The 52,259-nt window shown below is 62.2% G+C and carries 46 protein-coding genes; 19 read left to right on the plus strand and 27 right to left on the minus strand.

Features of this window, described 5'->3' with window-relative positions; all coding sequences use genetic code 11:
* The 11 genes from B0T39_RS20005 to B0T39_RS20055 all read right to left on the minus strand — a co-directional run.
* Nucleotides 1-223, minus strand: a 223-nt coding sequence (locus B0T39_RS20005) for a hypothetical protein (protein WP_217806298.1), incomplete at its 3' end; no start/stop codon positions are given.
* A 40-nt stretch (nucleotides 224-263) separates the two neighbouring features.
* On the minus strand, nucleotides 264-2,675 hold the full coding sequence (locus B0T39_RS26420; protein WP_081549732.1) for a type VI secretion system Vgr family protein: 2,412 nt from the start codon (nucleotides 2,673-2,675) through the stop codon (nucleotides 264-266).
* Nucleotides 2,666-5,296, minus strand: a complete 2,631-nt coding sequence (gene tssH / locus B0T39_RS20015; RefSeq protein WP_081549734.1) for a type VI secretion system ATPase TssH — start codon at nucleotides 5,294-5,296, stop codon at nucleotides 2,666-2,668. Before tssH ends, B0T39_RS26420 begins: the two co-directional genes overlap by 10 nt.
* On the minus strand, nucleotides 5,293-6,270 hold the full coding sequence (gene tssG / locus B0T39_RS20020) for a type VI secretion system baseplate subunit TssG (RefSeq protein ID WP_081549736.1): 978 nt from the start codon (nucleotides 6,268-6,270) through the stop codon (nucleotides 5,293-5,295). The genes tssH and tssG overlap by 4 nt, the downstream gene beginning before the upstream one ends.
* Nucleotides 6,267-8,129 carry a type VI secretion system baseplate subunit TssF gene (gene tssF / locus B0T39_RS20025; protein WP_081549738.1) on the minus strand — a complete coding sequence of 621 codons (1,863 nt, stop codon included), beginning with the start codon at nucleotides 8,127-8,129 and terminating at the stop codon, nucleotides 6,267-6,269. Before tssF ends, tssG begins: the two co-directional genes overlap by 4 nt.
* Nucleotides 8,126-8,572 (minus strand): type VI secretion system baseplate subunit TssE, encoded by a 447-nt coding sequence (locus B0T39_RS20030; protein ID WP_166451337.1) that lies wholly within the window; start codon nucleotides 8,570-8,572, stop codon nucleotides 8,126-8,128. Before B0T39_RS20030 ends, tssF begins: the two co-directional genes overlap by 4 nt.
* Nucleotides 8,573-8,649: 77 nt before the next feature.
* The gene (locus tag B0T39_RS20035; protein ID WP_043590675.1) at nucleotides 8,650-9,177 is read right to left on the minus strand and encodes an Hcp family type VI secretion system effector; all 528 of its coding nucleotides are present in this window, start codon (nucleotides 9,175-9,177) and stop codon (nucleotides 8,650-8,652) included.
* A 248-nt stretch (nucleotides 9,178-9,425) separates the two neighbouring features.
* A complete protein-coding gene (tssC, locus tag B0T39_RS20040) occupies nucleotides 9,426-10,937 on the minus strand; it encodes a type VI secretion system contractile sheath large subunit (RefSeq protein WP_081549742.1) in 1,512 nt (503 codons plus the stop codon).
* On the minus strand, nucleotides 10,934-11,461 hold the full coding sequence (gene tssB, locus B0T39_RS20045) for a type VI secretion system contractile sheath small subunit (RefSeq protein ID WP_081549744.1): 528 nt from the start codon (nucleotides 11,459-11,461) through the stop codon (nucleotides 10,934-10,936). Before tssB ends, tssC begins: the two co-directional genes overlap by 4 nt.
* 30 nt (nucleotides 11,462-11,491) lie before the next feature.
* Entirely contained in the window at nucleotides 11,492-12,427 is a 936-nt protein-coding gene (locus tag B0T39_RS20050) for an ImpA family type VI secretion system protein (RefSeq protein WP_217806299.1), read from the minus strand.
* A gap of 1,041 nt (nucleotides 12,428-13,468) precedes the next feature.
* Entirely contained in the window at nucleotides 13,469-14,605 is a 1,137-nt protein-coding gene (locus B0T39_RS20055) for a DUF4158 domain-containing protein (protein WP_081549746.1), read from the minus strand.
* Between the two features lie 516 nt (nucleotides 14,606-15,121).
* On the opposite strand from B0T39_RS20055, the gene B0T39_RS20060 reads away from it, so the two are divergent.
* Complete coding sequence (locus B0T39_RS20060) at nucleotides 15,122-15,538, plus strand: hypothetical protein (protein WP_217806300.1); 417 nt, start codon at nucleotides 15,122-15,124, stop codon at nucleotides 15,536-15,538.
* 82 nt (nucleotides 15,539-15,620) lie between these two features.
* Here B0T39_RS20060 and B0T39_RS20065 read toward each other — a convergent pair whose 3' ends face one another.
* The 7 genes from B0T39_RS20065 to B0T39_RS20095 all read right to left on the minus strand — a co-directional run bounded on the left by B0T39_RS20065 (nucleotide 15,621) and on the right by B0T39_RS20095 (nucleotide 21,326).
* A complete protein-coding gene (locus B0T39_RS20065; protein WP_081549748.1) occupies nucleotides 15,621-16,019 on the minus strand; it encodes a hypothetical protein in 399 nt (132 codons plus the stop codon).
* 270 nt (nucleotides 16,020-16,289) lie between these two features.
* The gene (gene purF, locus B0T39_RS20070; protein ID WP_081549750.1) at nucleotides 16,290-17,825 is read right to left on the minus strand and encodes an amidophosphoribosyltransferase; all 1,536 of its coding nucleotides are present in this window, start codon (nucleotides 17,823-17,825) and stop codon (nucleotides 16,290-16,292) included.
* A 106-nt stretch (nucleotides 17,826-17,931) separates the two neighbouring features.
* Nucleotides 17,932-18,426 (minus strand): CvpA family protein, encoded by a 495-nt coding sequence (locus B0T39_RS20075; RefSeq protein ID WP_081549752.1) that lies wholly within the window; start codon nucleotides 18,424-18,426, stop codon nucleotides 17,932-17,934.
* 5 nt (nucleotides 18,427-18,431) lie between these two features.
* Nucleotides 18,432-19,253, minus strand: a complete 822-nt coding sequence (locus B0T39_RS20080; RefSeq protein ID WP_081549754.1) for an SPOR domain-containing protein — start codon at nucleotides 19,251-19,253, stop codon at nucleotides 18,432-18,434.
* Between the two features lie 7 nt (nucleotides 19,254-19,260).
* Complete coding sequence (folC, locus tag B0T39_RS20085) at nucleotides 19,261-20,529, minus strand: bifunctional tetrahydrofolate synthase/dihydrofolate synthase (protein WP_081549756.1); 1,269 nt, start codon at nucleotides 20,527-20,529, stop codon at nucleotides 19,261-19,263.
* On the minus strand, nucleotides 20,526-20,969 hold the full coding sequence (locus tag B0T39_RS20090; protein ID WP_081549758.1) for a protein YgfX: 444 nt from the start codon (nucleotides 20,967-20,969) through the stop codon (nucleotides 20,526-20,528). Before B0T39_RS20090 ends, folC begins: the two co-directional genes overlap by 4 nt.
* Nucleotides 20,970-20,972: 3 nt before the next feature.
* Nucleotides 20,973-21,326 (minus strand): hypothetical protein, encoded by a 354-nt coding sequence (locus tag B0T39_RS20095; protein WP_081549760.1) that lies wholly within the window; start codon nucleotides 21,324-21,326, stop codon nucleotides 20,973-20,975.
* A gap of 123 nt (nucleotides 21,327-21,449) precedes the next feature.
* On the opposite strand from B0T39_RS20095, the gene B0T39_RS20100 reads away from it, so the two are divergent.
* Both B0T39_RS20100 and B0T39_RS20105 read left to right on the plus strand, forming a co-directional pair.
* Nucleotides 21,450-23,360: an ATP-binding cassette domain-containing protein gene (locus tag B0T39_RS20100; protein WP_081549762.1), complete on the plus strand. Its 1,911-nt coding sequence runs from the start codon at nucleotides 21,450-21,452 to the stop codon at nucleotides 23,358-23,360.
* Nucleotides 23,357-23,917, plus strand: a complete 561-nt coding sequence (locus B0T39_RS20105) for a C40 family peptidase (protein WP_081549764.1) — start codon at nucleotides 23,357-23,359, stop codon at nucleotides 23,915-23,917. Before B0T39_RS20100 ends, B0T39_RS20105 begins: the two co-directional genes overlap by 4 nt.
* A 151-nt stretch (nucleotides 23,918-24,068) precedes the next feature.
* Here the strand turns inward: B0T39_RS20105 and B0T39_RS20110 are convergent, their stop codons facing one another.
* The 4 genes from B0T39_RS20110 to B0T39_RS26310 all read right to left on the minus strand — a co-directional run bounded on the left by B0T39_RS20110 (nucleotide 24,069) and on the right by B0T39_RS26310 (nucleotide 27,999).
* Nucleotides 24,069-25,427 (minus strand): glycosyltransferase, encoded by a 1,359-nt coding sequence (locus B0T39_RS20110; protein ID WP_081549766.1) that lies wholly within the window; start codon nucleotides 25,425-25,427, stop codon nucleotides 24,069-24,071.
* A gap of 118 nt (nucleotides 25,428-25,545) precedes the next feature.
* Complete coding sequence (locus B0T39_RS20115; RefSeq protein WP_081549768.1) at nucleotides 25,546-27,183, minus strand: methyl-accepting chemotaxis protein; 1,638 nt, start codon at nucleotides 27,181-27,183, stop codon at nucleotides 25,546-25,548.
* 428 nt (nucleotides 27,184-27,611) lie between these two features.
* Nucleotides 27,612-27,770 carry a chemotaxis protein CheB gene (locus B0T39_RS26305; RefSeq protein WP_368651289.1) on the minus strand — a complete coding sequence of 53 codons (159 nt, stop codon included), beginning with the start codon at nucleotides 27,768-27,770 and terminating at the stop codon, nucleotides 27,612-27,614.
* A 106-nt stretch (nucleotides 27,771-27,876) separates the two neighbouring features.
* Nucleotides 27,877-27,999 carry a hypothetical protein gene (locus B0T39_RS26310; RefSeq protein ID WP_254894612.1) on the minus strand — a complete coding sequence of 41 codons (123 nt, stop codon included), beginning with the start codon at nucleotides 27,997-27,999 and terminating at the stop codon, nucleotides 27,877-27,879.
* Between the two features lie 203 nt (nucleotides 28,000-28,202).
* On the opposite strand from B0T39_RS26310, the gene B0T39_RS20125 reads away from it, so the two are divergent.
* Entirely contained in the window at nucleotides 28,203-29,891 is a 1,689-nt protein-coding gene (locus B0T39_RS20125; RefSeq protein WP_081549772.1) for a methyl-accepting chemotaxis protein, read from the plus strand.
* A gap of 46 nt (nucleotides 29,892-29,937) precedes the next feature.
* Entirely contained in the window at nucleotides 29,938-31,683 is a 1,746-nt protein-coding gene (locus B0T39_RS25730) for a methyl-accepting chemotaxis protein (protein WP_081549774.1), read from the plus strand.
* A 108-nt stretch (nucleotides 31,684-31,791) separates the two neighbouring features.
* On the opposite strand, the gene B0T39_RS20135 is transcribed toward B0T39_RS25730, so the two are convergent.
* The gene (locus tag B0T39_RS20135) at nucleotides 31,792-32,541 is read right to left on the minus strand and encodes an endonuclease/exonuclease/phosphatase family protein (RefSeq protein WP_081549776.1); all 750 of its coding nucleotides are present in this window, start codon (nucleotides 32,539-32,541) and stop codon (nucleotides 31,792-31,794) included.
* 464 nt (nucleotides 32,542-33,005) lie between these two features.
* Between B0T39_RS20135 and B0T39_RS20140 the strand changes: the two genes are divergently transcribed.
* From B0T39_RS20140 to B0T39_RS20150, 3 genes are all read left to right on the plus strand, one after another.
* Nucleotides 33,006-34,652: a HAMP domain-containing methyl-accepting chemotaxis protein gene (locus B0T39_RS20140; protein WP_081549778.1), complete on the plus strand. Its 1,647-nt coding sequence runs from the start codon at nucleotides 33,006-33,008 to the stop codon at nucleotides 34,650-34,652.
* A 431-nt stretch (nucleotides 34,653-35,083) separates the two neighbouring features.
* Nucleotides 35,084-35,455: a hypothetical protein gene (locus B0T39_RS20145; RefSeq protein WP_081549780.1), complete on the plus strand. Its 372-nt coding sequence runs from the start codon at nucleotides 35,084-35,086 to the stop codon at nucleotides 35,453-35,455.
* A gap of 645 nt (nucleotides 35,456-36,100) precedes the next feature.
* Nucleotides 36,101-36,295 (plus strand): hypothetical protein, encoded by a 195-nt coding sequence (locus tag B0T39_RS20150; RefSeq protein ID WP_043631761.1) that lies wholly within the window; start codon nucleotides 36,101-36,103, stop codon nucleotides 36,293-36,295.
* A gap of 110 nt (nucleotides 36,296-36,405) precedes the next feature.
* Here the strand turns inward: B0T39_RS20150 and B0T39_RS20155 are convergent, their stop codons facing one another.
* Together B0T39_RS20155 and B0T39_RS20160 are read right to left on the minus strand one after the other, a co-directional pair.
* A complete protein-coding gene (locus tag B0T39_RS20155) occupies nucleotides 36,406-38,025 on the minus strand; it encodes a methyl-accepting chemotaxis protein (protein ID WP_176219614.1) in 1,620 nt (539 codons plus the stop codon).
* A 122-nt stretch (nucleotides 38,026-38,147) separates the two neighbouring features.
* Entirely contained in the window at nucleotides 38,148-39,767 is a 1,620-nt protein-coding gene (locus B0T39_RS20160; protein ID WP_081549784.1) for a methyl-accepting chemotaxis protein, read from the minus strand.
* Between the two features lie 172 nt (nucleotides 39,768-39,939).
* Here B0T39_RS20160 and ggt point away from each other — a divergent pair, with 172 nt between their 5' ends.
* The 11 genes from ggt (at nucleotide 39,940) to B0T39_RS20210 (ending at nucleotide 51,477) form a co-directional block, all read left to right on the plus strand.
* On the plus strand, nucleotides 39,940-41,697 hold the full coding sequence (ggt, locus tag B0T39_RS20165; protein WP_081549786.1) for a gamma-glutamyltransferase: 1,758 nt from the start codon (nucleotides 39,940-39,942) through the stop codon (nucleotides 41,695-41,697).
* Nucleotides 41,698-42,258: 561 nt separating this feature from the next.
* On the plus strand, nucleotides 42,259-43,020 hold the full coding sequence (locus B0T39_RS20170) for a substrate-binding periplasmic protein (protein WP_081549788.1): 762 nt from the start codon (nucleotides 42,259-42,261) through the stop codon (nucleotides 43,018-43,020).
* A gap of 272 nt (nucleotides 43,021-43,292) precedes the next feature.
* The gene (locus B0T39_RS20175) at nucleotides 43,293-43,667 is read left to right on the plus strand and encodes a DMT family transporter (protein ID WP_081549790.1); all 375 of its coding nucleotides are present in this window, start codon (nucleotides 43,293-43,295) and stop codon (nucleotides 43,665-43,667) included.
* Entirely contained in the window at nucleotides 43,664-43,984 is a 321-nt protein-coding gene (locus B0T39_RS20180; protein ID WP_019099898.1) for an SMR family transporter, read from the plus strand. The genes B0T39_RS20175 and B0T39_RS20180 overlap by 4 nt, the downstream gene beginning before the upstream one ends.
* A 130-nt stretch (nucleotides 43,985-44,114) precedes the next feature.
* Nucleotides 44,115-44,273 carry a hypothetical protein gene (locus B0T39_RS25735; protein ID WP_166451359.1) on the plus strand — a complete coding sequence of 53 codons (159 nt, stop codon included), beginning with the start codon at nucleotides 44,115-44,117 and terminating at the stop codon, nucleotides 44,271-44,273.
* A gap of 781 nt (nucleotides 44,274-45,054) precedes the next feature.
* A complete protein-coding gene (locus B0T39_RS20185) occupies nucleotides 45,055-46,413 on the plus strand; it encodes a hypothetical protein (RefSeq protein ID WP_081549792.1) in 1,359 nt (452 codons plus the stop codon).
* A 113-nt stretch (nucleotides 46,414-46,526) separates the two neighbouring features.
* Nucleotides 46,527-47,426, plus strand: coding sequence for a hypothetical protein (locus B0T39_RS20190; protein ID WP_081549794.1), 900 nt, complete (start codon nucleotides 46,527-46,529; stop codon nucleotides 47,424-47,426).
* The gene (locus tag B0T39_RS20195) at nucleotides 47,420-48,181 is read left to right on the plus strand and encodes a creatininase family protein (protein WP_081549796.1); all 762 of its coding nucleotides are present in this window, start codon (nucleotides 47,420-47,422) and stop codon (nucleotides 48,179-48,181) included. Before B0T39_RS20190 ends, B0T39_RS20195 begins: the two co-directional genes overlap by 7 nt.
* Before the next feature lie 14 nt (nucleotides 48,182-48,195).
* Nucleotides 48,196-48,765, plus strand: coding sequence for a hypothetical protein (locus tag B0T39_RS20200; RefSeq protein ID WP_141111322.1), 570 nt, complete (start codon nucleotides 48,196-48,198; stop codon nucleotides 48,763-48,765).
* A 52-nt stretch (nucleotides 48,766-48,817) separates the two neighbouring features.
* On the plus strand, nucleotides 48,818-50,077 hold the full coding sequence (locus B0T39_RS20205; protein WP_081549800.1) for a KamA family radical SAM protein: 1,260 nt from the start codon (nucleotides 48,818-48,820) through the stop codon (nucleotides 50,075-50,077).
* Nucleotides 50,078-50,088: 11 nt separating this feature from the next.
* Entirely contained in the window at nucleotides 50,089-51,477 is a 1,389-nt protein-coding gene (locus B0T39_RS20210; protein WP_081549802.1) for an MATE family efflux transporter, read from the plus strand.
* 23 nt (nucleotides 51,478-51,500) lie between these two features.
* On the opposite strand, the gene B0T39_RS20215 is transcribed toward B0T39_RS20210, so the two are convergent.
* Together B0T39_RS20215 and B0T39_RS20220 are read right to left on the minus strand one after the other, a co-directional pair.
* Nucleotides 51,501-51,707, minus strand: a complete 207-nt coding sequence (locus tag B0T39_RS20215; protein WP_081549804.1) for a hypothetical protein — start codon at nucleotides 51,705-51,707, stop codon at nucleotides 51,501-51,503.
* Entirely contained in the window at nucleotides 51,707-51,892 is a 186-nt protein-coding gene (locus tag B0T39_RS20220) for a hypothetical protein (RefSeq protein ID WP_254894613.1), read from the minus strand. Before B0T39_RS20220 ends, B0T39_RS20215 begins: the two co-directional genes overlap by 1 nt.
* Nucleotides 51,893-52,259 lie beyond the last annotated feature (367 nt).

Here is a 52,259-nt window from a genome sequence, read left to right on the forward strand (position 1 = left end):
AGCCGCCCAGCACCTGGCAGTGGAAAGGCCGGACGCCCTCGTCGCCCAGGTCGATGTCCACCGTCAGTTGCGAGCCGAGCAGGCTGTCCAGATCCAGCGCCGGATCGGCGCAGGCGATGTCGAGCTGATAGCTGGGTTCCTGCGACAGACGCTCGTCCGCCTTGAAGCTCAGCGCGACGCTGTCCGCGTCCAATAAAGGGCTGTGCAGTTCGATCAAGCGCATGTCTGCACCCCTTTCCCGTGAACAAACCTTGGGCACGTCATTAGCTCTTCACCTGCATGCCCAGCTTTTTCAGATCCACTCCGGTGTCCGAGTAGGACGCGCCGGTATAGGAGTAGCTGACCCCTGTGGTAGAGCAACTGGAGCCGGTGCTAGACACGCTGGAGCCGGTGCTGCTGACCGAGGAACCGGTGGTGGACATGCTGGAACCGGTGACGCCGGTGGACGAGCCGGTGACCGAGATCGACGAACCGGTGACGCTGGCGGAGGCGCCGGTGGTGGACACCGAGCAACCGGTGACGCTGGCGGACGAGCCGGTGGTGGACATCGAGCAGCCGGTGACGCTGGTGGACGAGCCGGTGGTGGACATCGAGGTGCCGGTGATGCTGGTGGACGAGCCCGTGTCCGACATCGAGGTGCCGGTCACACTCTTGGAGGTGCCGGTGATCGAGCAGCTATTGCCGGTGACGCTGCTGGAGGTGCCGGTATAGGACGAGGACACTCCGGTCATGCTTTGCGACATGCCGGTGGCCGACACGCTGGTGCCCGTCATCGAGGTGGACACGCCGGTCATGCTCTGCGAGGTGCCGGTCACCGAGGTGCTGGTGCCGGTCAGGCTGGTGGACACCCCGGTAAAGCTGGTGGACACCCCGGTGAACCCTGTCGAGATTCCGGTAAAGCTGGTGGACACGCCGGTAAAGCCGGTGGACACCCCGGTGAAACCGGTGGAGACGCCGGTGAAGCTGGTGGACACCCCGGTGAAACTGGTGGACAGGCCGGTGAAGCTGGTCGATACCCCGGTGAAGCTGACCGACAGGCCGGTGAAGGACACCGACACCCCGGTGTAGCTGATCGAGGCGCCGGTGACCGAGGTAGACGTGCCCTTGACCGAGATGTTCTTGTCCTGGCCCACCGCTTCCGAGCTGTTGCGCTCGGTGGTCTGCTGCATGTCGCGCTCGGCGTGCACCATCACTCGCTCAGCGCCGCGCTGATCATCGAAGGTGATCTGACTGGCGTTGCTGTAGCGGCCCTGCTTCAAGGAACGCGTAACCAGGCCGGTATAGCGGATGTCTTTCGGCAAGTCGTAAGGCGTTGGGTTGTCGCCGTTGTAGACGATGCCGGTGACCATGGGCCGGTCCAGATCGCCGTCCACATAGGTGACCAGCACTTCCTGGCCCACCCGCGGCATTGCCAGCACGCCCCAGCCCTTGCCGGCCCAGGCTTGCGACACCCGAATCCAGCATGAGGCGTCTTCTTCCTGGGTCTTGTAGCGATCCCAGTGGAAGTGGACGCGGATGCGGCCCAGCTTATCGGTATGCACTTCCGCGTTCACCGGCCCCACCACCGTCGCGCTCTGGATACCCGGCAGAATCGGCTTGGGCGTCAGCCTCAGTGGCCGGAACGGACGGTCGTCCGCCATCGCGCGGAACACGCACATCACATTGCGGCCCTGGCCGCTGCTGTCCGGTCCGTCTTGCAGAAAGGTCAGCTCGCTGGCCGCCACGTAGTAGCGGCGGTTGCGCGCCGCGTCCGGGTGGCCGTCCAGCGTGAAGGCCCCGCCGGTAGCCAGGCCGCGAGCGTTGGCGGTGCCGGTGAGCTGGTGGGAGTCCGCCTGCAAGGCCTCCAGCCGCAGCCGCGCCAGCCGGTCGCCGCCGGCCTGGTCGCTATAGCCGGCGCCGTAGTCGTAGTGTTCCAGACGGATGCCGTCCAGGCTGGTCTGAGCCTCCTGAGCGTCGCTGTCCAAGCGGTTGGACGGCGCGTGGTAGTCGAAATCGCGCAGCGCGACATTGGTCGGCCGCACCCGCCGCCCGCGTTGCAGCCGCTGCACGCCTTCCCGGCCCGGCACCGGACGGAATTCGTCGCCGTCCGGCAGGAAGCGCAGCCGACCGTAGCCGGCGGCCAGGTCGTCGAAGCGCTGGGTGTCGGACAGCACCACCACATGACGCTCCGGCTGGTGCTCGACCCAGAAGTAAATGCCCTCGTCCTCCAGCAGCCGTTTGACGAAGTTGAGGTCGGACTCCAGGAACTGCACGCAGTATTCGCGCGGCTCGTAGGCGTGTTCCAGTTCAAAGCGGAAGTCAAGCCGCTGATGCTCGCCGAACACCTGCTCGACGATCTGCGGCACCGTCAGTTGCTGGAACACGCGGCAGTTCTGGTTCTCGGCCAGGAAGGACAACCAGCTGCCCAGTTCCAGCGTGTAGGTGTAGCTGTCCTGGGTCTGGCCGCTGTCGTAGCCGCCCAGCACCTGGCAGTGGAAAGGCCGGACGCCCTCGTCGCCCAGGTCGATGTCCACCGTCAGTTGCGAGCCGAGCAGGCTGTCCAGATCCAGCGCCGGATCGGCGCAGGCGATGTCGAGCTGGTAGCTGGGTTCCTGCGACAGGCGCTCGTCCGCCTTGAAGCTCAGCGCGACGCTGTCCGCGTCCAGCAAGGGGCTGTGCAGTTCGATCAAACGCATGCGGTTTCTCCCGGTATGGCGGATTCGGCCGGCGCGGGCGGCGGCAACGGCACGCCCTCTCCGTCGTCGAAAATCAATTCCAGTTTGTCGGCGGCGCTCAAGCGCACGCTGCGCAAAGCGCGGTCGGCGGCGCGCGCTTCCAGCACGCCGCGGGCGATGGCCGGCATCACTCGCTGGCGCAGCAAGTCGCCCACCGCGCGGCCGCTGGCCGGGTGCCTGGCCACCGCACGGGCGATCCAGTCCGCGGCCTCGGCGTCGGCGCGCCAGTCCAGGCCGTTGGCGCTCAGGCGCAGGCCGATGTCGTCCAGAGCCTGGCGCGCGATGCCGGCCAGGGCCGGTTCGCCCAGCGGCCGGAAGGCCACCACCCTCATCCGAGCCAACAAGGCAGGCGCGAAGCGGCGCTGCAAGCGTTCGCGCGCCAGCGCATCCAGCCGGGACTGAGAGACTTCGGGCTCGGCCGCGCAGGCGGCCTCGATCTCGGCGTCGCCCAGATTGCTGGTCAGCAGAATCAGGCAGTTGCGGAAGTTGATGTGCCGCCCCTCTCCGTCCTCCATCCAGCCCTGATCGAACACTTGGTAGAACATTTCGTGCACATCCGGGTGAGCGCGGTCGAACTCGTCCAGCAAGAGCACGCTGTAGGGCTTCTTGCGCACCGCCTCGGTCAAGCGGCCTCCGCGGCCGTAGCCGACATAGCCCGGCGGCGCGCCTTTCAGCGTGGACACGGTGTGGGCTTCCTGAAATTCGTTCATATTGAAGCGCAAGAGATTGCGCTCGCCGCCGAACAGCGCCTGCGCCAGTTCGGCCGCGGTCTGGCTCTTGCCGGTGCCGGTGGGGCCGGCCAGCAGCATCACCGCCAGCGGCCGGCGTGGATCGCCCAGGCCGGAGTGCGCCACTTGCAGCGCCTCCACGATGGCGTCCAAGCCGCTTTCCTGGCCCTGGATCCGCAGGTTCAGCCCCTCGCGCAGAGCCATCAGCCGCCGCGCCTCGTCCTGGGCCATCTGGGTGACCGGCACCTGGGTCCATTCCGACAGCACTTCAGCGATGGCGTGGGCGTCCACCCAGGGCCGCACCAGCCGATCGGCTCCGCTCAGGGTCTCCGCCCGCTCTGGATCGCCGGGGCCCGCTTCCAAATCGCCCAGCCAAGCGCCCACCTCGGCGCGCTGCTCGTTCAGGGCCGCGTCCAGTTCGTCGGCGCGCGCGGCGGTGTCGGCCCGCTCCCGCTCCAGTTCCGCCGCGTCTTCCGGCGCGGCCAGCCCCAGCTCCGCGTCGCTGGCGCGCCAGTTCAGCGCCTGTTCCAGCGTCATGGCGCGATGGCGCAGCCGGTCCAGCGCCGCCGGCTGGCAGCTCTGGCTCATCGCCACCCGCGCGCAAGCGGTGTCCAGCAAGCTGATGGCCTTGTCCGGCAGTTGCCGCGACGGCAGATAGCGGCGCGACAGCGTTACCGCCGAGCGCAAGGCGGCGTCGGCGATGCGTACGCCGTGATGGCCGGCGAAGCGCGGCGCGATCATGCGCAACATGTCCACTGCGGTGTCGTCGTCCGGCTCGTCCACCGCCACGGTCTGGAAGCGGCGCACCAGGGCGGCGTCCGGCTCGATGAACTGCTTGTACTCCGCCCAAGTGGTGGCGGCCACCATGCGCAGCTGGCCGCGCGCCAGCATCGGTTTGATCAGGTTGGCCGCATCGCCGGTGCCGGCGTTGCCGCCTGCGCCGATCAGGGTGTGTGTTTCGTCGCAGAACAAGATCACGGGCGCCGGCGCGGCGATCACCGCGTCTATCACCGAGCGCAGCCGCTGCTCGAACTCGCCCCGCGCGCCGGCGCCGGCTTGCAGCCTGGCAACGTCCAAGGCCCAGATCTGCGCGCCGCGCAGGCCCGGCGGCACTTCGCCGCGATGGATGCGCTGAGCCAGCGCCTCGGCCACCGCGGTCTTGCCGACGCCGGCCTCGCCCACCAGGATGGGGTTGTTCTGCCGACGCCGCGACAGCACGTCGATCACCGCGCGCAATTCGGCGTCGCGGCCTATCACTGGATCCAGCTCGCCGGTCGCCGCCTGCTCGCTCAGGCTCACCGCCCATTGCCGCAGCACCGCGCCCGGACCGGCGGCCTCGCCGGCGGCGGCCTGGCCAACGCTCCCGGCAGGCGCGTCGGCCGCTTCCGGCCAAGAACCGGCCAGCGCCTCGTATCGCTCGACGATGTCGTCCAGCGACAACTTCGCCAGCGCCTGGCCCACTCTATGCTGCAGCCAGCGCCGCGTCGGCTCTTCGTCCAGCCAGGCCAACAAGAGATGGCCGCTGCGCACCTTGGCGGCCGGCACGGCCACCTGGCTCCAACTGATGGCCGGCGCCACGCTGCGTTCCAGCGCCGGCGAGATGTCGCGCAAGGATTCGCCGCCGGCCTCGGCGGCCTCCAGCGCCTTGCCCACGCGTTGCAGCGCGGCGGCAGGATCGCAATCCAGCGCCTCCAGCAAGAGCGCGACGTCGCCGCCGCCTCGGCGCAGCAGGCAAAGCAGCCAATGATCTAAATCCACCAACGCGTGCCGGCGCGAGCGCCCCAGCGCGGTGGCTTCCACCAAGGTGTCGTATGCGGTTGGGCCTAAGCGGCCGAAGATGCGTTCTCGGTTCACAGCGGATCCTGGAATGATTCATACACGGTGAGAGTCCGGAGCGAGACGCCGGGGCGGGACCATGCGTCCACCCCCAGGCGCATGCGCCCCACCTTGCCTGCCAGTTCCGGCCGGGTGCGGACCTGGACCTTGATGACCGGAGCGGCCCGGCCATCGGCGAAATCAGCGGCGACGGCGAACATCGCCAGCACCGCGGGCGAGCCGCGCCGCCAGCGGGCAAACTCGGAGGCGTCGATCGGCCCTATGGTGATGTCCAGCGCGTGCTGGGCGTCCCAGATACGGCTGCCGACGCGCCAGTTTCCCAGCCGGCGCGGCCCGCCGACGCCGCGCAGCGGTATCCAGCGCCCCTGGCGCGGGGACAGCCGCACCGGCGCGCCGAAATAGCCGGCCAGGATTTTTCGCAAGTCCGCCAACGAGCGGCGCGGCGCGTGATAAGCGCCGGGATGGCTGCGACGGCAGGCGGCGGCGTGCGGGTCCAGCTGCGGCTCCGCCTCCGGCGCGGCGCCGGCCAGCGCGGCGACGCGTTCGGCGAAGGGATGACGACCCCGCTCGTAGCCCAACGCCGGGTGCATCGCCGCGCGGGCGGCGTAATGCAACCAGGCCAGATCCCCGCAGGCCAGATTGACGAAGCGTTCGAAAGCGGCGTTGCGCTCCAGCCGGCGCTCGTGCAGCGCGTGTTCGGTGATGTGCAGCGGCAAGGGGCCGTAGGGCGCGAACAAGCCGAAATGGCGGCATACCACGCTGACGCGCGGCGCGGCGTCGTCCTCCGCCTCCTCCACCCTTACCCCGCTGATTTCGCTGCTGGCGAAGTGCATGTCGGCGGCCTGTTCCAGGCCCAGCCAGTCCGGCCGGCGGCGCAGCCGGCTTGCCGCGGCCGCGTCCGGCAAGCGCCATTGCCAGGTTTCGACGCGGCGCATCAGTTCGAAGAAGGTTCGCTGCGAGTTCAGCTCCCGGATCATCTGCTGCCGTTTCATTGCAGTTCTCCGTCGGCGCGCAGGGTATTGCCGTGCCGGCTGACCAGCTCGCCGTCCAGCCGCAAGCTGACCTCGATGCCGTCGTTGAGAGTGACTGCCTGTGCCAGCGCCTGCGCCAGCAGCCGGCCGAACAACCAGCTGCCGCGGTCCGCGTGCATGACGGCGGCGATGTCGATGTCCACCAAGGCGGCGCGCACCAGGGCTTGTGGCGAGCCCCGGCCGGCGGGCAAAAAGCCGGCTTGCAGATGCGCCGCCTTCAGGCTGTCTATGCGCTGCCGGTCCAGCGCCAGTTCCGGCTGCGCCGCCAGCCGCAGCTGTTCCGCCAGCCGCGCGGCGATGTCTTGGCGGCCGGCGCCGCGCAGACTCAGCGGGTTCAAGCCGATATGGGCCACCGCTTGCCAGCAGCGCTCCAGGTCCGGGATCGGCCGCGGCGCGCTGGCAGGCCACAAGCATTCCAGCCGCGCCACCGCGCCGCCCTCGGCCCGCAGCTCCGCCGCAGGCAAATCCTCGGGCCGCCAACCGCGATCCGCCACCAGCGCGCGTCCGGTCAGGGTGGCGATGTCGTCCAGGCCGATGTCTCCGGCGCTGGCGGAAATAGTGATCAGATCGTGGCTGCCCAGCGTGTCGGGGCGCGCCTGGCGCGGCCCCTCGCTTTGAAGCGCCGGTTCGCGGCGCAGCGAGTAACGCGCCGCCGCCGGGCCGCTCTGGTAGCCACCGGCGTCCAGAGCCGGCCGCGCTTCGCGAGAGCGGCCGTTGCTGTCGCAAACATTGATTTCCAACAAGCGCCATAGGTGGTGCTCGGCCGGCCGCATCCGGTCCACCGGAATCCATTGCTCGGTCTGGTTCGGGTCGTAAGGCACCGGGTCCAGCCGCTTGGGGTAGAGATTGATCGCCGGGGTGGCGAACAGACGGAACTGGCCGGCGTCGACTTCGCCTATCAGATCCAGCGGCGCCTGGCGCAAGGCCAGGATCAGTTCGAAGCCGCGCGCCGACGGCGCCCGCGCCGCCAAGGCCGCCAGCGCGTCCAATTCCACGCTGAGCAGCCGCGCCGGCTGGGCGAAGTATTCGCGCAACAGCCGCAAGCCCGGCAAACCGCCTGCGTCGGCGGGCAGCAGGGCCTCGCCCTCGTCGGCGGCGGACAGGCGCAGACCGCTGAGCGGCAACTCCAGCAAGACTTCGCCGCCACGCCCGTCGTCCGCAGTGGCGTACCAGGCGCCGACGTCGGCCAACATGGCGCGGTGCAGCGCGTAAGCGCGCGGCAGATCGCCGGCCAAGCTCAGTTGCAAGGGCTTGGCGCCTCCTTCGATGGCGGCCAGATCGCCCAGCGCCACCGTGCCTTCCAGCTTGAAACTCAGGCGCAAGGCGGCCTGGGACGAGGCCAGCCGCCGCGCCAGTTCAGCGGACAGCCGGGTAAGGCCGCGGCCGCACTCCGCCCGTTCCAGCCTAAGCGGCAACAGAGTCACTTCGCGCCCGGTGGAGAAAGTGACCGGCCGGGCCGAACCCGGCAGCGTCGCCTGGATCAGCGTGCCGCGCGGCATGCTGCGGCCGCGGAAGGCTTCAGGAGAAGCGAAGTCCGGATGGAAGGCGAAGCTGCTGATCGCCGGCGTGGCGCTCAGATAGAGTGGGCAGACCTGGGCCAGCGCCTGACGCGCGAATTCCGCGCACTCCAAGTCCAGCCGGGTCTGCACCCGGGCCGACAGAAAGGCCACGCCTTCCAGCAGGCGCTCGACAAAGGGGTCTGCGACCGAATTCGGGCGCAAGCCGAGCGCCGGAGCGATCTGCGGATGCTCGCGAGCGAAACGCGCGCCGGCTTCGCGCAGATGGCGCAATTCATTATTGTAGTGATCGAGGAAATTCATCCGGCAACCCCCGCCTCCGCCGTGCTCGGCAGGCCGAAATAGCCGTCCAGATAGTTAAGCGTCAGGTAGAGCCTCAGCGTTTCTCCGCCTTCGCGGGCAACCGCGGCCACGTCGAAATACAGCAGTTGCCGCGCAAGCGGCCCGCTGCCGACGCGCGCGCTCACTTCCACGCGCTCCGGGTCCAATCTCGGCTCGAAGCGGCGGATCGCATCGCGAATGTGGGCGCAGACGCGCGCCGGGTCGATCAGGCTAGACTTCCTCTCCGCCAGCGGCGGCCGCCCGTAGTTCCACACTGAGGTCTCCAGCTGACTGCCCGGCGCCAGCGGCAGGCGCGCGCCGCGCAGCGCGGCGTTCATCAAGTGCGCCAGGTCGCGCGCGATGCTGACGGCGAGCGTCTCGCGCCCGGCGCGGGCGGACAGTTGGTCGAATAGTCGTGGCGTCATGGCTGCCCGGCGCCGCCTGAGCGGCGCCGTCCCGATAGTGATAGAGAAGATGGCCGGAAAGACCCGGCTCATAGTGCTTAAACCGCGGCGTTCAGCTTCAGGTCGTAACCGGCCTTGATCACCGCGCCCATGGTTCCGTCGTTACGCTGTTCGCGGTATTCGAACTCGATCTTGGCGAAGTTGATCTTGATCTCGTCGGTGGGCAGCACGCTTTCCACGTCGCCACTGCCGTGGCCCATGATGGCGTAGGGCATATTGCCCAGGGTGCGGAACGAGGACACCAGGCCGCTGGCGAAGGTGATGATCATGAAGTCCTGCTGGCCGTTGCCGGATTTGCGGCAGATCAGCTTGGCGCGCGGGATGTGTTCGCCGGTGGCGCACATCAGGAACAGCTTGGGCGAGGCCTTGTTCGAGACCATGCGGAACTCGAAGTCCTTCATTTCCACCTTGCCGGCGCCGCCGCCGCTGCCGAAGCCCCATTTGCCCGAGTTCTCCTCGGCCCATTGCCAGCTCTGGATCTGGATCAAGCCCGTGTACTGCTTGTCAGTTGATTCCCCTTCGACTCCTTCGATCTGTAGAAAGTAGTCAACCAATGCATTTGCCATGTTGCGATACTCCGAAAAAAAAGTGATGGACATGCCAGACCTGAAACGGAATGCAAGCGCCGGGGCGACTCAGGTCGTTCCCGCCCCGCGCCAAACCGGCCGCTGTCAAACCCCGCTCACAGCCTCGCAAGCCGGGGAAAGACAAGCCGAAAACGCTTGAGAAAACGCAATGCGCGAGTAGTGCTTGAGCCTTTGGAAACGGTTTCCAAGGCCGTTTCGCCAACGCGCGGCGAACGTGGAGCGGGTTCTCAGCGGGCGACCTCCTGCTTGGCCGACGGCAGCTTGGAAACCAGCCGCAGCGACACGGTCAAGCCCTCCAGCTGGAAATGCGGGCGCAGGAAAAACTGGGCGCGGTAATAGCCGGGGTTGTCCGGCAACTCGTCCACCAACACCTCGGCCGCGGACAGCGGGCGCTTGGATTTGGTGATCTCGCTGGAAATGCTCGGGTCGCCGTCCACGTAGTTCATCAGCCAGTCGTTGAGCCAGCGCTGGGTGTCTTCCCGCGATTTGAAGGAGCCGATCTTGTCGCGGACGATGCATTTGAGGTAATGGGCGAAGCGGCAGGTGGCGAAGATATAGGGCAGCCGCGACGACAGATTGGCGTTGGCGGTGGCGTCGTCGTCCTCGTACACCGCCGGCCGGTGCACGGTCTTGGCGCCGATGAAGGCCGCCATGTCCGAATTCTTGCGGTAAACCAGCGGCATCAGGCCGGATTCGGACAACTCGTGCTCGCGGCGGTCGGAGATGGCGATCTCGGTGGGGCAATGCAACTCCACTTCCTTGTCCTGGGACGGCAGCACGAACTTGGGCAGCACTTCCACCGCGCCACCGGACTCCACGCCGCGGATCTTGGTGCACCAGCCGTAGGTGCTGAAGGCTCGGGTGATGTTGGCCGCCATTGCGTAAGCAGAGTTGGCCCAGCAAAAATCGCTGGCGCGGTTGGGGTCCACCTTCTCCTCGAAGCCAAACTCCTCTATCGGCTGGGTTTTGGGCCCGTAAGGCACCCGCGCCAGGAAGCGCGGCAGCGTCAACGCCAAGTAGCGCGAATCATTGCTTTCACGCAGCCGGCGCCAGAAGGCGTATTCGGTGGCGGTGAATATCTTGGACACGTCGCGCGGGTTGCCCAACTCGCTCCAGTCGTCCATCTGCAACAGGCTGGGCGCCGCGGCGGAGATAAAGGGCGAGTGCGCGGCGGCGGCGATCTTGGACATCTCGGTCAGCAAGGCCACGTCCTGGGCGCTGTGATCAAAGTGATAATCGCCGATCAAGCAGCCGAAGGGCTCGCCGCCGAACTGGCCGTACTCCTGCTCGTAGATCATCTTGAAGATCGGGCTTTGGTCCCACACCACGCCCTTGTAGCGGCGCAGGGTCTTGCCCAGCTCTTTCTTCGACACGTTCAGGTAGCGGATTTTCAGGTTCTCGGTGGTGTCGGTGTTGGACACCAGGTAGTGCAGGCCGCGCCAGGCGCCTTCCAGCTTCTGGAAATGCTCGTTGTGCAAGACCAGGGTCAGTTGTTCCGAGATTTTCCGGTCCAGCTCGGCCACCAGTTGCTCCACCGTCTGCGCCACGTCCTCGCGCACCACCACCCGGCTGCGGCGCGCATAGGCCAGCAAGGTCTGCACCGCGCTTTGCACCGCCTCGGCGGCTTCATTGGTGCGCGGTCGGAAGGAACGACGCAGGATATCCTTCAGTCCGTCGTCTACCGTCGTTTCAGTCTGGCTGGCCGCGGCCGGCGCCAGCATCTCGGCATGAGTGCTCATCTTGCCTCCCCGTCGGCTTGGGCCGCCTCGCCCGGCGCGGCGGCGTCGTCCGCGGGCAAATGCAGGTCTTTCAGCAGCTGCTCGATCAACTCCTCGGCCGCCACCTTGCCGTCCATATAGGTCAACAATTCCTTCAACTGGCTACGCGCGTCCAACAGCACCGCCAGTTCGGGGATCTTTTTCACCACCGCGGCCGGCTCGAAAGACTCCATGGAGTCGAAGCTCAAGTCGATCGGGATCAAGGTTCCGTCGTCGGTGATCACGTTCTTCACGTGGTAGCTGAGTTCCGGCGCGATCTGCGCCATCCTCAGGTCGAAGTTCTCCACGTCGATTTCGGTGAAACGACGGTCTTCCACCGCGCCCAGCGGCTCGGTGTTGTCGCCGGACAAATCCGCCAACACCCCAGCCACAAAGGGCAGCTCTACCTTTTTCTGCGAACCGTAAACTTCCACGTCGTATTCGATCTGCACGCGGGGCGCACGGCTTTCCCCGATGAACTTCTGCGCATCCTTCTGTCGCGCCATGGCATATGTCCTTTCCCTAATGTTGCTTGACTACCCTTGTGAAGACCGGGGGCGATCCAATTTCGCCACCAGCGCATCCGATTCGGCGAACAACTCCGCCATCAACTCTTCAAAACCCGCGCCCAACATCCGCTTGGCGCGCAGCAGAAAGATCGGCGCCGGGTGTCCCGGCTCGTGCTCGCGGAAATACGCGACAATCAAGTCCAGCGCCGCCGCCACCTCCTCTCGGCTCTTCAAGGCGCCGGCCGGCAGCGCGCGCGCCGCCGGGGCGGCCTCGCGCAAAACGGGCGCCTCTACGGGGACCGCGGCAAGCGTCGGCGTCAGCGCCGCTTCCAGCTCATCCAGCAAGGCGATCAGACCGGCGCAGTCAAACTGCTCGGCAAAGCCTTCGCTCTCGCTCAAATCCGTCAAGCCGGCCAGGCCGGCGCGCAGCCGGGACAAGTCCCCCAACGCCCGCTCCCGCGCCGCCGGCCCCGCAGCGGCCGGGTTCTTGGTCAAGTGGCCCACGCTGACCTCGCTGTCCGCGCTTAGCCGGCTATGCGTCAGTTGATGCAGGAAGGCCGGCCCGCACAGCCAGGCCAGATGCAAGGCATGGGTTTCGCCCGCCGGCGCGTCCGGCTGGCCGGCCGGCCGGATCTTTTCCAACGGCTGCGCCGCGATCGCGCCCAACGCCGTCAACCCCTCCGCCGCACCGGCCAGCCCCCTCTGAGCCACCGCGGCGCGCAGCAGCCAAACCCCTACCCGCACATCCGCCGCCTTGCTCAACAAGGCGCGGCACGCGCTCTCCACGCTGGTCCAGTGGAAGGGTTCCGCGCCCTTGCGCAGAGGAACGTGGCCCACCGCGTCGTATTCGCAGATCGCGGCGTCGACGCGGGCAAAATCGGCGTCGAAATCCAGCTCGTCCAAGACCGGACTTTCCGGCAAGACGATATCGGCGATGGCGTAGCTCATGGTTTCAGCGTTCATGGCGAAAGTTCGATCCCGGCTGCTGCCCTGCACAGGACAGTCTCAATGTTTTGAATAAGGCGCCGATAAATGCCTAGCCCTTTCACAAAAACTCGAGAACAAAGTTATAAGCAAACGCTTGAGCCTGTCCAAATAAACGGCCGATGTCGGGTTTACCGGTAAACAAAGGGGAAATGGGGGAAAATAGCACGACAATACAAATGCATAATCCGTTTTTCATGACGGACATTCATGCAAGCAATCACCGAATTGCGTAACGGAGCCGTTGGAGGAAAGGCTTGGCTGAGAGGGGACGGCAGACAAAAGACATGGCAGGAACGCGGCGAAAAACTTAATCGGAGTCGATTTTCAATCAGGCTTTAAAAACATGCGCCTCGTTCACAAGCTTCAGATTTTATTTGTATTTTCTATGGATATCGACAGAGGTGTGCAAGCGCTGTGCGGGTGCGCTTGCGTGCTTGCACACATTGCCTCGCTCTAGTGTTCATCAGCGTTCCCGGCTTCCTCAGAAAATGGGGGGTGTCGTTGTGCAATGTGTAAAATACATACTTATTAGGATAATTTTGAGAAAAGTTTTTTATATTGTGATTTGCTTAGTGTAAATTGGCATAAACAGCACACTCGCTGAAACCTTGTCTCGTATTTCAGTTTTATTAAGTCAATACTTAAAAAATCGATGCGCGTCAGCTTGTGATCCGCTCAAAAGCGCAAGGTGCAAATTCACATTTCGGTCAAACCTTGTTGCATTTGATACACAAAGCGTATCCATTGGGAATGACGCTGTTTTTGCACGTTAGCATATTTAGATGATTGCGCACCTCTCAACGCCTCATTCGCATAAATTAAAAACAAGATTAGGGTTATCCCTAATCTCAAGCAACAAAATAAACGATTGTTTAACTTGGTAAGTGTTGAGTAATTTTTATTAAAATTTTGACTTACGATAAAAATAATAAACCCCGCCATTGACGGGGTTTATTATTGACTGGATCGCCTATTAGATTTGCGTCCAGGTCAAATTCGGTGCTCGATCAAGTCTACTCAAGCAAACTCGTTGGTCTCCAAGGACTTGCCCACCAGACGCTCTCGCAGATCGAGGATTTCCTTGACCAAAGCGGCGCGTAATTCCAAAACCAAAGCCAGCAAAGTGGCCATGCGCCGGCGAGGCTCCAGCTTGGCCAGATCTTTGGGCTTCATTTGCCGCCCTTCCGCCGCCAGCTTGCCCATTCGCTGTTGCGACACCAGATTCTGCAAGCCCGCAGGCAACGACAAAGCATCAATCGCCTTCAATTTTTCCAAATTCTGCAGCATCCGCAGCAAAGCGGCTCGCGCCTGCAACACAATGGCCACCAACGTGGCCATGCGCCGCTGCGGCTCAAGTTCGGCCAGGTCATGGCAACTCATGCCGTCGCCCGAGCGGGCCAACTCCAGCATCCGCCCCGGCCCCACCAACTGAGTCAAGTGCGTCGGCAAAGCCAAGGCTTCCACCACCCTCAAGCGCTCCAGCTGCGGCGCCGCGCCGCGCGCCCGATCCGAGTTCAAACGCAGCCAAGCCAAGGTCGTCAGTTTTCCACCCTCCCTCAACTCCAGCAAAGCATCCAGCCGTTCGCGCTGGCAGGCGTTCAAAGCGTCGTTGAGCCGAGCGTAGACTTGGCGCGAACCCAAAGTCAGCGCCGCCGCGCAACTGCGGTCTATCACGCCTATGCTCGGCAGAACGATGCGACGCTGGCGCAACCAGGACACCATCGCTTGCGCCAAGGTCAACGCTTGGTCGGTTTGATTGGCCAGCCTGGTCAGATGGCGCAATACCGCCTGGCCGTCTTCGGCTCGGTACGGCCTCACCCCCAGATAAGAGTAGAGCTTGACCAAGTGTTCGCGCCGTGTCTGATCGCGGGTGGCGTAGCGCTCCCAGTCCGACTCCTTCACCCCCAACGCGGTCGCTACCCGCCGCAACAGCCGTGGGGCAGGCTGGCAGCCCTCGTCCAAAGCGATGCCCGGATGGCGCAAATAGCACAGCAACACGGCCACCCCCAGCCGATTCGCGCTGCCGCGGTGCTGCTGGATCAAAGCGAAATCCTGTTCGCTGAAAGCGGTTAACTGATCTAGCTCGTATTCGTCTTCGGGAGGCTCCAGCAAGCTGGCGCGCTCCAATGGCGAGAGCAACGGACGTCTTGGCATGATTCTCTTCCCCTGGCCTTGGCCAATGTGCGAAGCGCCGGCGTTTCTGTGGACCAACTGCTTCGCGTCGGCTCCACCGCTCTGAATGGCGGGGTTGGAGCCGGTGAGGCCCTCTGTCGACGAGATGCCCGCCGGCGAAAGGGCTAACTAAAACATTGTGAAGACTAACTTGCTTCTATAGTAAGCAATACTTTGTGATTGAGTACCTTTGAGGTAGTTCCCGGAAATATGCCGATTTCTTAATTTCAACGATAAATTAATCGCACGACAAAGAATTTTGCCCCTAAAAAATGCCTTTGTATTTATTTTGAATGTACCGAGAGATCAAAAACGGCAGGCTTAGATGGGCGTTCCCCAACGTGAGAGCGAGCGGTGGACGCTCTTTGCGGAAAAAGTTGGGAACTTCTGTCATTCCAAACGAATCCCATGTTTCCATAAAGTGCTTAATATTGTCAGTTTCGCCCGCGGCGACGGCGCTGCCTCCAACGCCGCCCGCGCTTTGCAAGGGAGACGCCGATGTTCGAGTCCTGGATCCGTTTTTCCGTACTCCTGTCTATAGGAGTAACCGTGCTGTCGCTGGCCATCACCGGTTTTCTGCTGTTTCGCTCTTTCGACTGGACCTCGCAGCTACGCGGCCTGCCCGGTCCCTGGCAGCGCGAAAGCGTGAAAGACGGTATCCGGCTCAACGCCGACGTGCTGTCAATCCGGCAAACCGGCTTGCTGGTGAACCAAGTGCCGATGATGCGTCTGGAGTTGAAGGTATGGCAGGACGGCTTCAGCCGGGAACTGACGATTGAAAAACTGATAGACCTGGGCAATATGCCGCGTGCCGGCGAGAAGGTGGAAGTCATGGTGGACCGCCACGATCCATCGCGCGCTTCCTATCTGCGCTTGGCGCCGGCGGGAGACGCGGCCGCAACGCGTTTCCCCTGAGAGCCGTTTCGAAAGTCCGCTCTGTTTCGCCTGGCGGGACGCGGCGAGTACTCTAACTTCGGCTCTCAAGTTTGACGCGGCGCTAGGCCCGGGTGGGTTTTCGCGGCCGTCTTGCCCGCCGCTGCAACAGCTCTTCCAGTTGGGCGCTGATTTCCAACGACGCCTTCACACCCAACCCCTGCTGCAATGCGTCGCGCTGCGGCGGCGCGGCCTGAGCGAACAGCATGGTCTCCCGCAACAAGGCGTTCATCGAATCCAGCCCGCCCTGCGCGTGCGTTTGCAAGCGCGCGTTGATGCGGCGCAGGCTGTCGGCCACGTCGATGGAGTCCGTGACCGCGCTGTTCAGCCGCATCAGCTGCCCTATCTTCAGATAGTCCTGCAACTTGATGGCACCGCTTTGGCTCATGGTGAGCACCAGGCCTTCGATGATTCTCTCCAGCGCGGCTTGCCGCGCAACCAGCATCTCCAGAATGTCATCCATATCCACTCCTCAATATCAGGCGCGTCAAAGGCAGACTAACAAGTAAACAGTTTTAAATACATATTAATTTAGACCAGTTTACGCATCCGCTTTATCACGCCGGGTTTTTATCGGCTTATGGCATCAAATATTCAATATGGGAAACGGGTTTGGCAAGCGAAATACCGCAAGACTCAGGCATTGTCAGTGTGTCTGTCGCCAAATTGCGTCGCGACGACAGACAAAAAAGCGGCGGGCAATGCCCGCCGCCGTTCGGAAGTTAAATCACTATCACATTAAATTCTGCTCGGCCACGTTCAGATTCAAGTCAATCATCTGCTCGCTGCCGCTATGCTCCGCCCCCGCCTTGCCATCCAGCCGCTCGGCCTCGATCGCGTCCAAATAGGCCGGCGTGATGTCGCCAGTAATGTACTCGCCGTTGAAGCAGGAGGTTTCGTAGCTGCTTAGCTTGGGGTTGACGCTGCTAACCGCCTCTTCCAACGCGGACAGATCCTGATAGATCACCGCGTCGGCGCCGATCTCTTCCGCGATCTCGGCTTCGTTGCGACCGGTGGCCAGCAGTTCCGCGCGAGTCGGCATATCGATGCCGTAGACGTTGGGGAAACGCACAGCCGGGGCGGCCGAGGCGAAATACACCTTCTTGGCGCCGGCGTCGCGCGCCATCTGCACGATTTCCTTGGAGGTGGTGCCGCGCACGATGGAATCATCCACCAGCAGCACGTTGCGGCCCTTGAATTCGCAAGCCACCGGATTGAGCTTTTGGCGCACCGATTTCTTGCGCACCGCCTGGCCCGGCATGATGAAGGTGCGGCCGATATAGCGATTTTTGATGAAGCCTTCGCGATAAGGCAGGCCCAGGTGGTTGGCCAATTGCAAAGCGCTGGGGCGACTGGTGTCCGGGATGGGCATGACCACGTCGATGTCCAGTTCCGGCAAGGCGCGGCGGATTTTCTCCGCCAGCTTCTCGCCCATCACGATGCGCGCCTGGTAGACCGAGGCGCCGTCAATCACCGAATCCGGGCGCGCGAAGTAGACATACTCGAACAGGCAGGGCGCGTGGCGGGTTTCGCTGGCACAGCTGCGGGCGTGGAATTCTCCGTCGAAGCCGACAAACACCCCCTCGCCCGGCTGCACGTCGCGCAGCAGGTTGAAACCGGAACAGTCCAGCGCCACGGACTCGGACGCGAACATGTATTCGGTCTTGCCGCTGTTGACGCAAGTGCCTATCACCAGCGGGCGGATGCCGTTGGGGTCGCGGAAGGCCACCAGACCGTACCCGGCGATCATCGCCACCACCGCGTAGGCGCCGCGTACGCGACGATGCACCGCCTCGACGGCGCCGAATACCGCGTCCACGTTCAGCTCGTTGCCGCTGAGCCGCTGGGTCAACTCATGGGCGAACACATTCAACAGCACCTCGGAGTCGGAGTTGGTGTTGATGTGGCGCAGGTCGTGGCGGAACATGTCCGCTTTGAGTTCTTCGGTATTGGTCAGGTTGCCGTTGTGCGCCAGCACAATGCCAAACGGCGAATTGACGTAGAACGGCTGCGCCTCGGCCAAGCAGGAGGCGGAGCCGGCTGTGGGATAGCGCACGTGGGCGATGCCGGCGGTGCCCAGCAGGGAGCGCATATTGCGGGTGCGAAACACATCTCGCACCATGCCGCTGCCCTTGTGCATGTGAAAGGTCTTGCCATTGGTGGTCACGATGCCGGCGGCGTCCTGACCTCGATGTTGCAGCACCTGCAAACCGTCATACAGCAACTGGTTGACCGGAGCCTGACCGACCACGCCTAGAATTCCACACATCTTTTGCTCTCTTCCCTACAACTAAAGAAACGGACAAAAAAACAAGACAAAGAAAAAGGCGGAATCTTGAAGTGAAGATATCAAGATATTCCGCCTTGTTCACTAGCTACCCGGTGTAGTGGAGGTTATCGGCCAGCATCGCCGGTAACCAGGGCCTTAATGATAAGGCCACTGATTCAAATGGCGCCGAGAGCACGGCATTCCTCCACATGGGTTGTCGCGGCAGATCGCTCAAGCCGCTCACCAAAACCAGGGCCGTCACCAGCACCAGCCCGCGAGCCAGGCCGAACACCGCCCCAAACAATCGATTGACCCCACCCAGGCCCACGCTGTCCAGCATGCCTGTCAGCGTGACCCGCAGCAAGGCCGTGGCCAGCCAGGCCAGGAAAAACACCGCCACGAAACCAGCCACCAGCCGCAAGCCTTCCGAACTGAGCTCGCCGGGCAAAAACGCCGACACCACCGGCGAAAACTGCTTGGCGCACCAGAAAGCGATCAGCCAGGAGCCCAGCGACAGCACTTCGGCCACCAGGCCGCGCATCATCGCCACCAGTATGGAGCCGGCGATGATGGCGATGGCAATATAGTCGAAGATGGTCATGACGGCTACTTGGTCACGATAATGCCGTTAACACCGGCCTTGGCCAGCTTCTGCAAAGTGGCTTGCGCCTCGGCGCGGCTGTTGAACGGCCCTACTCGCACCCGAGTCACCTCGCCCTTGCTGGTTTGCACCTTGCTGAAATGGGCGGACACGCCTATCGACGACAACTTGGACTTCAAGGCGTCGGCCTTTTCCGGGTCCGACAGCGCCGCCAGCTGGATCACCGATTTGCCCTCGCTCTTGGCGGCGGGCTCCTCTTTCTTCGCCGCGGGCTTGTCCAGTGAGTCGAAGCGACCCTCAAGGATAGCCGCCGGGTCCGGCTTGCGCGCCGGCTTTTCATCCAGCTTGATCTCAGGCTTTTTATGCTCGGGCTTGGCTTCAGGCTTGGCCGGTTTGGGCTCCGACTTGTGTTCGGGTTTGGGCTTGGCTTCCGCTTTCGGCTCGGGTTTGACTTCCGGCTTGGGCTCCGGTTTGAGCGCGGGGGCCGGTTGCGCCGCCGGCACGGCCGGCGTCATGGAAGACAGATTGGCCGCCAGTTCGGTGACGCCGGGTTTGGACGCGGGCGAGACTTCAGCCAGAGCCGCGGAAGCCGGCTGGGCCGGCGGCGGCACGGTGCCCGCCGGCGCTTCGGCGTGATTGGCCGTCGGCGCGGAGGCCCCGGCTCCCAGCACTTCTATGGATTCCGGCTTCATCTGCTGCTCGGGCAGGCGGCCCACGACATTCCACAAAACGACGGTGGCGACGGTAACCAATACCACAGCGCCCACCAGACGGCGTCTGGCGCGCTTACGCAACAGGATCAACTCCTCGTGGGTGGATAAAGCCATGCTTTCCTCAAGCCGGGTGTTGCCGAGCTTCCATCACCTCGGCAACGGTGTGGAAGGAACCAAAGACGACAATTCTATCACTCTCCTCCGCCTGCGATAAGGCCGCCGACCAAGCTTGCGCCACGGTGGTGAAGGATTGCACCCGCGCGATGCCCATTTCCGCCAGCCTGGCGGCGATGCGCTCGCCGCTCTGCCCGCGCGGCATGTCGAGGCCGCCGACGAACCAAACGTCGAATTCCTCCCGCGCCAAAGACGCCACCTGCTCCAGATCCTTGTCCTCCAGCATGGAGAATACCGCCAGCCGGTTGCGGGCGAAGGGCAGCTGTTTCAGGCTGGCCGTCATCGCCTTGACCGCGTGCGGATTGTGGCCCACGTCCAGCACCACCGCCGGGCGGCCCGGCAGCACCTGGAAGCGCCCCGGCCACTCCACCTCCAGCAGCCCGCGTTTAACCGCGCCCAGGCTCACCGGCAAACGAGGCTTCAAGCATTCCAGCGCCGCCAGCGCGGCGGAGGCGTTGATCATCTGATAACCGCCGCGCAAGGCCGGCAGAGGCAAGGCGTGGCGGTGGGCCTCGCCCATCTGGAAGGACCACTGGTTGTCCATGCGCTGATAGCCGAAATCCGGCCCGTACAGTTTCAGGTCCGCGCCGATGGCTCGCGCGTGCTCGATCAGCCGCCGCGGCGGATTCGGGTCCGCGCACAAGGCCGGCTTGTCGGCGCGGTAGATGCCGGCCTTCTCGAAACCGATATCCTCGCGGTTGTCGCCCAGGATGGCCTGGTGGTCGATGTCCACGCTGACCACCACCGACACGTCCGGCTCGAAAATATTGACCGCGTCCAGACGTCCGCCCAGGCCCACTTCCAGCACGATCACGTCCACCTTTTCAGCGACGAAGCTGTGCACCGCCGCCAAGGTGCCGAATTCGAAATACGTCAAAGAAGTGTCGCCGCGCGCGGCGTCTATCGCCTCGAAACTGGCAACGATACGTTCATCGCTGGCTGGAACCATGTCAATCGCGATGCGCTCGTTGTAGCGCAGGATATGGGGAGAGGTGTAAGTCCCCACCTTGAAGCCGGCGCAACGCAATATCGCGGACAGCATCGCGCAGACCGAGCCCTTGCCGTTGGTGCCGGCCACCATCACCACAGGGCAAGACGGTTGCAGTTTCATCGCGGCGCGTACCCGCTCCACGCGGGCCAGGCCCATATCGATGGCGGTGACGTGCAGGCTTTCCTGCCAGCTCAGCCACTCCGCCAGAGTCTTGTGTCCAGTCATTTCGTCTCAGTATCGTCCGCGGCTTGAAACCACAGCAAATAAGTCCGCAAACGGCGACGGCCGTCCGCCGGCGCCGAATCCGGCCACAACATCAATGCGCGCCGGCGGCCGCCGATGCGCACACTCAACACCGTCAGCCACGGGGTGACGAAGCAGTCGTCCAGCGGGCTCGCCGGCAGCGCGGACTCGCGCCACAAAGTCAAACGCCCCAGGCCGTCCACTTCCAGCCGCCTGAAACGGCCGGCGTCGCCCCAGCCGTCGGCGCGCAAGGCCCGCCAGAGCAAGAAAGCCGCCACCGGCAGCAAGGCCAGCCAGGGCGGCGGCAGATAACGGATCACCCCCCAGGCCAGCAGCGCGCCGGCGGCGGCGGCCAGCAACAGCCAAAGGCGGGAGGGCCTCAACTCGAAGCCGAAAGGCTCCAGCCGCTGCCGCCGGCTCATGGCTTAGAGATCCAGCGCCGGGTTGTTGCTGATGTCGGCGTCCACGCTGTCTATCACCGTGGAATGGATCTCCACGTCGAACCATTCCCAGAAGGCTTTCAAGGACAGATCCTTGGGCCATGTTTCTTCGTCCTCGTACCAGGACGCCAGTTCCATCTTGAACAATTGTTCATAGATCTCGTCGATGTAGGCGACGCCCTCTTCCGGCTCGTCGAACTCCGGCAGCAGGATCACGGTGCAGTCGGCGCGCAGGCTGTCCAGCGCCAGATCCATGTCGTTGTCCGGGGCCTGGTTCAGCCAATCCAGGAACGGTTGTTTCGGTTTGATCACGGCCACCGAGCGGTCAACGAAGTACATAGCATGCCTTTCATTCAAGTTTGGCCGGCATTGTAACAGCACAAACCGCGCGGCGCTAAGCGTGGAAGCGTGACCGGCATGTTACAATCCGTGCATTTTTCCATACAGAAAACAACACGCACCATGGCTCTGATTACCGTCGAAAAAGCCTGCCTGGCTTTTGGTCACCACGCATTGCTGGATAACGTCGATTTCGCGCTGGAACCGGGAGAAGTGGTCGGCTTGATCGGCCGCAACGGCGCCGGCAAGTCTTCGCTGCTCAAAAGCGTGGCCGGCGCGGTGGCGCTGGACGACGGTCGCGTCAACATCAAGGGCGACGTCAGCGTCGCCTATGTACCGCAAGAGCCGGAGCTAGCCCCGGAGCACACGGTGTTCGAAGCCGTGGCCGAAGGATTGGGCGATTTGAAAATCCTGCTCACCGAATACCATCAGGTCACCCATCAACTGACCCAGGCGGACGCGGACCACGAACAGGCGCTGGCGCGGATGGAGCATATCCAGCACGAGCTGGAAACCCGCGACGGCTGGCAGTTCGACGCGCTGATCTCCTCCACACTGTCCCATCTGGACCTGAACCCGGACGCGTTGATCAGCGAACTGTCCGGCGGCTGGAAAAAACGCGTGGCGCTGGCGCGAGCGCTGGCGTCCAAGCCGGACGTGCTGCTGCTGGACGAGCCCACCAACCACCTAGACGTGTCCGCCATAGAGTGGCTGGAAAACCTGCTTAAGAGCTATGGCGGCAGCGTGCTCTTGATCACCCACGACCGCCGCTTCCTGGACAACGTCGCCACCCGTATTGTGGAGCTGGACCGCGGCATTCTGCGCAGCTATCCGGGCAGCTTCTCCAGCTACCATGTGCGCAAGGCGGAAGAACTGGCCATCGAGGAAGAGCAAAACCGCATTTTCGACAAATTCCATGCCCAGGAAGAAGTGTGGATCCGCAAGGGCATTGAGGCGCGCCGCACTCGTAACGAAGGCCGCGTGCGCCGGCTGGAAGCCATTCGCCGCGAGCGTTCGGCGCGGCGGGAGCGCGTGGGCCAGGTCAACTTCCAGCTTAACGCCGGCGAGCGCTCCGGCAAGCTGGTGGCGGAACTGGAGCACGTCAGCAAGGGCTTTGAGGGCAAAACCCTGATCCGCGACTTTACCACCCGCATCCTGCGCGGCGACAAGATCGGCCTGATCGGCCCCAACGGGGCCGGCAAAACCACGCTGCTCAAACTGATCCTGGGCCAGCTGGACGCGGACAGCGGCAGCGTCAAGCAAGGCAGCAAGCTGGAAATCGCCTATTTCGACCAGTTCCGCGAGCAGCTGGACGAAGACAGCAGCGTGGCCGACATCATCAGCCAGGGCAACGACTTCGTGGAAGTCGGCGGCGTGAAGAAACACGTAATGAGCTATCTGGAAGACTTCCTGTTCTCGCCGCAGCGCGCGCGCAGCCCGGTGCGCTCTCTGTCCGGCGGCGAGCGCAACCGCCTGCTGCTGGCCCGGCTGTTCACCCGCCCGGCCAATGTGCTGGTGCTGGACGAACCCACCAACGATCTGGACATCGACACGCTGGAACTTCTGGAAGACGTGATCGCTCAATATTCGGGAACCGTGTTCCTGGTCAGCCACGACCGGGCCTTCCTCGACAACGTGGTTACCCAGGTGATCGCCTTCGAAGGCAACGGCCGGCTGGAAGAGTATCCAGGCGGTTACCAGGACTGGATCGACACCAAGGCGCGCATGGCGGCAATGAAACCGGTGGAAAAACCGAAGGAAACCGCCGCTCCGCAGGAAAAGGCCAAGGACAAGCCCAAATCCGCGCGTAATAAACTGTCCTACAATGAGACGCGAGAGCTCGCCGCGCTGCCGGACGAGATCGCCGCGCTGGAAACCGAGCAAGCCAACCTGAATCAGCAATTGCTGGACCCCAACTGCTACCGCGACACGCCCAAGGAGGCCATCGCCTGGCAGCACCGGGTGCAGGAAATCGACGAATTGCTGATGGACAAGCTGGCGCGCTGGGAAGAACTGGAGTCAAAGCAACAATGAGCAAAACCTTGCCGCCTTCGCCTTCTTCGCCGTTGGACCGGCGCGCGCTGCTGCGCGGCGCCGCGCTGCTGTCGCTGGCCGGCCTGCTGGCCGCTTGCGGCACCACCCCCTCCAAGGTGGCGGGCGGCCGAAAACCCCGCCCCTCCGGCGACCTCAGCCTCTCCGGATTGAAGGCCGACGGCGCCAGCCGGGAAATCCTGATCTACACGCTGGGCCTGCTAGGCCTGGACTACAAGTTCGGCGGCACCAATCCCGAGGCCGGCCTGGATTGCAGCGGCATGGTCGGCTACATCTACCAGAACGCCGTCGGCGTCACCCTGCCGCGCACCGCCGCCGAAATCGCCGGCGTGGCGCGGCCCATCCCGGATAGCCGGATGCGGGTAGGAGACCTGGTGTTCTTCAACACCATGAACCGCCCCTTCTCCCATATGGGCATCTTCATAGGCGACGGCAAGTTCGTGCACGCGCCGCGCACCAATAGCTCCATCCGCGTGGCGCGGCTGGACAACAGTTATTTCGCCGCCCGTTACGAGGGCGCGCGCACGCTGTTCAGCTAAGAACCTGTTTACGATCTGCTGCGCGCGTGGAGCGTTACACGGTGAGTACGCCTTCGAAATGCTCAAGTACCGTGTGTACACTCCGCTTTCTCAGCCGCAACGCCTTGTTCGCGAGATCGTAAACACCTTCTAAGCACCTCCCAAGCGCTCGCTAGCCCGGCGCCAGCGCCGGCGTCGCGCCGGCGCTTTCCGCCCCGCGCGCAGCCTGTCCCAACAAAGCCTCCTCCACGCCGTCCAACAGCGCCCGCGTCGCTTCCGCGCCGGCCGCCATCCGCAAGGCCAGCTCGCGGCAGGCCGGACCCGGGCCCGGCTCGGCCAGCAAACGCGCCAACAAACGCCCCATTCTCCCCGCGGACACGCGCTGCGCGTGCAAGACCTCGGCCACGCCCAGGCGCTTGGCGCGCTGGCCGTTGTCGAACTGATCGTAGGCGTAAGGCACGATCAATTGCGGGATCCCGGCGCGCATCGCGTCCGCCATCGTGCTGACGCCGCCGTGATGCGTCAGCGCCGCCGCCCGCGGCAACAGCGTGGCGAAAGGCGCGTACGCCTGCCACAGCACATCGGCCGGCAAAGCCGGCGGCAACTGCGCCGCGTGCGGCGTGACGAAAATTCCGCGCCGGCCCAGCCGCCGCAAGGCCCGCAGCGCGGCGTCGAAGAAGGCCGCCGCGTGCCGATGACCGGTGCCCGGCGTGAACACGACAGGCGCATCGCCGGCGGCCAGAAAGGCCTCCAGCTCGGCCGACAGCCCCGCGCCCTGCCGCGCGGCGGGCAGCAGGAAATCCCCTTCGAAGAACGGCCGCGGCCAATCCGGCTGCAAGGCGGCGAACCAGCGGGGAAACAGGCCTATCGAGGCGTTGGGGGCTCTCAGCATATGCTCGAAAAAATGCGGCTCCGCCGACAGGCCGCGCTTTGCGCGCGCCGCGTTCAGACTGGGCAAGGTCTGGGCGTTGAACCAGCGATGCAGCGCCCACCACAGCAGGCCGGCTCCGGCCGGCGGCAAGCAACCGGGAATCCGCAAGGAGCCCAGGGTGAGCAGGTCGTGGCGGCTGCACAGATTGGACGGCGCGAGATAGGCCGTCACAATGCGCAAATCCGGCCGCGCCGCGCGCGCCAGCGCCGCCATCGGCACCAGGACGGGGTGGCACAAGACCACGCAGTCCTCATCCGCCGGCAGATCCCTCACCCGCTCCCGCAAGGCGTCCAGATCCGGCGCCAGGCTATCCCAGAGCACGCCCCAGCTCTTGCGCTCATGCCATAGATCGGGGTTGTCCAACGCCGCCTGTTCCCGCTCGACGCTGCCGAACAGCCAGTACGGCAGGCCGGCTGCCCGCGCAGCTTCCTCCTGCAAGGCCGGGGCCAGCATCCGCACCCGGTGGCCGCGCTCGCTCAAGCCGCGCGCCAGCGCGACGAAGGGCTGCATGTCCCCGCCGGTGCCGCTGGATGCCACGATGATCAAAGGACCGCGCGCCGGGTCCGCGCCGGCATGCGACAACGACAGCTCCCGCTCCATGACCCGCCTCCTTCCTTTAGGATGACAAGCCACTTTACGCCAATGTCATTTATCTGGCAAAAAGAAAACCGCCCGAGGGCGGTTGCGTGCGCATGGCGACCCTGCGCCGCGCCATGGCTTAGAGCGTGAACTGCTGCACCACGCCGCGCAAAGACACCCCGCGCTCCAGCAGATTGACCACGCCCTGCTGCGCCTCTTCCGCCGCCAGCCGGTTTTCCTCGGCCGAGCTGCTGACCGACTCCACGCTGCCGGCCAGGTGCTGGGAGGCGTTGGCCTGCTCGCGCACCGCCGCGGAGATATCGCCCATGCCGCGCGACACACCCTGAATCTGCACCGAAAAGCCCTGCAAGGTGTCCTGGGCCTCGCCGGCGTGATTGACGCTGGCGTCCACGCGGTTCACCGCCGCGCGCATGCCTGAGATGGCGGAAGCGGAATCCTGCTGCACGGAATCAATCATCGAACCTATCTCCACCGTGGCGTTGGCGGTGCGCTCGGACAGCTTGCGCACCTCGTCCGCCACCACCGCGAAACCGCGGCCCTGTTCGCCGGCACGCGCCGCCTCGATCGCCGCGTTCAAGGCCAAGAGATTGGTCTGATCGGCGATATCCTTGATCACCGCCACAATCATATTGATCTCATTGGTGCGCGAATCCAGTTGATCCAGCTTGCCGGCCAACTGAGTCACTTCCTGCTGCACCGTCCGCATGCCCTCCACCGCGTTCTGAATGTATTGCACCGTGGTCTGGGTCTGCCCTTCAAACGAAGACATCAATTTGGCCGCGTCCTCGGCGATTTCCGAGACATGGGCGATGCTCACCGCCAGTTCCTCCACCGCCGCCGCGCTGCCGCGCACGTCTTCCGCCTGCTGGCCGGAGCGAGCGGCCACGCCGCCCACCAGTTGGTCGATATGCTGGGATTCGCTCTGCACCGCGTCGGATTCGCCGCGGATATCCAGCAGGCGTTGACGCAGCGCCTCCATGAAGGTGTTGAAGGAGGACGCGATGCGGCCCACTTCGTCTCGGCTGCGCACCGGCATGCTGCGCGCCAGGTTCCAGTCGCCGCCGGCCAGTTGCTGCAAAGCCACGTTCAACTCGTTCACCGGCTGCACCATGCGATTGGCCAACAGCAAGGCCACCAGCTGGGACATCAGCAACAGGCCCAGGCCCACCGCCCCGCTTTGCCATAACACCTGAGTGCGCAAGGCCTCCACTTTTTGCAAGGAGGTGTCCACCCCCACCACGTAGCGCATCCCGCTGGCCGAGGTAAACGGCACGAACACCGAGCGGAACAGGCCGAACTCGCCCTGGTATTCCTCAAACTGGGTGGAACCGCTGCGCAAGGCCGCGGCGAGGCCGGCCGGCACATCCTTGTACTCGGCCAGGAACCACTGCTGGTACTGGCCGGACTTCACCTCGTTCGGGCTGGCGGAAGAACTGGTGTACAACACGCGACCGCCGCGCTGAATGGTGGAATACGCGTAAGCCAAGCCGCTGTCCCTTGCAAAATCAGTCAGCTGTTTGGTGGTGACCTGGCTATTGGGATTGCTGTCCGGCAATTGATCGTGGAAATTCTCGCCCACCATCTGGCGCGCCGCGTAGGCGGCGGTCAGCAAGGTCTGATCCACGCCTTTCATTTCGGAGTCCACGGTGCTGCGATAGGCGTAGATCGAATAAACCGCCACGATCAGCAGGCTCACCAGAGTAAAAGCGGCGGATAGTTTGGCCCGCAAGCCCCAGTCCTTGTTCAAGACACTCATACGGATGCATTCCTTCGACATTCATTCCAAAAACGACTCCCCGCCGCCGGCGGCGCATCCGGAGCGCGCCGGACCAGCGCCGCAGGTCCAGGCAGTGGATCATTCAGTAATCGACAAGAGGCGATGACGACGCCGCGAAGTGATGCGGAGCGAGCGGGGAAAGATAGACAGGCGGCGGCGCGCCGGGACATGCGGCCCGGTGCGGCGGCGAGCGCTGAATATGGAAAGTGATGATAACGCTAATTAAACGCGAATCAATGCGGCTGGCTTTGGTAGTTTGCACATAGCAAGTGCATAATCGCTTTTTCTTCAGACGAAGCAATCCGCCTCGCTTTGTTTTTAAAGGTTTTTTTATAAATAAGCGGGGATAAGCATGAGTGTTTACGTAAAAACACCTATCGTCGCTGTATCTATCTTGAGCGCCCTGCCTATCCCAGACGCGAGGCGGCTTGCAAACAGATCACCTTGTCCAGCCCGCCGCGGGCGATGGCCGCCTGCGGCATGCCGAACACCACGCAAGAGGCCTCGCCCTGAGCCAGCGTGCGCGCGCCGGCGCTCACCGCCACCGAACGAAACAGCACGTCCACCGGCGGCCCGCCCTTGACTCGGCCACAAACTGCTTCTGCCGACGGTGCAGCAACAAATGCTGCCTCCCGGCACAATAACGCGCTCCATGCCCTGCACCGGCCGCAGCTATCGCCCAAACGCCGCGCAGCCGTCTACCTCCGTCATCCCGGCAAAGCTCAGCGACACCGCCTCGTGCGCCAGTAGCGGCGGCAGCTGGTTTTTCAGCTGCTCCGCCGTGTAAATGCTCAATTCGCCGCTCAGGCTGGTCCTGCCCCAACCGCATGCAAAATCATTCCGCCGCACAAGCAAACGCCAAGCCGCTGTTAACTCAATGTTTTTACTTGAGTATCCACACTAGAACTAGTAAAGAAACAGATTGTTTTATAAAAAAGAGTAACCAGGCCTAGCGCGCGGCGGCGCGGACACGGCAACTGCAGCATGGCGGGAGGTCTATGAAACTGAGCATCAAATCCCTGTTGACGGCCAGCGCCGGCGTCTTCGCCCTGCTCTTGCTGCTGCTTCTGCTGTGCACTCTGCGTTTAAGGCATGAACTGGACTTGCAAGCCCAGGCGGAATCTCAGCGCAATCAAAGCTATCTCCTCGCCAACGAGCTACGACAAAGCTCGGACGACCTCACCCGCCTGGTTCGCACCTACGCGGAAACCGCGGACCCGCGCTACGAACGGCAATACTGGGCCGTGCTGGCCATCCGCAACGGCCAGCAGCCGCGCCCTCAGCACTACAACCGCATCTATTGGGACTTCATGGCCGCGAACGACAGCAAACCGCAGCCGGACGGCCCGGCGGTCCCGCTGCAACAACTGATGCGGCAGGCCGGCTTCACTCAACAGGAATTCGACAAACTCGGGCTGGCTCAAGCCAATTCAGACCGCCTGGTCAATACCGAAACCGTGGCGATGAACGCGATGAAGGGGCGCTTCGCCGACGGCCAGGGCGGCTTCACCCGGCAAGGGCCGCCCGATCCGGAGCTGGCCCGACGCATCCTGCACGACCGCCAATACCATCTGGACAAAGCCGCCATCATGCAGCCGGTGGACGCGTTCTATCAGCTGATGGAACAGCGCACCAACCAAGCCGTCGCCCAGTCTCGAACCCAGGCCGGCTTATGGATGGCTATCGTCATCGGGCTGATGCTGGCCTTCTGCGCGCTCGGCCTGCTGATGTTCTGGACCATTTACCGCCGCCTATTCGCCATGCTGGGCGACGAACCGCTACGCGTTACCCACCTGATGCGGGCCGTGGCCGCCGGCGATCTAGCCGCCGCCGCCCCGCCTGGCGGCTACCCGGCGGACAGCTTGGCGGAAGCCATGCTCCAAACCGTCACCACGCTCAGCCGCGCGATAGCGGATTCCCAGCGCGGCGCCGGCCATCTGTCGATGATGTCGGCCCAGATCAGCCACAGCTCCCAGCAACTCTCTCTCAATACCAGCGGACAGGCGGCCAGCCTGGCCGAGGCCGCCTGCTCGCTGGAACAGATTTCCTCCGCCATCAACCAGAGCAGCGACAACGCCAAGCTCACCGAAACCATGGCCGCCCAGGCCGCGGACGACGCTCGCCAGGGCGGCGAAATCGTCGACCACACCGTGCGCAGCATGGAGCGCATCGCCGAACACATCTTGGTGATCGACGACATCGCCTATCAAACCAATCTGCTGGCGCTCAACGCCGCCATCGAGGCCGCCCGCGCCGGCGCGCAAGGCAGCGGCTTCACCGTCGTGGCCCAGGAAGTGCGCAAGCTGGCGGAACGCAGCCAGGTGGCCGCCCGCGAAATCAGCGGCATGACCGCCAGCGGCGTTCAGCTTGCCGGCCAGGCCGGCGCGCAACTCGCCGCCATCGTCGCCTCCAGCGGCAAAACCGCCAGCCTGATCCAGGAAATCGCCATCGCCGCCAATGAGCAAGCACTAGGCGTCGGCCAAATCAACGCCACCATCCAGCAACTGAGCGCCGCCACCCAGCAAAACGCCAGCCTGGTGGAAGAACTCGCCGCCATCTCGGCGGACAGCCGCAGCCACGCAGACCAAGTACATGGCCAGATGCGGCACTTCCACGCTCCCGCTCCCCAAAGAGGAGAAACCAGCGCCGCCGGCCGCGTCCCCGCGGGCCATGGACCCCGTCATTGACCGGCCACCACCACATCGTTCAGCTGCTCTGTGAGGACATCTCCACATGAAAAACCTACGCGCCAACCAGGCCATCACTGGTCTGCTGCTTCTCATCGCGCTCACCTTCATCGGCGTGATCTACACCTTCGTTTCCATGCGCCAGGCGGTGGATGTGATGAGCGCCGCCAGCGAAAGCCGCTACCACTCCTACTTGCTAGCCTCCGAACTGCGACAAAGCTCGGACGACCTGACCCGTCTGGGCCGCACCTACGTCGTCACCGGCGACCCCGGCTATGAGCAGCAATACAACCGCGTGCTGGACATCCGCAACGGCAAAGCGCCTCGCCCGCAGGAGTACAACCGCATCTACTGGGATTTCGTCGCCGCCGGCCAGGAAAAGCCCAGGCCGGACAGCGAAACCGTGCCCTTGCAAACCCTGATGCAACAAGCCGGCTTTACCGACGGCGAGTTCGCCAAGCTCAAGGAGGCTCAAGCCAACTCCGACGGCCTGGTCAAGCTGGAAGTACGGGCGATGAACGCGGTTAAAGGCAAGTTCGCCGACGCCCAAGGGCAGTACACCGTCAGCGGCCAGCCGGACATGGAACTGGCGCGCAAACTGGTGCACAGCAAGGAATACCATCAGTTCAAAGCCCAGATCATGAAGCCCATCGACGACTTCTTCGTGCTGCTGGACCAGCGCACCAACGCCGCGCTGGCGCAGGCCAAGGACAGGCTGTCCAACGCCCAGCTGCAGTTCCTCACCGCCATCGTGCTGCTGGTGGGCGAAATCCTGCTGCTGATCCTGCTGGGCCGCCGCCAGATCCACACCCAGCTGGGCGGCTCCGTCACCGACATCGAGAGCGTGCTGCAGGAAATTGCCTCCGGCAATCTGGCGGTGGAGGTGCCCAAAGCGCCGGAAGCCAGCGCGCTGGGGCAAATCGGCGTCATGAACCAGCGGCTGCGCCGCCTGATAGGCGAAGTCAACAACAACGCCGGAGAACTGGTCAGCGCCGTCGGCTCTTTGCACCAGACCACCAACCGCATCAGCGAAGACGCGGACCAGGTCAACCAAGCCATCAGCTCCAGCGCCGCCACCATTGAGCAAATCACCGTCAGCGTCACCCATGTGGCCGACACCACCGCCGACGCCAACGCCATCATCTCTCAAGCCAACAACAGCGCGGAACGCGGCCGCCATGCCATGCACCAAGTGTCCGCCGAAGTGGGCAAGCTCTCCCAGGCCATGTCCACCCTCAGCGACACCCTGCATTCGCTGGGCACCCGCTCCGAGGAAATCAGCTCCATCGTCAACGTGATCAAAGACATCGCCGATCAAACCAACCTGCTGGCGCTCAACGCCGCCATCGAAGCCGCCCGCGCCGGGGAAATGGGCCGCGGCTTCGCCGTGGTGGCCGACGAAGTGCGCAAGCTGGCCGAACGCACCGCCCAGGCCACCACCGAAATCACCAATATGACCCAAGGCATGCGCCAGCAAACCGCCGGCACCGTCGCCAGCATGCAGCAGGCCCGTTCCACCGTGGACCAGAGCGTGGACCTGGCTCAGGGCGCGGCCAGCGAGATCGAAAACATCGGCGGCCTGATGCGGCAAGTGGTGGATACCTTTACCCAGATCACCCACGCCACCCGCGAGCAATCCACCGCCGTCGGCAACATCGCCCACACCACCGAACACATCAACGGCATGACCCGCAGCACCTCGGAAGTGGCGCAAGGCGCCAGCGCCACCCTCAGCGAACTGAACGACCACGCCAGCAAGCTCAAACACGTGGTGGAACGCTTCCACCTCTAAAGCCGCGCGTTGGCGATACAAAACAACAGGGCTCCGCCATGCGGAGCCCTGTTGCTTACTTGGACGCTCAAAGCCCGTTAAAAGGCTCTGGGAAAATCACGCCTACCGTCAGATAGGCACCAGGCTGGCGGACAGCGGCAAATGATCGGACAAGCGCGACCACGGCGCGCCCCTCAGCACCTCCGCCTCCAAGGGCTTCAGCCCGCGCACATAAATCCGGTCCAAGGGCAGCATCGGCATCCGCGCCGGAAAACTGCGCGCATGGCGGCCAAACAACTGATCGAACACCTCCACCAAACCCAAGCTGTCCATCAGATGGTCGGTGGCTTCCTCCCGCCAATCGTTGAAATCGCCGGCCAAAATCAGCGGCGCGTCCTCCGGCACGTTCTCGCGCACATAACGCGCCAGGTCCAGGAACTGCTTGCGCCGGTCCCGCGCCAACAAATTGAAATGGCCGCACAAGGTCACCACCGGGCGCTTCCAGCCCGCCGGCGTCAGCTGACAATGCAGCAGGCCGCGGCTTTCGAAGCGGTTGACCGAAATATCGCGGTTGCACCAGGTATTGATGGGGAAACGCGTCAGCAAGGCATTGCCGTGATGGCCGTGCTCATACGCCGCGTTCAGGCCGTAAGCCGCCTTGTGATCCAAGCGGCGCGCCAGGAAATGATGCTGCGGCAGCTTGGGCCAGCTGGCGTGCTGCAAGGCGCGCTCGATATTCTTGCCCTGCACCTCCTGCAAGAACAGCACATCGGCGTCGATGGACTCCAGCGCGGAGGCCATATCGCCCAGCCGCACATGGCGGTTCAGCGGCGACATGCCCTTGTGGATGTTGTAAGTGGCTACGGTAATGGCTTTCATGCAATACGCTTCTTTATCGGGCGGACGCACGGCCCGCCGCTTCTAGGAGCCTGTTCACGATCTCGCGAGCAAGAGCGAGACAAGGCGAAAACAAGCGAAAAAGCGGAATGTACACGTGGTACATGAGCATTTTGAGCTGGTTTTTAACGCCGTATCGCCGCAGCGCAGCAGATCGTGAACAGGTTCTAACTGCCCCGTGAACAAGCTAACTCAGACCGCCGGCCGCCGGCCCCGTTCCCGCGCCCATTGTCCGCCGCCTCAGTTTCAAAGATAAGCGCTGGAGGCGCAATTTCAATCTCCGCGCCCAGGCAAACAGGGAATTGAAAATCATTCTCCTAACGCGCATTGCCCGTCTGCAAAATATCCAACAACCGGCATTGCAAGATGAATACAGCTGCACTACACACTTATAACAGTAGCTAGAAAACAATACGTGATTATCGGCGGAAGTTAGGGAGCGAGCGATGGGAAACTTTCTTGCGCAGTTCAGCATCAAGGTCAAGATCTTGGGGCTGATACTGCTTGGCGTGCTGGCCAGCGTGGTCATTGGCACGGTTGGCATCAAGAGCACCGCGGAGATGAACAATCTCACCATTGACATGCATGACAATCTGCTGATGTCAGTCAATTGGGTGGCCAGCGCCAACCAGTACGCCATCTACGTCAGCCGCTCCGACTATCGCTTCATTGCCGAAAGCGACAAAAAACAGATGGATCAGATTACCGCCAACCGCGCCAAATACGTGTCGGAGATGAACCGGCTGATGGATCTCTATCGCAAAACCGTACTCACCCCGCCGGAAGTAGAAGCGCTCAAACGCTTTGACGCGGCCTGGCCGGTAATGGAAGAAATATGCAAAAAAGTCCGTGACCTCAGCTACAGCGACACTGGCGACGGGGTCAATAACAAGAAAGCGCTGGAACTGATGTCCAAGGAGTGCCGGCCCAAATTCCAAGTCGTCGACGACATCATGAGCCAGATCGTCGACATCAACATCAAAGTGGCCGATAAAGCAAAAGAGACCGCGGATCAGGAATACCAAAGGGCTCGCAATACCACCATCGTCGTGCTAGTAGCAGCCGTAGTCGTATTACTAATGCTGGGCTTGATGATACAGAACGGCATCATCGGCAGCCTGAAAAAAGGCATGGCGGCGCTGTTCCAGCTGGGCAGCGGCGACCTGAGCGGCGAGATTGAAGTACAGGGCAAGGACGAAGTGGCCCTGATGATGCAATCGCTGTCCGACACCCAGAAAAAACTGCGCGTTACCGTGGGCGACATTATCAACTCCGCCTCCAGCGTGGCCGCCACCGCGGAGGAGCTGGCCGCCTCCACCGAGCAAGTCAGCGCCAGCATCGGCCAGCAGGTCAACGCTACCTCCAGCGCCGCCGCGTCGATCGAAGAGCTGACCGTCAGCATCGACCAATGCTCCAACAACGCCTCGCTGGCGGACTCCCAGGCCAGCGAAGCCGGCAGCCAGGCCAAGATAGGCAATAAGGAAGTGCAGGACTCCACTCAGCAAGTGCGCAAGGTCAACGACAGCGTGGCCGCCTCCGCCAACAACCTGGAATCCTTGTCCGAACAAGCGCAGATGATCAGCAGCATTGCCACCGTGATCAAGGAAGTGGCGGATCAGACCAATCTCTTGGCGCTCAACGCCGCCATTGAGGCCGCGCGCGCCGGCGAACAGGGCCGCGGTTTCGCCGTGGTGGCCGACGAAGTGCGCAAGCTGGCCGAGCGCACCACCGGCTCCGCCACCGAAATCACCCAGATGATCGCCAAGATCCAGGCCGGGGCCAAGGAGGCGGTGGACAGCATGCGCAGCAGCCGCCACATCGTCAGCCAAGTAGTGGAATCCTCGGAACACGTATCCACCACCATCAGCTCGGTGGAAGAAAGCGCGGAAGGCGTGGTAGGCGCCATCAGCGACATCGCCATGGCGATGCAGGAACAGCGTCAGGCCAGCACCGAACTGGCCACCCGCGTGGAAGCCATCGCCCAGATGTCCAAGGAAAACGGCATTGCAGTGGATGTGTTCTCTCAAGCCACCCGCGAACTGGCGGTGGTGGCGGAGAGGTTGCAGCAGACCACGCTGGCCTTCAAGCTCTAAGCTAGCGATTCAACGGCTTCATCCCCCGCCCCGCCGGCCTGGTCCGCGGGGCGGTTTTTTCATCCTTGCCGTCCCTGCATTGACAGCCAACACCCGCCTCGCCAACAATAGCCCCGCGCCGCTGCAACTGCGGCGCTCGGGCTTGGACTCCCGATTACGGTATCCCGGCAGACCGCGGCCTTTCCGCGCTCTGCCTCGCTATTGCTTTGCCCATTCGGGCGGGCCATGGCGAGGGCACCTCGCGGTGCGCCGGTTTTGGGAAATCGTCCGGTAGTCCAACCTTGTCATGCGCCCGCCTAGCCGCGCCCCGCGGCCAGGCCGGCATCCGCTTGAGGAGGTAGCAATGTCGACATCCATTAGGCGCGTATCCCGCCCTGTTTCCCCGTTTTCCCCCATATCGGCGCTTGCCTGTTTCAATAAGGAGGCCCGCCATGAGTAAATCCAAAGAAGAACTGTGCGCCTTCTACCGCCTGCTGGAGGCCCGTGAAGCCAAACTGCCCTTTGTCGGCCCCTCGCCGGACCGCAGCCTTCCGCATTACTGGCGGGTGCCTCAGTGCCGGGACTTCTCGGAGGCCTACGCGCTGGGCGAACGCCATGGCCAAGCGCTGGTTGATCTATTTCGCCAACACCCGGACCACGCCGGCCACGGCCTGATCTCCCGCATCGCCCATGATATGAACTTGTTCGATTTCAGCCCGCAACGCGGCACATGGGCCGGCTTCTTCGACCATCTGGAAGTGCTGATCGCCGTCAGCATCCACATGCACGAGAGTGACGCAGAGGCGCAAGCCCAACGGCCCTAGAACGTGTTTACGCTCTAGCGAGCGCAGGCGAAAACGGCTGAGAAATCCGGATGAACAGGCGGTAAATGAATATTTCGAAGCCGTTTTCAACGCCCTTGTCTAAACAATCCCGCCGACGCGCAGCGGATCGTAAACAGGCGCTTAGCGCCCGGACTTTCCTTGTCCGGGCCGCTCAGCCGCGCCACAATGGGGAATGTGACAATAGCTGGCGTGGGCAATCTATGGTAAAAAGCCTGCAATCCTTGTCTGTGCAACGTGGGCAAGGCGGCTGCGCGAGTCACCTGTTTGATCCATTCACCCTCCCTCTTGGTGCCGGATAAAAACCACAGGCGGGTGACTCGCCCAGCCGAAATGCTTGTCACTTTCACCTATTCCTCCCCTGGTTTCCCGCGCCCCTAAAAACGTGTTTACGATCACGCAAGACAAGGCGAAAACGGCTGAGAAAGCGGAATGCACATGTGATACATGAGCATTTTTATGACGTACTCACCGTGAACGCGTCACGGCGCACAGCAGATCGTAAACAGGTTCTAACGGCATTCGCGTTCATTCCCCCGCTGTCAACGACCTGAAAGGCCCGGTGTTTATTCTCCGCCAGGCCGTACCATGGGGGTTCGATTCATCAATCCGTAAAGGAGAGTCTGAATGGCCAAAATCAAACGCGCCGCAAAAAAACTGGCGGCGTTGGCGGACAAGGTACGCGGGCAGAAGAAGGCCACTAAATCGGCTAGAAAGCTGGCCGCCAAGGTGCTGAAGCATCCGATGACCGACAAGCCAACCAAGAAGAAGGAGCAAAAACGCGCCAAGCGGGACAAGGCCGAAAAGCAGCAAGCTGAATAAGCCTTACGCGCAACTCCGCCAAGGCCTTGAATAGGCCTGCGGCTTCGTCCAAGGGCGGTGCCGGCGTTTCCGCCGCGCCGCCCTTGGAACGTGTTGACGGCGGGGCGCCCTTACACCTGATAAGCCGACACCGTTTGCAAAATTACCCGCGCTTGCTGGCTCAACTGGCCGGCGGCATCCGCCGAGCCGCTGGACGCCGAAGAGTTTTCCTCCGCCATCTGGGCAATCTGCTCCACACGCTGAGCAATGGTATTGCTGGCCACGCTCTGCTCCGCAATGCTGTTGGAAATATCGCGCACCAATTCCATCGCCTTCCCGCTACTATCCCGAATTCCGTCAATGGCGTCGTTGGCGGCGCGGGTGTTGGCGGTTTCCTGATGCACTTGTTCCACCACTTTTTCCATGCTCTGCACCGCTTCCATCGTGCTGCTCTGCATCTTGTTGATGATGGCGGCAATCTCGGTGGTGGAACTGGCGGTGCGTTCCGCCAATTTGCGCACCTCGTCCGCCACTACGGCGAAACCACGCCCCATCTCCCCGGCGCGCGCCGCCTCGATCGCCGCGTTCAAGGCCAAGAGGTTGGTCTGATCCGCAATGTCCTTGATCACCCCCATCACCGAGGCGATGGTGGCGCTGTCTTCTTTCAATTGCCCAATGCGCTGCGCGGCGTCGGTGATCGCGCCGGCTACCTGGGTGATGCCGCGCACCGTGGCGGAAATCACTTGGCCGCCTTCGGTCGCCATCTCGCCGGCCTGCTGCGACTGACCCCGCGCCTCCTGCGCACTGGAAGCGACATGGTTGATGCTCACCGTCATCTGTTCCACCGCCGCCGCCATCGCCGCCGCGGATTCGCTTTGCATTTCCGAACTGCGGGCAATCTCATGGGTGTTGTTGGCCAGGCCGGACATCGCGCCGTCAATGGCGCCGATGCTGTCGCGGATTTCACGGAAGCTACGTTGCAGGTTCTCCAACAATTGGTTGAAGGCGGACGCTGTTTCTCCCACCTCATCCATGCGGCCCACCGGCGCACGCAAGGTGAAGTCTTTTTGTTGGTTCACCGTGAACATAGTGGAGCGGATCTGATGCAGGCTGGTCCGGATATGACTGAACAGCAACCAGCCCAAGCCGCCGCTCAATAATAAACAAGCCGAGATGACCGCCACCGAACTGCCGAAGGCCATGCTGTAAGCGGCGGCGTTGTCCTTGGATAAGCTGTCCGCCAACGCGTAGTTGAAATCGATGTGATCGTTGAGGTCCTTGGCCAGCGCCTTGGCGGCGTCAGGGAGCGGTCCCGCCACCAGCATCGCTTGCGCCACCGCGCCCGGATGCTCGCGCGAAGCTTTCAGAAAGCTCTCGCGATTGTTGCGGTAGGCTTGCAGATCTGCCCTATCCTGCTGCAACAGCTTGCGGTCTGCGTCATTGGACAGCAGATCTTTTTCGTAAGTGGCCAACACCTGATCCAGCATTTTGTCGCCTTCGGCGATCTGCGCCTCGGCGTCTGCCTTGCTCTTGGCGTCGGCGGCGATGCCGTGGCGATAAGCCGCCACGCGCATCTTGGTCAAAGCCAGCAAACCCTGATCTAGCACCTTGATGCTGGGAAAGGTATTGACCTTCAAATAATCAAACCTCTCATTGGCGCTGTGCAATTGCCACAGCCCGTAACTGCCGACGCCGATCAAGGCCAACATGGCCACCATCAAGGTCAGCATAAGCCGTTGTGAGATATTCATCCTTATTCTCCGTTTCTTCGCCCGATACAACATGTAGCTTTGTTATAGGCATAGCGAGAAAACAGAGGAAAGTACTAAATAAGAATGTCCAATAAACGCATATATTCAGCGGCGACGAGACCTTACACTTGGTACTGGGTCACGGTGTTAAGAATACTCTTGGCTTGCTGCTGCAATTGCTCCGCCGCGTCCGCCGAGGCGCTGGAGGCGGACGCGTTCTCTTCCGCCATCTGCGCAATTTGCTCCACTTTCTGGGCAATGGTGTTGCTGGCGCTGCTTTGCTCGTTGATGCTGCCGGAGATGTCCTTGACCAGCTCCATCGCCTGGCCGCTGCTGTCCTGGATCTTCTCTATCACACTGCTGGCTTCGCGGGCGTTGTCGGTTTCCTGATGCACCTGCTCCACCACTTTTTCCATGCTCTGCACCGCTTCCATCGTGCTGCTTTGCATCTTGTTGATGATGGTGCCGATTTCCGTGGTGGAGCTGGCGGTGCGCTCGGCCAGTTTGCGTACTTCGTCTGCCACCACCGCGAAACCGCGGCCGGTTTCACCGGCGCGCGCCGCCTCGATCGCCGCGTTCAGGGCCAAGAGGTTGGTCTGATCCGCAATGTCCTTGATCACCCCCATCACCGAGGCGATGGTGGCGCTGTCCTCCTTCAATTGCCCAATACGATGCGAGGCGTCGCTGATTGCGCCTGCCACCTCAGAAATGCCCAGCACGGTGGCTGAGATTACCTGCCCGCCCTCGTTGGCCATGCTGCCCGCCTGCTGCGCCTGGGTACGCGCCTCCACCGCGTTGCTGGCCACGTGGTTGATGCTCACCGTCATCTGCTCCACCGCCGCCGCCATCGCTCCGGCGGATTCGCTCTGCACCTCCGAGCTGCGGGCAATCTGATTGGTGTTGGCCGCCAGGCCGGAGGTGGCTTTGTCGATTTCCGAGATGTTGTCGCGTATGCCCCGGAAGCTGTGTTGCAGATCTTCCAGCAAGCGGTTGAAGGCGGCGGCAGTGCGGCCAATCTCGTCCTTGCGCAAGATCTTGGCGCGCAGACGGAAGTCCTTGCTGGCGCTGACCTGGTCCAGGATTTCGCCTATCTGACTGAGGCTGCTGCGGATGCTGCGAAACAAGGCGATGCCCAGCGCGCCGCTGAGGGCCAAGGCGGCCGCGATGGCCACCAGCGAGGAGACGAAGGCCTGCTCATAGGCAACCGCGTTGTCCGCGGACAGTTGCTTGGCTAGCTTGTAGTTGTACTCAATGTGGTCTTTTATGTCCTTGACCACGGCCTTGGCCACGGGCAGCAGCGGCCCGTTCACTAGTTCCTTGCGGGTGGTTTCCGGCGGCTGTTCGCGCGAAATCTTGAATACGGCGTCGCGCTGCTGTCGGTAAACCCGGATGTCCGCGCGGTCCTTTTCTATCAGCCGCCGGTCCTCGTCGTCGGACACCAGTTCCTTCTGATAACGATCCAACGCGGTGTCCATCTGCTTGTCCAGCTCGGCGATGCTGGCTTCGATGTCCGCCTTGACCTTGGCGTCCTCGCTAATGCCGTGGCGATAGGTCAGTACCCGCATATCGGTTTGCGCTTGCAGCGCCTGATCCAGAGTTTGGATGCTGGGAAAGGAGTTGATCTGCAGATAATCGAAGCGTTCGTTGGCACGATGCAGTTGAAGCAGCCCGAAGCCGCCCACAATGAACAAGCCGAGCAAGGCAACCGCCAAGGTCAGCAGCAAGCGCTGGGATATGCTCATGGTAACCCCCTAGATTCATCACTTATGAAGCTCGATTCTTTATAGGCTTGCTTCCTTGAAGTTTTCAAATCATTTGGCATGAAAAGTCAGGCTTTTGCGACTTGCGCCGGCACCGTAGAATGTTCTCGCAATCACAACATTCATAAAACGCAAACAACAAAGGAGAATCACCATGACGCCATTCCGTCCCCGCCCAAGACTGTTGCTAAGCGCGCTGGCTCTGAGCCTGAGCCTGGGCTTCAACGCCCCGGCCCTGGCGCTGAGCCCGCCGGCGGCGCCGCAGGTCAAATACGATTACGACTACGATGTCTTCCACCCGGTTTACGCCCGCAACGGCATGGTGGCCACCGAGCAAGGCCTGGCCACCCAGGTGGGGCTGGACATCCTGCGCCAGGGAGGCAACGCGGTAGATGCCGCGGTGGCCGTGGGCTTTGCGCTGGCGGTGACGCTACCCAACGCCGGCAACTTGGGCGGCGGCGGCTTCATGGTGCTGCACGACGCCAAGAGAGGCCGCAACATTGCGCTGGATTTCCGCGAGATCGCACCGGCCAAGGCTAGCCGCGACATGTATCTGGATGCTCAGGGCAAGGTGGTTGACGGCCGGTCGCTGTACACCCACCTGGCGGTGGGCGTGCCCGGCACCGTGGCCGGCCTGGCCCACGCCCAGCAGCGCTGGGGCAGCCTGCCGCTGGCCAAGGTAATCGCGCCGGCGGTGAAGTTGGCGGAGCAAGGCTTCGCGGTGTCGCAGACACTGGCGGAAATGCTGGAGGTGGAAAAGGACAATCTGGGACGCTGGGACAGCAGCCGCGCGGTGTTTTTCCGCGACGGCCGCCCGCTGCGCGCCGGCGAGAAGCTGGTGCAACGCGATTTGGGACAATCTCTGCGCCTGATCGCGCAACAAGGCCCTAAAGCCTTTTATCAGGGCAGCATCGCCGACAAGATCGTGGCGGAAATGGCGCGCCACGGCGGCCTGATCAACAAGGCGGACCTGGCCGGCTACAAGGTGGAGGAGCGCGCGCCGGTCAGCGGCAGCTACCGCGGCTACCAAGTGGTGTCCATGCCGCCTCCGAGCTCCGGCGGCATTCACATCGTCCAGATCCTGAACCTGTTGGAACGCTATCCGCTGGCCGATTACGGCCCCAACAGCGCGCAAACCATCCACTATCTGGCCGAGGCGATGAAACTGGCTTACGCCGACCGCTCCGAATACCTGGGCGACCCGGCCTTCGTCAAAGTGCCGCAGGCCGGGCTGACTTCCAAGCGCTACGCCGACCAATTGGCGACGACGATAGACCCGGTCAAAGCCCGGCCCGCCGCCGAGATCAAGCCCGGCAAGCCGCAGCCCTATGAAAGCGACCAGACCACTCACTATTCCATTGTGGACAAGCAAGGCAACGCGGTGGCGGTGACTTATACGCTGAACCTGAACTTCGGCAGCGGCATCATCGCCGGCGGCACCGGCATTCTGCTCAATAACGAGATGGACGACTTTTCCGTCAAGCCCGGCGTGCCCAACGCCTTCGGCCTGATCGGCGGCGATGCCAACGCGGTGGCGGCCGGCAAGCGGCCCTTGTCGTCGATGTCGCCGACGCTGGTGCTGAAAAACGGCAAACCCTGGCTGGTTACCGGCAGCCCGGGCGGCGCGCGCATCATCACCACCACCTTGCAAACCATCGTCAACGCCATCGATTTCGGCATGAACCCGGCCGAAGCCGCGTCCACGCCGCGGGTTCACCATCAGTGGCTGCCGGATGAGCTGCGGGTGGAAAAAGGTCTGAGCCCGGACACGCTGCGGCTGTTGCGCGAGCAAGGCTACAAAATCGCACTCAAGCCCAGCATGGGCCGGACCCAGACCATACAACTGCGCGACGGCGGCTTGTACGGCTATTCCGACCCGCGCAACCCGGACGGCGCCACGATGGGCTACTAAGAACCTGTTCACGATCTTTTGTCTGTGCTTTGAAACACGGTTTGCTGCATAGGAAGCCGCGTATCCGACGCGCCCCGGGTCCCTTCAAGCCTGCCGTCGGGTGGCAGGTCCGAGGTCTTAAGCGGCTGCCTGTTCGAGCAGCGCGACGATAGCGCGCTGCGAGTTCAGCCGCGCCTCGGGCCTGACGGGAACCGGCGGGAAGCCGTAGGCCTGGCTTGCAGGGTGGCCTTTAGGTGTGGAGAGGATATTTGGCCAAGCAAATATCCTTTCCCTGCTCACCGGGCAGCCCCGGCAATTAAAATCATCATCCGCGCAGCGGATTCAATGCCTTGCCTTGAGCGACATCCTCGGTCTGATTAGAGCCTGCTCCCGATCCGTTGCGCTTCGGCGATACCGCATTCCAAATCACCCCGGCCAGGCCGCCTCCCCGCTTTCAGCGTCTAAAGAAGCGCCTGGCCGGCCGATAAAGCGTTAAACCGGCATGGAAACTCAACCATAATGTAACAACGCATCCGAATCTGGCCGCCGGTCCTACGCCGTCCATTGGGGAGAAGCCCGCACATGCTGAAATCGCTGAGCAGCGCCGCGCTGGCCTTGTCGCTGTCGCTCCATGTCGACGCGGCCACCCTGCACTTTGTCACCCAGGATTTCCCGCCCTTCATCGAAGTGACCGAAAAACCCCTGCCGCAGGGCCTGATGGTGGACACGCTGGTGGCCGTATGCAAACGGCTAAACTGGAGTTGCGAAGTTCAGGCCATGGTGTGGCGCCGCGCCTTGCTGCTGGCCGAGGAAGGCAAGGTGGACGGCATCTTTCCGGTGCAGGACACGCCGGAGCGCAGGATATCCCTGGTCTTGAGCGCGCCGGTGTACAACAGCAGCTACGGCCTGTTCGCCACCGCCAGTTCCACCTTCCGCTACCAGCAAGCGCAGGATCTGCTCAATCACCGCATCGCGGTCTACGGCCCGTCGGTGACGCAGAACGCCTTGGACAAATTGATTGCCGGCCTGCCCAATATGAACATCACCGTGGAAAACAATCAGGAAACGGTGTTAAAGAAATTGGCCGCCATGCGTTACGGCTCGGACGCGGTGGTTTTCGCCAACGAAGACGTCACTCGCTACATCATCCGGCGCGAAGCGCTGAGCGGCCTTCGCCCGCTGGCCACCATCCAGCCGCTGACCTATCTCTACGGTTTCCCTTTAAAATCAGTCAAACCGGGCATGGTGGCGGACTTCAACCAAGCCTTGAACGCGCTGTGCCACGACGGCACGCTGCCCCGTCTGGCGCGCCGCTACAACGTTCGGCTGGCAGCTTGCAGATAGCATTTGAAAGTTTTTGCTATCAATTAAATTGAACATTCATTAGCGATGTGTTATATTTGTTCAAAATTTCAAACAGCCACCATAAGCGCCACGCCATTTTGGCGCTTATCTTGCGCTTCAATGCGATAAACAACCCTTCTGCCCCAAACGGTTTTACGGGGCGGTCTAAGCGACCGACTGTCTTTGCTGACGGCGTCATCCGCGCTTTTTGCGGAGCGTTGTTGCGCCTCTAGCGCATGTGGCTTCCGGATTTCCAATCACAGGAGCGTAGCATGCAAACTCAATCTTCTCCCCAACCCTGGCTGGGCTGGGCTTTTCTGCTGGTGGCCATCGCTACCGAAATCTTGGGCACGTCCTTCATGGCTTACGCCGCCCGCACCGAAAGCTACTGGGGCTACGGCGTGATGGCGGCGGCGCTGGCGCTGTCCTATTACTTCCTGTCTCTCGCCATCCGCACTATCTCCGTGGGCGTGGCTTACGCCGCCTGGGAAGCCTTGGGCCTGGCCGGTCTGGCGCTGATCGGCGTCTATCTGTTTGGCGAAACCTTGCTGACTCAGGAAATCATCGGGCTGGGCTTGTCCGTGGTGGGCATTGCCTGCGTAGTGTCCGGCGAAGCCGATGAACAAACCCAGGAGCAAAGCGCATGAAAACCGTATTCTATTTATTCGTAGTGTCCTCGGCCCTGATCGAAGTGGCCGCCAACCTGATGCTGGAAAAGTCCAACGGCTTCCGCAACAAGGCTTGGGGCTTCGGCGCCATCGCCATGGTTTGGGTGGCTTTCACCCTTCTGGGCCAGGCGGTGCGCGGCATCGACCTTGCCGTGGCTTACGCGCTGTGGGGCGCGCTGGGCATCATTGGCACCGCCATCGGCGCGCGCGTCTTTTTTGGCCAGCGGCTCAAGCCGCTGGGCTGGGTGGGCATGGCGGTGGTGATTTCCTCGGTAGTGGTGCTGACCACCGCCTGATAAACCTCGGCGGCGTTCAGTGACGCTTTTATGACGCGCCGCCGCCTACGACCTGTCCTATCTGAGTATGGCGACCCGCGCCATAACGGTTTAGGGTACGGGCTCCATCCAAGCAATGAAAGGCTGAGACATGCAACAGTATCAAGTCTTGAGCAGCATGAGCCAAGAGTCCTTGGAAAACACCCAAGCCTTGCTCACCCTCTGCGAGCACTGCGCCAGCGATGTCGGCATCCTGGCCATCCACGGCGAAACAGATCAACCTTGCGAGCTGTGCGGCGAAGTCGATTGACGCGCCCCCTTCGACCACACACCGGGCCGGCCATGCCGGCCCTTTGTTTTTCCCGGCGCCGCCGCGCCGGCAGCCGCTTTCCTGGAGGGCATTTTCGTATTGCCCAATGTCGATTCGCAGCGCACGCACGGCTGGGCTTCGAGGAAACCGAGAGAGTGTTTTTTTCAGGAAAGCGCTTTCCTAAGAACCTGTTCACGATCTTTTCTGATCGGAAGTCTTGTTCAAAGCAACGCTTTCAGAATGCTCATCTACCACCTGCACATTCCGCTTCTTCAACCGTTTTCGCCTGGTCTCGCCTTAGCTCGCGAGATCGTGAACACGTTCTAAAGCCAATTTGCTTCGGCCGCGCATCGAAGAGGCAATATTGAAAACGGTCGACCTTCCACGCCGTCTTCAAGGCGCCACCCAGTCCTTGATGATGCGATGGCGAAAAAACTACATAAGTTAATCAAATTGCTTGCACCCTACAATCTCATCTTCTAGTATCCGCCTCAGACAGTACAAGAACAATCCATTTTAAATGTACTTGACCTATTGCATAAGCAATATGACTGAATCACCCCATCTTAGAATCTGTTCACGGTCTTGCGAGCTAAGGCGAGACAAGGCGAAAACGAGCGAGAAAGCGGAATGTACTCGTGGCACATGAGCATTTTGAGCTTGGTTTCAACGCCGTATCGCCGACGCGCAGCAGATCATAATACAGCTTCTTAGGGATGGCATTGACTCGGCCTGAGGCTTAGCGACGGAAAGATCGGTCAAGAGCGACTGCAGGGAGGAAATGGCCTTGACCCCTCATTCATCCTCATATCCTACCGTCTGCATCGCCAATGCAATCGACACCCTGCGCCCCATCATTCAGCGCGCGCCAACCGCGCCCGAAAAAACGCGGATAACCAAGTCGCTCTTCCCGCAGCAGGATCAGGCGGTCTTCTGGCGACCATTGGACAAACTAATCATATCCGAGCAGCCAATAGAAGGATTCCAGTGGCTCGGCGCCTTCCTTGGCGCCTCTCACGCGCAAAACATCAGCCCCAAACACCCCAGCGGCAACCTCTTTCGAGACGTGGTGCTCGACTCTGCATTGCAGGCCGCCATCGTGCAGTGGAGCGGCGCGGCGCGCTGCATCCAGCTCATCGTGCACACCACGACCCAAGAGCTGTGGCCTATGGTGCAGTTTCTGCGACAGCAGCTGAAACTAACCGTGTTGCTTCCTGAAAGCTGTTCCGATCAGGCCTTTAGGGATCGCCTGGATTCCAAATCCGGCTTTCGCCAATTCGCCTCGGATCATGGCTTCAGCGTCGGCAGAGCCAGAATCGCCAACGGCCGGTGTTGCGCTACGCGCGCAGAAGCCGCCATCGCCATTGCCGATCTGCTGGCGACGGACAGGCCGGCGATTGCCAAACCGGACCGCGGCGAGGCCAGCGTTGGCCTGAATGTGTTCCAACCCGGCACTAGCGGGTCCATCCTGCGCGATACGCTGGGCGCCAATTCTTATTTTGGCGACGAACCCATTGTCATTGAGGAATACATACAAGGCGACGAACTTACTTTTCCCTCGGTGGAATACTTTGTTCCCATGGAGAGCGGCCAAGCGCCCTATCTGACTTATGCCTGCTCCATGCTATTCAGCGACATGCTGGAGCTATGCGGCAACTTCGTGTCTCCTGAACACCGCCATACTCCTTGGCACGAGCCGCTGTGCAATGCCGGCCTCCGCCTTGCGCAAGCGATGCAAGACGCCGGTTTCGTCGGTTATTTCGATATCGATGCGGTCGCCCTGCCCAATGGGGACAGCATCATGCTGGACCTGAACCCACGCCGCACCGGCGCAACGCATGTGCACGAGTTTGCCTCGGCCACGCTGGGCGCAGGCTACCAGCGCACCCACACGGTTGGCGCCATCGATTTATACGGACAGCGCCCAGTTCAATTCGAAGAAGTTCTCTCCAAGCTGGGCTCATCTATTCGCAGCCCGCTGACCGCAACCGCAGCTTGCATGCCCTGCGAGCTCACCGGACTTCAAGAAGGCCGCATCAGTCTCATGCTTTGGGGTCCCACTGCCGAATCGGTCTTGTCTTTGCAACAAACCGCTCAGAAAGCGCTGCAACCACTGGGTTTTCCACTCGACGGCACGTAGCGTTTCAGCTACGGCAGTCATCGTGCAAGGACTCACGACGCGCAGCCGACTTTGAACGAGCCCCAAGCTCGGCAAGGCGCGCGATCACGACAATACATTAGAAGGAAATTCTCATGGCTGCTTATCAAGTCTGTGGCCTGCCACTGCTATCTCCTTTGATTGTCGGTTCTGGTCCCATCACCGACAACGAGCGCAATATCCGGCGCTTCCTGCGCGCCGGCGCGGGCGCCGTCGTCACCAAGACCATTCACCCCAAGCCGCCCAAAGACAACGATGAAAAAGTGATTGCCATTCCAAGCGGCTGGTTGAATAGCACGACTTATTCCCAGCGCCCCGTCGGCGGCTGGATGGCCATACTCTCCCGCCTGGCAGCGGATAATGCGCCAGTCATGGCTTCCATCCATGCCGACTCGCCTGGCGAACTCGCGTCATTGGCCGCGGCGATTGCGACAACCGGTTGCCGGGCTCTGGAGCTGGGCATTTCCTGTCTTAACGAGGCCGAGAAGTTCATGGACACCCCCAAGCGGGTTTTCGACTATGCGCTAGCGGTAAAAAGAGCCGTCAACCTGCCCTTCAGCGTAAAACTAGGCATCAGCAGCACGCTGCGGCAGCGCGTCGACGCCGCCATTAGCGCGGGGGCGCATGCGATTACCTTGAGCGACACGATTCTTGGACTCGTCGTGGATCCCCGCACATCGCAAATCCGCCTGGGAGGCGCATACGGTTACTCGGGGCCAGGCATCCGCCCACTGGTGCAAGCTGCCATCTACGAGTTGCGTAGAACCGGAGTCTCGATACCCATCTTTGGGTCGGGCGGCGTGATGTCGTCAAGCGACGCCATCGAGTACTTATGCATAGGCGCGAATGCGGTCCAGATTTACTCTGTGCTGCAGACCAAAAACCATTCTGTCGCGCAAATATCGGCAGGCATCACCAAGCTGTTGGCCGAACGGCAGATCCCACTCTCTCAATTGATAGGCAGCAGCTTGTATTTGGAGGAGCAGACATGCTGACTAACGCTCGCCACTTGGCAGACCTGACCAGCGCTGAACTCCCGGTCATGGTGAAACATTCCACCGTGGTCTGGGGGGTGGGCAGCATAGAACAACATGGGCCACACCTGCCTTTATCCGTCGATCTAGACATCGCGGCGGCTCTCTGCGAGGCCGTCGCCGCGCGCCTTGACAATGCTTACCTTGCTCCGGCGCAGACTTTTGGCGCCCGGTCATTGCCACAAAGCGGCGGCGGCCTGTTCTATCCGGGAACGCTGTACCTGACCGGCGCCACCCTCATCGACTATCTGCAGGAACTCATCAGCGGCCTGGCCCAACTGGAGTGCGCGCATCTGCTGATAATCAATGGGCACTACGAGAACGAGGCTTTCCTATTCGAGGCGATAGACCACTGTCGTCAGGCTGGCCAGTTAACACATACCCGAGTTTCCGCCTTCAGTTGGTGGAGCCTGGTGCAGACTGATTGGATCAGCCAACACATTGGCCCCCGTTTCCCCGGCTGGCATGCCGAACATGCCGGGCTGACAGAAACGAGCCTGATGCTGTATCTGCGTCCCGATGTCGTCAGGGTAGAACGGCCCGTCCATGACACCCCTCCGCTCTCCGGCCTCTACTCCCACCCCGCGGACCCTGATTTGACCAGCAACAACGGGGTCTTGTCTTCCACTCTGGGCTCCTCAATGGAGCTGGGCAAAGCCTTGTTCGAGCACGTGGTAGAGCAAGTGCTCGAGCACGCAAGCCATCAAACGGCATAACCATGGAGACTGTGATGAACCACTCGATAGCACCGCATATTCCACCCGCCAGGATGGAGGACGTTTCTGTCTTCGTTGGCGGGCCCATACAACATGCGCTGAAAAAAGAGGGAATGACGACGGAAGCGGCATCGCCGATCAAGGCCGTCCATGACGTCATTCATGGGATGAGGCTGCACTTGCTTTCCGCTCACCTTGCCGAGCGCTTTGGACAAGATAGCCACAACTACTCGCCCACCGAGGTGGTGCTGCGCGACTATGACTGGATGCTGCAATGTTCGCTCTTCATCGCCATCTTGCCTTGCGACAGTCAGAGCCAACTGATCCGGACCGATGGCACCCATATCGAGCTTGGCTGGGCCTCCTCCCTCAAGAAACCGATATTGGTTCTTGCCCAGTCACACAGCCATGCCCAGCTGTCCCATCTCGTCAAAGGGCTGGCATGCGTCAGCCAAGTCAAGATCCTTGACCTGGGCAGCGTCTTGCAAAAACCGCAAATCCTGCAGCAGGCGATCCAGGCACAACTTCCGCCGGCAGGTCAGGACATTGGCCCCAGCCACTTGATGAAAAATCCCGCCCGGTGAGCGAAACGGCCGGCCAGGTTTTTCCTTCATTGCCATCGGAGGCGACCCTACCATGCGTCTACATCAATTAGTCAAGGACATGCAGTTCGATGATCCACTCTGGCAGGAGCGCCACACCATTACCCGGCCAGAACAGCTGCGGGAGGTGCTGGATGAGATCTTGCGCCCGTCGGCGCTGGACGACATGATTGCCGGCCTGCAAAAAGCATCGATGTCGGTTCGCATCAATCCCTATCTGCTCGATCTGATTAATTGGCAAGATATGGAGCATGATCCTATCCGTCGGCAGTTTCTACCCCTCGCCTCGGAAATGACGGCATCACACCCCTTGCAGTCGCTTGACGCCTTGGACGAAACAGCAGACTCACCGGTGGAAGGCTTGGTCCATCGTTATCCGGACCGGGCCTTGTTGCTGGTGACGGATCGCTGTCCGGTTTACTGTCGCTTCTGCACCCGTAGCTACAGCGTCGGCGTTGATACCAGTTCAGTCATCAAGGTGCGCGCCCAATCCATATCGCATCGATGGCAGTCTATCCTGTCTCATCTGCGCATGACGCCGGGCATTGTGGATGTCGTCGTATCGGGAGGAGATTGCGCTCGGCTCAAAGCCAGCCAAATACTAGAAATAGGACGAGGCCTCATCGCGATCCCATCCATTCGGCGCATCCGCTTCGCTTCAAAAGGGCTCTCGGTATTGCCAATGAAGATCACCCGGGATGATGCCTGGACCGATGCCTTGACCGTGGTAAGCGATGAAGGCAGGCGCCAAGGCGTGGAGGTCTCCCTGCAGACCCACTTCAATCACCCTATTGAAATCACGCCTTCCGTGTTGTCCGCGGCCAATCTGCTGTTTGCCAAAGGCGTGATGGTGCGAAATCAATCCGTTCTTCTGCGCGGAGTCAATGACAATGCAAACGTGCTTGGTCGTCTCATCAAACACCTGGGGGACTTGCACATCCATCCATATTATGTGTACCTATGCGACCCGGCTCCCGGCATTGAGGACATGCGAGTCGACTTGGCAACGGCCTGCCGGCTGGAAAAAGCAGTGAGGGGCGTGACTGCGGGTTACAATATGCCCGCATTTGTCATCGACGCTCCCGGCGGTGGCGGCAAGCGCCTTATCCATAGTTACGAGCGCTATGATCGTTACTCGGGCCTATCCACCTTTACCGCTCCTGCGGTCAAAGCCGGCCGCCTCTTCCTGTATCCGGACCCGCTGCACGCGCTCAGCCCGGATGCGCGTCGGGATTGGCTCGATCCGCAACGGGCGCAAGCGATGGTGGCCGAGATGCAGCGCCAAAGTGCTTAACCGCACAGCCAATGCCCAGTCTCCCTCCCTCGTCAGCCCGCCATTTGCGGCGATACCTGCTTTTGCAGCGGCGCTTGCTCAAGGGCTCGCTGCCGGTGATCAGCTTCTACCTGGCCGAAGTGGCGATGACGCTTACCGACGCGGCCTTCGTCGGCCACCTCGGCGCGACGGAACTGGCGGCGATCGGCCTTTCCATCGGCGCGCTGTTTCCATTGATATTTGGCGGCATGGCCTTGGTCTCGACCGGGTGCATCTTCGTTTCCGAGGCCCATGCGCGCAGTGATCATGCCGGCGCCCAGGCGGCGCTCGATCTCAGCCTATGGACCTGCCTCGCCCTGTCCCCAGCGCTGATCGCCGCCGCCTTGCTGCTGCCGGCGGCGTTCCGCCTGGCCGACCAGGACCCGGCCGTGGTCGCCTTGTGCGCGCAATACCTTGCCATCGTCGGCTGGAGCATTCCTGCCATGCTGGGTTTCAGCGTCTACCGCGCCTACGTTTCGGCGCTGGACGCGAATCGGGTGATCTTTTTCGTCAGCCTGGGCGGCGTGCTGCTGAATGCCGCGCTCAATTATGTGCTGGTGTTCGGCGCGCTCGGCCTGCCCGCCCTTGGGCTGGCCGGCGCGGCGGTGGGAACCGCCTTGTCCAACTGGGCGATGGTGTTCGCCATCGCTCGCCACTGCCGGCATCGACTCGGCTACCGCTTTCGCTGGCGCTCGCTCTCGGGACTGGACGGACAAACCTGCCGCGAGCTGCTCCGCATCGGCCTACCCTCCTTCGCTGTTGGCTTGTTCGAAAGCAGCTTGTTCGGCGTGGTGACGCTGCTGGCGGGCTACTTCGGCGTCGCCTTCATGGCCGCCACCACCATAGCCATCTACGTGGGCGATCTTTTCATCATCCTGGCGTTGGGAATAGGCGACTTGCTGACCGTGCAACTGGCCGCCAAGGCGGCGCGCGGCGATGTGCGCGGCGGCCGCCGGCTGGCCTGGAGCGCCCTGCTCTTAATCAGCGCGCTGACCGCGCCCCTGGCCGCGCTTTGCTGGTGGCTGCCGGACTGGATCGCCGGCATCTTCATCGACACCGCCAAGGCCGAGGCGGCCGAGGTGTTGCGATACGCCCAAATCCTGCTGGGCATACTTGCCTGGTTCTTGCTGGCGGATGCCGCTCAAATCATCTTGTCGCGCAGTCTGAAAGGCATGCGCGACACATTGGCGCCAATGTGGATCGCCAGCATCGGCTATTGGCTGATAGGCATAGGCGGCGGCTGGATGCTGGCCACCCAGGGCGGGCTGGGTGGCGTCGGCCTCTGGTATGGGCTGGCCGCGGGGCTTAGCCTGGCGGCGCTTGCGCTGGCGTGTCGGCTAGGCGCATGGACTCCGCCCAAGGCCTTATCCGCGCGTAGATAAAGGCGGCGCGCAAACATCCGCGCTTATTGATCTTTCTGCGGCGCATTCATTTCCCGCGGCCATTGGGAGAAGGCCATAAACCAAAGCGCGACGATGCCGAAGAAGGGAAACGCGAACAGTAGGCCGGCCCATCTCGAATACCCCATCCTCGACATCACGATCCCGGACAGCACCACCGACAAAATCGTGATCGCCGCGATCAAGAGCAGAATGATCCCGATGATCGCCATCACTTGGCGCCTTCAAACGCCGGCCATTTCGACCTGGCCAGAATCCACAGCGCCGCCAGCATGCCAAGCACCGGCACGAGCACCAGCAGCGCATAATAAGGCGGTAAGCCGACCCGCTTGAAGATGCGCCACAAGGGATAAGCCGTCACCAGAACGGCGATGACCAGGTTCACCAGAAATTCCACCAAACGCCTCCTCAAAAGCATGCCGCCGTCGGATCAAGGGCGGCATTTTAGCACGCTCGGCCGGCAGCCATTTCAGGCCATGCCGCGCCAAAATCACGATCTTGCTGCCCCCTCCGCCTAGACGGCGGGCGGCTTGAAGCGCCCGCGTGGATGGCTGCCGCCCAAAAAATACCCCGCTGGCGCGGTAATGCCGTTCACTTAAGCAAGTGAACGGCATTTTTCATGGTGCGAATCTTGCTCATACTTCGCTCATGTTGACTCACTCATTTCCGTCCCTATGGTTGGCAAGGCTCACAAACACCCTGATTTCTCTGCTCTTTCTCAGAAAATTGATCCTCAATGGATCGTCCACGCCCTTGCAGTGACC

This window comes from Chromobacterium haemolyticum (assembly GCF_002081825.1).
Lineage (GTDB): Bacteria > Pseudomonadota > Gammaproteobacteria > Burkholderiales > Chromobacteriaceae > Chromobacterium > Chromobacterium fluminis.

Coding starts and splice junctions, on each gene's coding strand:
- B0T39_RS26420 (WP_081549732.1), bottom strand. CDS start 2,675: ATGCGTTTGATCGAACTGCACAGCCCCTTGCTGGACGCGGACAGCGTC.
- tssG (WP_081549736.1), bottom strand. CDS start 6,270: ATGAAACGGCAGCAGATGATCCGGGAGCTGAACTCGCAGCGAACCTTC.
- tssF (WP_081549738.1), bottom strand. CDS start 8,129: ATGAATTTCCTCGATCACTACAATAATGAATTGCGCCATCTGCGCGAA.
- B0T39_RS20030 (WP_166451337.1), bottom strand. CDS start 8,572: ATGACGCCACGACTATTCGACCAACTGTCCGCCCGCGCCGGGCGCGAG.
- B0T39_RS20035 (WP_043590675.1), bottom strand. CDS start 9,177: ATGGCAAATGCATTGGTTGACTACTTTCTACAGATCGAAGGAGTCGAA.
- tssC (WP_081549742.1), bottom strand. CDS start 10,937: ATGAGCACTCATGCCGAGATGCTGGCGCCGGCCGCGGCCAGCCAGACT.
- tssB (WP_081549744.1), bottom strand. CDS start 11,461: ATGGCGCGACAGAAGGATGCGCAGAAGTTCATCGGGGAAAGCCGTGCG.
- B0T39_RS20050 (WP_217806299.1), bottom strand. CDS start 12,427: ATGAACGCTGAAACCATGAGCTACGCCATCGCCGATATCGTCTTGCCG.
- B0T39_RS20055 (WP_081549746.1), bottom strand. CDS start 14,605: ATGCCAAGACGTCCGTTGCTCTCGCCATTGGAGCGCGCCAGCTTGCTG.
- B0T39_RS20060 (WP_217806300.1), top strand. CDS start 15,122: ATGTTCGAGTCCTGGATCCGTTTTTCCGTACTCCTGTCTATAGGAGTA.
- B0T39_RS20065 (WP_081549748.1), bottom strand. CDS start 16,019: ATGGATGACATTCTGGAGATGCTGGTTGCGCGGCAAGCCGCGCTGGAG.
- purF (WP_081549750.1), bottom strand. CDS start 17,825: ATGTGTGGAATTCTAGGCGTGGTCGGTCAGGCTCCGGTCAACCAGTTG.
- B0T39_RS20075 (WP_081549752.1), bottom strand. CDS start 18,426: ATGACCATCTTCGACTATATTGCCATCGCCATCATCGCCGGCTCCATA.
- B0T39_RS20080 (WP_081549754.1), bottom strand. CDS start 19,253: ATGGCTTTATCCACCCACGAGGAGTTGATCCTGTTGCGTAAGCGCGCC.
- folC (WP_081549756.1), bottom strand. CDS start 20,529: ATGACTGGACACAAGACTCTGGCGGAGTGGCTGAGCTGGCAGGAAAGC.
- B0T39_RS20090 (WP_081549758.1), bottom strand. CDS start 20,969: ATGAGCCGGCGGCAGCGGCTGGAGCCTTTCGGCTTCGAGTTGAGGCCC.
- B0T39_RS20095 (WP_081549760.1), bottom strand. CDS start 21,326: ATGTACTTCGTTGACCGCTCGGTGGCCGTGATCAAACCGAAACAACCG.
- B0T39_RS20100 (WP_081549762.1), top strand. CDS start 21,450: ATGGCTCTGATTACCGTCGAAAAAGCCTGCCTGGCTTTTGGTCACCAC.
- B0T39_RS20105 (WP_081549764.1), top strand. CDS start 23,357: ATGAGCAAAACCTTGCCGCCTTCGCCTTCTTCGCCGTTGGACCGGCGC.
- B0T39_RS20110 (WP_081549766.1), bottom strand. CDS start 25,427: ATGGAGCGGGAGCTGTCGTTGTCGCATGCCGGCGCGGACCCGGCGCGC.
- B0T39_RS20115 (WP_081549768.1), bottom strand. CDS start 27,183: ATGAGTGTCTTGAACAAGGACTGGGGCTTGCGGGCCAAACTATCCGCC.
- B0T39_RS20125 (WP_081549772.1), top strand. CDS start 28,203: ATGAAACTGAGCATCAAATCCCTGTTGACGGCCAGCGCCGGCGTCTTC.
- B0T39_RS25730 (WP_081549774.1), top strand. CDS start 29,938: ATGAAAAACCTACGCGCCAACCAGGCCATCACTGGTCTGCTGCTTCTC.
- B0T39_RS20135 (WP_081549776.1), bottom strand. CDS start 32,541: ATGAAAGCCATTACCGTAGCCACTTACAACATCCACAAGGGCATGTCG.
- B0T39_RS20140 (WP_081549778.1), top strand. CDS start 33,006: ATGGGAAACTTTCTTGCGCAGTTCAGCATCAAGGTCAAGATCTTGGGG.
- B0T39_RS20145 (WP_081549780.1), top strand. CDS start 35,084: ATGAGTAAATCCAAAGAAGAACTGTGCGCCTTCTACCGCCTGCTGGAG.
- B0T39_RS20150 (WP_043631761.1), top strand. CDS start 36,101: ATGGCCAAAATCAAACGCGCCGCAAAAAAACTGGCGGCGTTGGCGGAC.
- B0T39_RS20155 (WP_176219614.1), bottom strand. CDS start 38,025: ATGAATATCTCACAACGGCTTATGCTGACCTTGATGGTGGCCATGTTG.
- B0T39_RS20160 (WP_081549784.1), bottom strand. CDS start 39,767: ATGAGCATATCCCAGCGCTTGCTGCTGACCTTGGCGGTTGCCTTGCTC.
- ggt (WP_081549786.1), top strand. CDS start 39,940: ATGACGCCATTCCGTCCCCGCCCAAGACTGTTGCTAAGCGCGCTGGCT.
- B0T39_RS20170 (WP_081549788.1), top strand. CDS start 42,259: ATGCTGAAATCGCTGAGCAGCGCCGCGCTGGCCTTGTCGCTGTCGCTC.
- B0T39_RS20175 (WP_081549790.1), top strand. CDS start 43,293: ATGCAAACTCAATCTTCTCCCCAACCCTGGCTGGGCTGGGCTTTTCTG.
- B0T39_RS20180 (WP_019099898.1), top strand. CDS start 43,664: ATGAAAACCGTATTCTATTTATTCGTAGTGTCCTCGGCCCTGATCGAA.
- B0T39_RS25735 (WP_166451359.1), top strand. CDS start 44,115: ATGCAACAGTATCAAGTCTTGAGCAGCATGAGCCAAGAGTCCTTGGAA.
- B0T39_RS20185 (WP_081549792.1), top strand. CDS start 45,055: ATGGCCTTGACCCCTCATTCATCCTCATATCCTACCGTCTGCATCGCC.
- B0T39_RS20190 (WP_081549794.1), top strand. CDS start 46,527: ATGGCTGCTTATCAAGTCTGTGGCCTGCCACTGCTATCTCCTTTGATT.
- B0T39_RS20195 (WP_081549796.1), top strand. CDS start 47,420: ATGCTGACTAACGCTCGCCACTTGGCAGACCTGACCAGCGCTGAACTC.
- B0T39_RS20200 (WP_141111322.1), top strand. CDS start 48,196: ATGAACCACTCGATAGCACCGCATATTCCACCCGCCAGGATGGAGGAC.
- B0T39_RS20205 (WP_081549800.1), top strand. CDS start 48,818: ATGCGTCTACATCAATTAGTCAAGGACATGCAGTTCGATGATCCACTC.
- B0T39_RS20210 (WP_081549802.1), top strand. CDS start 50,089: ATGCCCAGTCTCCCTCCCTCGTCAGCCCGCCATTTGCGGCGATACCTG.
- B0T39_RS20215 (WP_081549804.1), bottom strand. CDS start 51,707: ATGGCGATCATCGGGATCATTCTGCTCTTGATCGCGGCGATCACGATT.